The organism is Bifidobacterium choloepi (assembly GCF_010667615.1).
In the GTDB taxonomy this organism is placed as follows: Bacteria; Actinomycetota; Actinomycetes; order Actinomycetales; family Bifidobacteriaceae; genus Bifidobacterium; species Bifidobacterium choloepi.
The window spans coordinates 1-57,671 of the sequence record NZ_VYSG01000002.1 but is presented as its reverse complement, the minus strand read 5'-3'; the positions used below and the strand labels follow the sequence as shown (position 1 = coordinate 57,671).

Below are 57,671 nucleotides of genomic sequence, written 5' to 3'. Positions count from 1 at the left end.
CGTCAGCTCGCTGACGGAGCCGGCGCCGGAACGGCAGATGACGAGGTCAGCGCAGGCGAACGCGAGGTCGATGCGCTCGAGGTACTGGGCGGCGTGGTAGTCGCGGCCGGGCGTCGACTCCTCCCCCAGGCCGGTCAGCACGTCGGCGCCGGCCGACTTGATCACGAGGTCGCGCACCTCGTCGATCTTGCCCTTGCCGGTCAGGTGGACGACCTGCGCGTGCGCGAGCAGGTCCTTCGCGGCGCCGGCGACGGCGCGGTTGAGCGAGACGGCGCCGAGCGAGCCGCCGGTGACGACGACGATCGGACGGTCGGGATCGAGTCCGAGCGCCTTCGCGCCGTCGCGGCGGGCGGCCGCGCGGTCGGTCTCGAGCCGGGCGGCGAGGTCGGCGATCGCCGGCCGCAGTGGCAGCCCGACGCGCTCGATGACGGTCGGCACGGTGACGGTGCCGCTGGCCGCCGAAGCCGCGCCGGCGGACGAATCGTTCGAATGATTGACGGCGGACGCCGGCACCTTCGCCTTGCCGGGCGTCAGGCCGGTGTTGTCGTAGGCGGTGCCGATGAACTCGGCGTAGCGGCTGCCGAGCTTGTTGGCCATGCCGGCGCGGGCGTTCTGCTCGTGGATGACGACGGGGATGCCCATCTTGTGGGCGGCCGAGTACGCCGGCGCCGACGCGTAGCCGCCGAAGCCGACGACGACGTCGGCATGGTGACCGGTCAGGATGTCGCGGACCTTCCGGGTCTCTTTTGCCCACTTCGCCGGAAACTTGAACAGGTAGGCGTTGGGGCGGCGCGGGAACGGCACCTTCTCGATCGTCTCGAGCTGGTAGCCGGCTGCCGGCACGAGGCTGGCCTCGAGTCCGACGGCGGTGCCGAGGGCGACGACTTCGGCGTCGGGCTCCCTGCGCGAGATCGCGGCGGCGACGGCCAGCAGCGGATTGACATGGCCGGCGGTGCCGCCGCCGGCGAGGACGATGTGCGTGGTTGCGTGGGCTTCTCTATCCATAATGACCCCCAGCCTACGCCAATGATGGTACGATTCCCGCGGGTTTTGGCGGATTGCTACAGCTTGTTGCGTTCGGCGCGGACTTCGGGTTGGGCCCTCATCATGCTGTCGGCGACGCCGGCGCCGAGCAGGCACATGACGAGCGACGATCCGCCCGCGGAGACGAACGGCATCGGCACGCCCATGACCGGCAACAGGCCGACGACGACGCCGATGTTGATGAACGCCTGGCCGCAGATCCACGTCGTCAGCAGGATGAGCACCATCGAGACGTAGCGGTTGTGCATCTTCGTGGCGATGACGAGCATGCACCAGCCGACGATGACGAACAGCAGCAGCACGGCGAATGCGCCGACGAAGCCGGTTTCCTCGCCGATGATCGCGTAGATGAAGTCGTTGTGCGCTTCCGGCAGGTAGCTCCACTTCTCGCGCGAGTTGCCGATGCCGACGCCGAGCAGGCCGCCCGACGCGATCGCGTATTTCGCATGCGTGGCCTGATAGCAGACACCCTGGATGTCCTCGGCCGAACAGGTCTGGTAGGCGGCCGTGATGCGGCTCAGGCGGTTCGGGCTGACAAGAACGAGGACGAGGACGCCGAGCGCGAGCACGCCGCCGGCGGCCAGCATCCACTTGAGCGGGAAGCCGCCGACGAGGAAGCCGACGACGCCGATGCCGATGATGATCAGCGCGGTGCCGAGGTCCTTGCCGACGAGGACGCCGAGCAGCGCGGCCGCGTAGATGCCGAGCGGCATCGCGTAGGCGAGCCACTTGCGCTCGGTGCGTTCGGCGTACACCTTGGCGGCGTGCAGCATGGCGCCGGGCAGCCACATGCAGACGGCGAGCTTGAGGATTTCGGCCGGCTGGATCGTGATGCCGGCGATGCTGATCCAGCTGCGGTTGCCGTTGACCTCGACGCCGAGCGGCGTGCGCGTCAGGAACTGCATGAAGATCGCGATCAGCATGATCGGCACCGAGAATCGGTCGTAGACGCGGTACGGCACGTGCATGGCAATCAACGCCACGACGAGGCCGATGACGCAGAAGATCGACTGGTTAAGGCCGGTCGCCCACGGCGACAGGCCGCTCGCGACGTTCGAGGCGGCCGAGCTGGAGAAGACCATGACGACGCCGAACACCGTGAGCACGAGGACGCTGACGCGGAAGCCGTGGTAGCACCACAGCGGGTTGAGCAGCATGCGCCAGCCGCCGTATTCGGCGACCGGCGACGGCGACGACGGCGACGCGGAAGCCTGCGCGGGCGTCGTGCGTGACGTCCGTGGCTTCCCTGTCCCGGCCTGGTCGCCGGCGCCGGTGCCGGACACGGTTCTCCTAGGCATGCTGCCGTTCCTCCACCCAGCGTCGTGCCGCCGCGGCGAAGCGGTCGCCGCGATCGGCGTAGGAGACGAACTGGTCCATCGACGCGCATGCCGGCGCTTCCAGCACGACGTCGCCGGGTTCGGCGTACTGGCCGGCGGCCTCGACGGCGAGGGCCATGATGTCGGCGGACGGATCGTCGTCGGCGATGGTCGGGTCGATGACGGTCACCGGGATTTCCGGCGCCTGCGAGGCGAGCGCCTCGGTCATTTCGTGCTGGTCGCGGCCGATGACGACGGCGGCCTTGACGACCGACTTCATGTCGTCGACGAGGTGCTCGAAGCGGGCGCCCTTCGCCAGGCCTCCGGCGATCCAGACGACCTGCTTGGGACCGAAGCTCGACAGGCTGGCCTTCGCGGCGTGGGCGTTCGTCGCCTTCGAATCGTCGATGAAGCGGATCGTGCCGTCGCCGGTCGCGAGCTCGGCGACCTTCTGGATGCGGTGGCCGCCGGGCGCGAACCGCTTGAGCGCGGCGAGCGCCGTCTCGACGTCGACGGAGACGCCGGGTAGCAGTTCGGCGCCGGGCACGCCGGCGGCGACTTCGAGGTCGGCGGCGCGCTTGAGGCCGAGGACGAGCGCGAGCGCCGTCATCGCGTCGGCGAGCAGGTGGGGGTAGATCGTGCCGTCCGGCTCGGCGAGGTGGACGAAGTCGGTGACGGGGGCGAGTCGGTTCGGCTCGCCGGGGACGCCGCCGGCGAGGCCGCTCCTGTCGACGATCCATCCGTCGGCGACGCCGATCTCGCCGTCGCGCGGCGCGGCGAGCGTGAAGCCGACGCGCAGCGCCTCGACGTCATTGACGGTGCCCGTGGCGGCCTGGTCGGCGAGCGCCGTGACGCGCCGGTCCTGGGCGTTGTAGACGACGACGGAGCGGGCGCGGTGGTAGACCTTGGCCTTGTCGTGCGCGTAGTTCTCGATGCCGCCGTGCCAGTCGAGGTGGTCGGCGGCGATGTTGGTGATCGCGGCGCTGGTCAGCGCGAGCGAGTCGGTGAAGTGCAGCTGGAACGAGCTGAGCTCGACGCACAGCACGGCGTTGGCCGGGTCGACGGCGGCGTGCGAGACGGAGACGCCGATGTTGCCGACGGCCGGGGCCTTGAGTCCGCAGGCCTCGAGCATGGCCGACGTCATTTCGGTGGTGCTCGTCTTGCCGTTCGTGCCGGTGATGCCGATCCACGGCGCCGGTTCGCCGGTGCGGCCGCTGTCGGCGCGCAGGCGCCAGGCCAGCTCGACTTCGGACCAGACGGGCACGCCGGCCGCCTGGGCGGCGAGGATGAACGGCGTGGACGGCGGGAAGACCGGGGAGACGCACAGCAGGTCGACGTCGTTCCAGTCGATCCCGTCGAACGACTTGAGGTCGGCGTCCTCCTTCTTCTCGTCGACGCCGGTCACGTCGGCCCCGCGTCCTCGCAGGATCTCGACCATGTTGCGCCCCGAAATGCCGAGGCCGGCAACGATGACCTTCTTGCCTTCAACGTCCATCGTTATTGCTTCTTTCTCACTTTGTGTTGGAAAAATCATCCGTTCCACAGGCCGGACCGGCTGAGCCAGTCGCCGTAGAAGATGACGAGGCCGATGATGACGAACATCAGCTCGATCATCCAGAAGCGGACGACGACCTTGCCTTCGGACCAGCCCTTGAGCTCGAAGTGGTGGTGGATCGGCGCCATCTTGAAGACGCGCTTGTGCGTGGCCTTGAAGCAGCCGACCTGGATGACGTCGCTCATCGCCTCGATGACGAACAGGCCGCCGACGATGATGGCGAGGAATTCGGTGTGCGTGACGATCGACAGCGCCGCGAACAGGCCGCCGAGCGCGAGCGAGCCGGTGTCGCCCATGAAGATCGTCGCCGGGTTGCAGTTGTACCAGAGGAACCCGAGGCAGGCGATCGCCGCGCATAGCGCGATGACGGAGAGATCGAGCGGGTCGGAGACGTTGTAGGAGAAGCCGGAGTTGTTGGCGCCGGCGACGTGGTAGCTTTCCCAGAACGCGATGGCGGCATAGCCGGTGAACGCGATCATCGACGAGCCCGCGCACAGGCCGTCGAGGCCGTCGGACAGGTTGACGGCGTTCGTCCACGCGGCCATCAGCAAGTTCACCCAGATGACGAACAGCACGATCGCGAGGAACCTGCCGGCGAATTCGAACGAGATGAACGGCGTCTCGATGAAGCTCATGCCGGCCTGCGCGGTCGGCTTGCCGTTCTTGGCGGGCAGCAGGAGCAGCAGCACGGCGAAGACGGTCGCGAAGATGAACTGGCCGATGAACTTGCCGTGGACGGTGAGGCCCTCGTTCTGCTTCTTGCGGACCTTCGCGAAGTCGTCGATGAAGCCGAGCACGCCCATCGAGACCATCGCGAACAGCACGAGCACGGCCGCCCAGCTCGGCGTGGTGCCGGTCGAGCAGTACCGGTAGAGCGCCGACGCTCCCCAGCCGATGACGGTGGCGAGCACGATGACGACGCCGCCGAGCGTCGGCGTGCCGCGCTTGACCTGGTGCGACTGCGGGCCGTCCTGCCGGATGTACTGGCCGTAGTTGAGCTTGTGGACCAGCCGGATGAGCAACGGCGTGCCGACCATCGTGATGATCAGCGAGACCAGCAGGCCAATGATAAGTGCAATCACCTTTCCATTCTCCGTTTCTTCCGGTGCGGTGTGCAACTTGGGTGTTCGGGTATTCGGACTTTCAGGTATTCAGAGTACATGCCCGTCGCGTCCTCGGGCGCGGCGGGCATCATCGGGGGCCTACCTGGCGGGCGCCCACTGCTCGGCGAGCGCGCTCAGTCCGGAGGCGTGCGACCCCTTGAGCAGCACGATGACGTCGCGGCCGGGGTTGGCGGCGGCCAGCTCGGCGATGCGGGCGTCGACGCCGGCGGGGCCGTGCTCCCAGTAGACGGGCAGGCTGGCGCCGGCTTCCTTCGCGGCGGCGGTCGCGCCGTCGGCGAGCGCGCCGGCCAGCCTGTCGAGGTGGACGTCGGTGGCGCCGCCGACGGAAATGACGGCGTCGACGCCGCTGCCGGCGACGTACTCGCCGATCGTGCGGTGCAGCCGCTCCTCGTCGCCGCCGAGCTCGAGCATGGCGCCGAGGACGGCGATGCGGTACGGGCGGCCGGCGACTTCGGTCCCGTCGGCGTCCTCGTCGGCCCTCCAGGCGACGAGGCCGTCGATGCCGGCCCTCATCGAGTCGGGGTTGGCGTTGAACGAGTCGTCGATCAGCGTGAAGCTCGTCGCCGGGACGGCTTCGTCGGCGGCATCGGCGGCATCGTGCGAATCGTCGCCGATCGTCACGTCGCTGACGGCCATGCGGTGCGGGCTGATGTGGCTGACCGACGCGAGCACGTCGACAATTTCCTTCAGGCCCATGCCGAAGTACGAGGCGACCGATGCGGCGGCAAGCACGTTCATGACGTTGTGGCGGCCGGGGATGCCGAGCGTCAGCGTCTCGTAGGCGCCGTCGGCCATGCGGATCGTGAAGACCGGCCGGCCGAGCGGGTCGAGCGCGATGTGGTCGGCGGAGAAATAGTCGTCGTGGTCGGCGGCGTGCTCGACGCCGAACCACTTGACGAACGACGGCGCGAGCTCCGCCATCGCGGCGACGTGGCCGTCATCGGCGTTGAGGATCGTCACGCCGTCGGGCCGCTCGCCGCGCACGATTTCCGACTTCGCCTCGGCGATGCGCTCGACCGAGCCGAACTCGCCAAGGTGGGCGTTGCCGACTTTCAGCACGACGGCGACGTCGGGGGCGGCGATGCCGGTCAGCCTCGCGATCTCGCCGACGTGGCTCGCGCCCATTTCGGAGACGAGGAAGCGGGTGGTCGGGCCGACCTTGAGCGCCGTCAGCGGCATGCCGATCTCGTTGTTGAACGATCCGACCGGCGCGACCGTCTCCCCCGCCCTGGACAGCAGCGCGTTCAGCAGGTCCTTCGTCGTCGTCTTGCCGACCGAGCCGGTGATGCCGATGACGGCGAACGGGCGGCTTTCCTCGCCGTCGGCGTCGACAGAGGCGGCGGCCAGCGCGCGGCGGCGGTCGATGTTGTGGCGGGCGAGGCGGCCGAGCGCGTCGACGGTGTCGTCGACGACGACCTGCGCGATCGGCGCGGCCGCCTGGCCGTCGACGTCACCAGGCGCGACTTCGTGGTCGACGATCGCGGCGACGGCGCCGAGTCCGGCGGCACGGGCGACGTAGTCGTGGCCGTCGACGTGCTCGCCGGCGATCGCGACGAAGACAGTGCCCGGCACGACGTCGCGCGAGTCGGTCGTCACGTGCAGCGCGACGGCCTCGTCGGTCGCGGGCGCGCCGACAAGCCGGCCTCCGGTCGCCTCGGCGACTTCGGCCAGCGTCATCGGCATCATCGTCGCGGCAGTCGCGGCGTTCTCGTCGGTTGCGGTATGCATCGGTTGTTCCATTGGTCCATCGGTTCTGTAGTTCATTGGATATTCACGGAAAAATTGGCATCGTCGGCCGTCGCGGGCACGATTCGCGCCCCGGGCCCCTCCCCTGGCCTGTCAGTGCAGTTCGCGGCTCACCCTCAGCGCGCTCCTGATGCTGTTCTTGCGCACGCCGGCCGCGAGCACGCACGAGATCGCCAGCGACAGCGGCCGGATCTCGTCGCGTTCGACGTCGGCCTGGACGGCGAGCGCGTCGGATTCCTCGGTGCGGAACACGACGTGCGTGTTGCGGTCGACCGGACAGCCGTAGCGTTCGCAGGTCCCGTCGACGAGCGCCTCGCCGTCGGCCGGGCCGGTCACGCCGTCGCAGCCAACGACGTCGACGGCGACCGACTGCAGCGCGTCGGGCTGCAGTGTCGCGTCGTCCATCGCGATGATGACGGCGGCGGCGCCGTCCTCGGCGCACACCGACAGCACGCGCTGGACGGTGAGGATGTCGACCGGATACTCGAGGTCGAGGAACCGCTCGAGCGAGGACGAATCGTTCGCGTTGAGCACGCCGACCGGATTGCCGAGCATGTGCAGGAACTGCGCGAGCATCTGCACGTCGGCGCCGATCGTCTGCCGGTCGGTGCCGACGACGGCGAAGATCGCCAGCGTTTCCGACGGCGCGCCGGCGATGTCGGCGGCGAGCTTGCCGAGCTGCTGCGCCGTCGGCTCGGCGAACAGCACCGGAATCTCCGGCTCCGGCAGCACCGATTTCATCGCGTGCGGCAGCAGCGCCGCGTAGGCGCCGCGCTGCGCGGCCTGCGAGACGGCGCCGGCCGCGACCGTCGCGCCGGGAATGTACAGGCTGCCCGGCGTCACCGAGTCGAGGTCGTTCGCGAGCGACGTGATCGTCACGTTCGCCGCGAACGGCGGCACGAGGTCGAAGCCGTACCGTTCGGTCAGATAGCCGAGCGTCATCCGCTGCGAGATCGCCTCGCTGATCGAACTCATCGCGCGCCTTCCCTTCCGGCCGTCCCGTCGGGACGGCGCCTTGCCGATGTCTGTGTCACTTGCATGCCCAGTGTGCTTCCGTCTGCTTTACCACTCCGTCGGGATGGCGTCGGTTCGCTTGCTCGACGTCGGCACCGAATACTTCTGCATCAGGAACGTGCCGATCTCGGCGAACACCGGGCCCGCGGTCAGGCCGCCGTAGCTGCCTTCCGGATCCTTGAGGACGACGGTGACGACGAACTTCGGGTTGTCGGCCGGAATGATCGCCGTGTAGTCGGAGATGATGCTCGACAGCGTGCCGTCGGAGCCGGCGACCTCGGCGGTGCCGGACTTCGCGGCCACGCGGTAGCCGGTGACGCCGGCGAACTTCTCGTAGTGCTCGGCGACCGACTCCATCGCGTTCATGACCTGCTTGGCCGTGTCCTCGTCGACGACCCTCGTCGAACTGCCGGACGCCGTCTCGGTGACGTGGCCGTCGGCGCTCGTCGTCGACTTGACGATCTTCTGGCTCGTCTTGACGCCGCCGTTCGCGATGACGGCGATCGCGTTCGTCAGCTGCAGTGCGTTCGTCGAGTAGCCCTGGCCGAACAGGATCGTGTTGCGCGTGCGGCCGTCCCAGCTGTCGGCCGTGCCGAGCACGCCCTGGCTTTCGCCGGGCAGCTCGAGGCCCGACTTCTGGCCGATGCCGAACTTCGTCAGGTATTCGTAGCGTTCCTCGTCGGTGTAGTCGGAGGACGCGAGGATGGTGCCGACGTTCGACGACTGCTCGAGGATGCCGGCGAGCGTCCACTGGCCGGTCGCGTGTTCCTCGGCGTCCTTGTAGGTCTGGCCGTCGAGCGTCAGCGTGTTCGGCACGGTGAACTTGTCGCTCATCTTGTGCAGGCCTTCCTGGATGAGGCCGGACATCGTGAACACCTTGCCGATCGAGCCGGGCTCGAACGTCTCGGAGACCGACTTGGCGACGTTGAGCTTGGCGTCATCGGAGCCGGCCTCGATCGAGTCGGTGTCGGCGAGCGCGCGGATTTCCCCGGTCTCGACGTCCTGGACGACGGCGATGCCCCAGGCGGCATTGTACGTCGTCTTCGCGTTCTGCAGGATCTGCTCCACGCGCCACTGCACGTCGCGGTCGATCGTCAGCGTGACGTCGGAGCCGTCGACGGCGGCCTTCGAGTCGGTCAGCGTGCCGGGGATCTCCTCGCCGTACAGGCCCTGCTGGTACGTCTCGTAGCCGTCGGTGCCGGTGAGCACCGAGTTCTCGAGCTGCTCGAGGCCGGCGACGCCGTTGCCGTCGGCGTCGACGCCGCCAAGCAGCGCGCCCATCAGCGTGCCGTTCGAGTACAGGCGTTCGTTCGACAGCTCGCCGTAGACGATGCCGCCGAGGTTGAGGTCGTCGATCTTGCGCTTGACTTCCGGCGTGACGTCCTTGGCGAGGACGACGTACTGGCCGGTGCCGGAGAGCATGCCGCCGATCGTCGTCGCGTCCATGTCAAGCAGCGGCGCGAGCAGCTGCGCGACGGCGGCGGCGCCGGTCGTCGTCAGGTCCTTGCCGTCGAGCGACTGGCACGTCGAGCTCTTCGAGCAGCTCGTCGGCGTGAATTCCTGGGCGGCCGTCGGGTTGCCGATGATCGTGTAGCGCTCGACGCTCTGCGCGAGCACGACGCCGTTGACGTCGGTGATCTTGCCGCGCTTGGCGCTGACGGTGACGGTCAGCGTGCGGCTGTCGGTGGCGGCCTGCGCGTATTCGGTGCCCTGGATGATCTGGACGTTGATGAGCTGGCCGAAGCAGGCGACGGCCATCAGCGCGAGCACGACGCCGACGGCGAGCGTGCGGTTGAACAGCTGGCCGTGCTTGCCGGACCTGAGGAATTTCAGTCGCTTCATTGGGCGGTGCTCCCGTCGGCGGACGAAGTCGCGGAGGAAGAGGAGGAGGCGGACGCCGACGGCGAGGCCGACGAGGAGGACGAACTGTCCGACGAGGACGACGAGTCGTCGGTCGGCTGGTAGCCCTGCAGGTCGATCGTCACCGAGCTCGTGGCCGGCTGCATCTTCAGGTCTTCGGCTTTCTGCGGCAGCTGCGCCTCGAGTTCGTCGAGCTTGGCCTGGTCGTCCTCGACGTCCTGCGTCAGCGTCGTGATGTTCGCCTGGATTTCGGACGATTCGAACGAGTTCTCGATCATCTGCGTGCGCAGGGCCAGCGAGCCGAGCATGCTGGCGACGAGGAAGACGACGGCGACGACGATGTGCATCATCGGCGACGTGCGCGTCTTCGTCCAGCGCCACAGGCTGTTGAGGCCCTCGGAAGCGCGCTTCGCCTTCGAGTTGTCGACGACGCGCAGTTCGGGACGCTTCGTGCCCGGACGCGAGGCGCGGCCGCCGGCGGGCGACTGGCCGTCACGCCGGCTGGCATCGCTTGCGCGCACGTGGGACGTGCGCCGCGCGGACAGGCGCGCGGACGAGGCGGAACCGGGATGCCTTGCCGATGCCATGACTATCCCCTCCTTGGTTTCTGGCGACGGCCCTGCGACTGGCGGCGACCCTGCGACTGGCGACCATGCGGCTGGCCGTCGGCGGGCAGCCCGGCGGCCATCCGGTCGAACGAGCGGCGCCAGCGCCCGGGCAGCGGACGCGTCAGTTCCACGCCGCGCAGGCGCACCGACGCCGACCGCGGGTTGCGCTCGATCTCGTCGGGGCCGGCCTTGACGGCACCGCGCGTGAGCTCGCGGAAGAACGGCTGCATGTCCGGCGGCACGACCGGCATGCCGGCCGGGACATCGGCGTGCAGGCCGAAGTTCATGAACGACTTGACGGTCTTGTCCTCGAGCGAGTGGTAGCTCTCGACGACGAGCCGGCCGCCGACGTTGAGCCGGTTGGCGATCTGCGGCAGCGTGTGCGCGAGCTTGTCGAGCTCGCCGTTGACCTCGATGCGCAGCGCCTGGAACACGCGCTTGGCCGGGTTACCGGACGCGCGGTGGGCGGCCGGGACGACACGGTCGACGAGTTCGTTGAGCTGCGCGGACGTCTCGATCGGCTCGCGGTCGCGCCGGCGCACGATCTCGCGGGCGATCTGGCGCGAGAATCGTTCCTCGCCATACTCCCTGAAGATGCGCAGCAGATCGCCCTCGGCGTAGGTCGCGAGGACGGCGGCGGCCGTCAGCGGCTGCGAGACGTCCATGCGCATGTCGAGCGGCGCGTCGTGCGAATAGGAGAAGCCGCGCTCGGTCTCGTCGATCTGCAGGCTCGACAGGCCGAGGTCCATGAAGACGGCGTCGACGCCGTCGATGCCGCGGTCGGCGAGCACGTCGGCGAATTCGTCGAACGCCGCGTGCACCGGCACGAACCGGTCGGCCAGCCCCTCCTGCTCCACGCGTGCCGTGGCCATCGCCAGCGCCTCGGCATCGCGGTCGATGCCGATGACGGTCGCGCGCGGCGCCGCCTTGAGGAACGCCGTCGTGTGGCCGGCCAGGCCGAGCGTGCAGTCGACGGCGACGCTGCCGTCGGCCGCGAGCGCCGGCGCGACGAGGTCGACGCACTGCTCGAGCAACACGGGCTGGTGGATGGTGGAGAAGTCTGTCATGGTCCTTTGTTCTGTCGTTCGTTGCGGAAAAGGCTTTCGGTTTGTTCCGGCGGCGTGCGTGAGGGTTCGGGCCGGGCATGCCGGACGAATCGTCGCCGCCGGCGCACTTGTCACCACTCTACCCCACAACGCCCAGAATGATACCCGGGCTCACAAAAAATCCAGCGAATGCCAGTCACTGGAGTTTGCCGCGGATTTCCGGGACTCCTGCGTTTTTCCTGAATGTTTTCTTGGAACGATTCGTAGGGTCCCCGAGCTACATTGGACAGGTTTACACTCCGGGTGCCGGAACGCCCGGAGGCTCGTCCGGGAGCTCGTCTAACAGGAGAACAAGAGAGCATGGCAAGCATGTCAACCACGGCCGCCGACGATATCGATCACGCCGCCGGCGCCGACCGCAATGCCGAAGGGGATGCCGGCGAATCGCAGTACGCGGTGCAGCTGCAGGAGGAGCAGCGCGCTGTCGACCGGGCCTACGGACGGCTCGACGACCTGCGGGCGCAGGCCCGCAAGCGGCTGGACGCCGTCCGCGCGGCCGGCTCGCACGGCTCGCCGACGCAGCGCACCGAACGCGATTCGTTCGCGACAATGTACGAGGACCGGCTCACGCAGCTGCGTGCCGTCGAGGACCGGCTCGTGTTCGGCCGGCTCGACGACGAAGGCGGCGAGCGCCGCTATATCGGGCGAATCGGCCTGTCCGACGCCGATCACGAGCCGATCCTGACCGACTGGCGAGCCGAGGCGGCCCGGCCGTTCTACGAGGCGACGCCGTCCCACCACGGCGACATCGTCATGCGCCGTCATATCACGCTGCACTTCCGCGACGTCGTCGGCATCGAGGACGAGGTCCTCGACGTCCACTCCGAGCATGTCGACCAGGCGTCGGCCAGCGGCACGCTGACCGGCGAGGGCGCGCTGCTCGCGTCGCTGTCGAGCCGGCGCACCGGCAAGATGACCGACATCGTCGCGACGATCCAGGCCGAGCAGGACCGCATCATCCGCGCGCCGCTGCAGGGCGCCGTCGTCGTCCAGGGCGGCCCCGGCACCGGCAAGACGGCCGTCGCGCTGCACCGTGCCGCCTTCCTGCTGTACACCCACCGGCGCATGCTCGACCGCTCCGGCGTGCTCGTCATCGGACCGTCGGCGACGTTCCTGCGCTATATCGACCAGGTGCTGCCGTCGCTCGGCGAGACCGGCGTCGTCTCGAGGACGATCGCCGACCTCGTCCCCGGCGTCGTGGCGACCCGCGTCGACGAGCCGCACGTCGCCCAGCTCAAGGGCGAGCGGCGCATGGCGAAGATGATCGCCAACGCCGTCGCCGGCCGCGAGCGCGTGCCGGCCGAGCTGCCGACGATCATCGTCAACGGCATCCGGCTGGAAGTGCGCGCCGCCGACATCAAGACGGCGATCGCCGACGCGCGCCGCACACGCCAGCCGCACAACAAGGCCCGCGAGACGTTCGTCCGCTCGATGCTCGACATGATGCGCCAGCAGTACGTCGCCGCGCTCGACTACGCGCCCGAGCAGTCCGAACTCAACGAGGCGATGTCGATGCTGCGCATGAACGACAGGCTGCGCGTGACGCTCAACCTCGCGTGGCTGCCGATGGACGCCCGCTGGCTGCTCGACCAGCTGTTTTCGAAGCCGGCGCAGCTGCGCCGCTACGCGCCGTGGCTGAACGACGCGCAGGTCGACATGCTGACGAGGCCGAAGGGCGCGCCGCTGACGCGCTCCGACATTCCGCTGCTCGACGAGGCGATGGAGCTGCTCGGCCCCGATCCGCACGAGGCGGCGCGCCGCGCGGCCGCCGACGCGGCCCGCGCCGAGGAGGAACGCTTCGCGAAGGACACGCTGGCGCAGGCCGGCATCGGTTCCGGCATTGTCTCGTCGTCAATGCTCGTCGACCAGATGAACGGCATGGCCGCCGACGTCACGGCCGCCCGCGCGGCCGCCGACCGCGAATGGACGTACGGCCACATCGTCGTCGACGAGGCGCAGGAGCTCACGCCGATGGAATGGCACATGCTCGTGCGCCGCTGCCCGTCGCGGTCGTTCACGATCGTCGGCGACGTGGCGCAGACGTCGGCGCTCGGCGGCACGCGCTCGTGGAAGTCGACGATGAACCAGCTGTTCGGCCCGAACAACTGGCAGCTCAACGAGCTGACGATCAACTACCGCAACCCGAAGGAAGTCTCCGACCTGGCTTCGCGGTTCGCCGCGGCCGAGGGGCTGTACATCTCGACCGTCAACGCCGTGCGCAACGTGCCCGGCTCCGTCGTGCGCCGCACGCTCGCCGACGACGCGGCGATGCTCCGGCAGATCGGCGAGGACGCCGCGGCGCTGGCCCGCGAGTTCGCCGGCGCCGACGGCACCGGCCGCGTGGCGGTCATCGCCCCCGACGAGCTGCTCGACGCCGTGCGCGACGCCGTCCGGTCGGGCCTGATGTCCGGACTCGACGAGGGACTGGCGCGCCGCCTGCTCGACGACGGCCTCGACGACGGCCAGGTCAGCGTGTGCAACGCGCAGGCCGTCAAGGGCCTCGAATACGACGCCGTCGTCGTCGTGCAGCCCGGCATGATCGAGGAGAACGCGCCGTCGCGCATTGTCGCCGCCGCCGACCTCTATGTCGCCCTGACCCGTCCCACCCAGCGCCTGCACATCGTCCGCACACAATCCGACGCGGACCTGCTGGCGATGTGATTGATTCCTGTTTTCCCTGTTGCGGGATTGCGGGATTGCATGCCACCGCGACTTGGCGTCGCGAACCCGGGCTGCCGGCCCGGATTCGCGACGTCGATTCAGGCGGAAGCATCGTGCAGAACGATACGGAACAGGCGGTTTGCGGCGGAAGGGTGTATGTTAGCGAGCTAACGACGATCAAGTAAGGTGGTTTGCCCATGCCCAAGGCCCTGTTACTCGAAAACATCCATCCGCTGGCCGTCGAATCCCTGAAGAAGGCGGGGTTCGACGTCGAGCTGCGCAAGGGGGCGCTGTCCGAAGACGAGCTGATCGAGGCGCTGGACGGCGTGGACCTGCTCGGCATCCGCTCGAAGACGACGGTGACGAAGAAGGTCATCGACGCCCGGCCGACGCTGACGGCCATCGGCTGCTTCTGCATCGGCACGAACCAGGTCGACCTCGACTACGCCGCCAAGCACGGCATCGCCGTGTTCAACGCGCCGTACTCGAACACGAGGTCCGTCGTCGAGCTCGTCATCGGCGACATCATCTGCCTGATGCGCCGCATTCCGGCCCACACGCACCACATGAAGCACGGCGTCTGGGACAAGTCGGCGGCCGGCAGCCACGAAGTGCGCGGCAAGACGCTCGGCATCGTCGGCTACGGCAACATCGGCTCGCAGCTGTCGGTGCTCGCCGAGGCGCTCGGCATGCGCGTCGTCTTCTACGATCTCGAGGAGAAGCTCGCGCTGGGCAACGCCCAGGCGTGCGCCACGCTCGACGAGCTGCTCGAACAGGCCGACGTCGTCACGCTCCATGTCGACGGCCGCAAGGAAAACACCGGCTTCTTCGGCGAGGACCAGTTCGCCGCGATGAAGGACGGCGCGCTGTTCATCAACCTGTCGCGCGGCTTCGTCGCCGACCTCGGCGCCCTGAAGCAGCATCTCGCGAGCGGCCATCTCGCCGGCGCCGCCGTCGATGTCTTCCCGATCGAGCCGAAGAAGAGCGGCGATCCGTTCGAGACGGCACTGGCCGACGAGGACAACATGATCCTGACGCCGCACATCGGCGGCTCCACGCTCGAGGCGCAGGAGAACATCGGCGTCTTCGTCTCGCAGCGCCTCGAGGACTACTGGTTCAACGGCTCGACGATGCTGTCGGTCAACATGCCGCAGATCACGCTCGGCGACTACAAGTCGGCGTGCCGCATCGCCCACCTGCACGACAACCTGCCGGGCGTCCTCGCGCGGCTCAACCACGTGCTCGGCGAGGAAGGCATCAACATCTCCGGCCAGGCGCTCGGCACCGAAGGCGAGATCGGCTACGTCGTCACCGACGTCGCCACGAAGCCCGACCGCCAGACCATCGAGAAGCTGCGCGCCATCGACGGCACGATCCGCCTGCGCATCATGGCCTGACGGCGTCGTGTTGGCCTCCTGGCGGCTTCCGGCTTATCCGGCCATGCCCACGGCCACGCATATGTTGATGTCACGAACCCGAGCTACTAACTGGCTCGGGTTCGTGACATCAACAGGAAGAACGGGAAGAACAATCAGGCGTCGGCTTCGCCGTCTTCGTTCCCGGCGGCGTTCTTGGCGGCGCGCAGGTCGTCGATGGCCTGCTGGAAGTCTTCGAGCCCCTCGAAGTTCTGGTAGACGCTGGCGAAGCGCAGGTAGGCGACCTCGTCGAGTTCGCGCAGCGGCTTGAGGATGGCCTTGCCGACTTCCTCGGACGGGATGCGGGCCAGGCCGCGCGAGCGCAGGTCCTCCTCGACCTTCTGGCCGAGCGTCTTGAGGTCGTCCTCGTTGATCGGACGGCCCTGGCATGCCTTGCGCACGCCGCTGATGACCTTGTCGCGGTTGAACGGCTCGAGATTGCCCGAGCGCTTCTCGACCATCAGCATCGTCGTCTCCATCGTCGTGAAACGACGCCCGCACTTCAGGCACTCGCGACGGCGGCGGATCGAGTATCCGTCTTCGTTGATACGGGTGTCGATCACCTTGGTATCCGGGTTCTGGCAATAAGGACAATGCATATTGCCTACCTTAACCCCAACCGCAACCATTTGCACGCCACGGGGCGGTTTGAGGCCGCGGTGGCCGCGCGAGGCCGGACGGGACACGTCCCGGCCCCTCCGGTTGACGGCCCGCACGGCGCGACCTCCACGGACTGCCGTCCTCACTGCTCCGATGCCATCGAGTCCGCACATGCCAGCCTCCTTCCCCGCCACAATGCCGCGGCGCTCGAACGTCTGTTCGAAAGAATCGTGAAAATATTGTCACCCGGATGGTCGATGCTGTCAACCCGATTCGAACATCTGTTTGAAATTCTCGGCGTTTCGCGATATGCTGTTGGGAAGTTGAAAGGAACCGACATGAGCAGCACAGCACAGGAGCGCGAGTCCGGCGACGTCATCCTCGAGCGGGCCGCCGCGCAGGCCGACGCACAGCCCGGCGCGCCGGATGCCAATCCGGCCTCCGGACTGACCGAGCGCCAGCAGAAGGTCATGGACGCGATCAGGACGCTGTCCGCCGAGCACGGCTTCGCGCCGTCGCTGCGCGAGATCGGCCAGGCCGCGGGCCTCAAGAGCACGAGTTCGGTGCAGCACCAGCTGCGCGTGCTCGAGGAGAAGGGGTACATCCGCCGCGACCCGAACAAGGGCCGCGCCATCGAGATCCGCGAGCCGCGGCTCAAGGAACGGCCCGCCGTCGTCAATGTCGCGCCGTTCACGTCCGAGGACAACGCGTTCCAGATGTCGCAGGATGTCCCGCTCGTCGGGGAAATCGCCGCCGGCGTGCCGATCACGGCCGAGCAGCACGTCGAGGACGTCATGCGCCTGCCGGTGAGGCTGACCGGTACCGGCAACCTGTTCATGCTCGAGGTGCACGGCGACTCGATGATCGACGCCGCCATCTGCGATGGCGACTTCGTCGTCGTCCGCGAGCAGCACACGGCCGAGAACGGCGACATCGTCGCCGCCCTGCTCGGCGACGAGGCGACCGTCAAGACGTTCCGCGAGGAAAACGGCCACGTCTGGCTCATCCCCCACAATCCGAACTACGCGCCGATCGACGGCACCTACGCCCAGGTCATGGGCAAGGTCGTCACCGTGCTGCGCAAGATGTAATCACACGTACCATTCCCGGTTCCAAGCAGTTGTGCCCCGGCTTTTCCGAAGTCGGGGCACAACGTCATGCAAGGAGCATTGCCTAGCTGTGCATCTCCCGGCGGCTTTCGCTCGTGTATCCGGCAGGTTCGAGCTGGAAGGTGGTGTGCGGCACCGAGACCGGGAAATGCTCGCGCAGACAGGCCTGCAGCTGCTGGAGAATCTGGCCGGCCTGTTCCATCGTCAGGCCCGGGTCGACGACGATGTGGGCAGTAAGGATCGGCATGCCGGTGGCCACGGTGCTGGCGTGCAGGTCGTGCACCGAGACGACGTGCGGCACGCGGGCCAGGTGCTCGCGGACGGCGTCGAGATCGAGGCCGTCCGGTGTCTCCTCGAGCAGCACGCGCATCGCGTCGCGGATGAGCCGCACGGCCCGCGGGATCATCAGCAGCGCGATCAGGCCGCCGGCGACCGCGTCGAAGCCGTCCCAGCCGGTAGTCATCATGACAATGGCCGACGCGACGACGGCGACCGAGCCGAGCGCGTCGTTGCACACTTCCAGGAACGCCGCACGCATGTTCATGTTGTCGCCGGACTGCGAGCGCAGCACGAAGATCGAGCCGACGTTGGCGGCGAGGCCGAGCAGGCCGAAGAACAGCAGCAGCCGCACGTCGTGGACGTCGTCGCCGCCGCCGAACAGGCGCATGCCGGCCTCGAGCAGCGCGTACAGGCCGACGAACAGCAGCACCAGGCCGCCGGCCGCCGCCGTGACGATCTCGAGGCGCGCCCATCCCCACGTGCGCGACTTGTCCGGCTTGCGGCGCATCAGCAGCGCCGTGACCGTCGACGCCGTCAGCACCGAAACGTCGGTCATCATGTGGCCGGCGTCGACGAGCAGCGCGAGCGAGCCGGTGACGACGGCGCCGACGACCTCGGCAACGAAGATCGTCAGCGTCAGGCCGAGCGTGACGAGCAGCCTCGTGTGATGACCTGGTCCCTCCGCCGGCTTCGCGCCGCCGAGGTGATGGTGATCATGCCCCGTCATTCTTCTCCCCTCACGACAAAAGTCCCTGCCAACACGGGGTTGGCAGGAACTTCAAAGATACCCTATTGCGTGGCGGATCAGAAGCCGAACTGCGCGGCGGTTTCCTTCAGCGTCTCGGCCGAGCGCTTCAGCGCGGCGAGCTCGCGGTCGGAGACCGGCGTGTTGATGCGGGAGTTCACGCCGTTGCGGTTGAGCAGCGTCGGGACCGACATGCACACGTCGGAGATGCCGTGGAAGTCGTTGAGCAGCGACGAGACCGGCAGGATGCGGTTGGTGTCGTGCATGATCGACTCGATGATGTCGACGCCGGACATGGCGATGGCGTAGTTCGTGGCGCCCTTGCCGTTGATGATCTTGTAGGCGGCGTTCTTGACTTCCTGGTGGATCTCCTCGCGCTTGGCGGCGTCGAGCGGCTCGTGGCCCGGCAGCGGCTGCCAGTCGCACATCGGGACGCCACCGATCGTGGCGGAGGCCCACAGCGGGACTTCGGAGTCGCCGTGCTCGCCGGCGATGTAGGCGTGGACGTTCTTGACGTTGACGCCGGTCTGCTGCGCGATCAGGAAGCGCAGGCGGGCGGAGTCGAGGTTGGTGCCGGAGCCGAACATCTGCGTGGCCGGCATGCCGGACAGCTTCAGGCAGACCTGGGTGACGACGTCGACCGGGTTCGTGATGAGCATGTAGATGGCGTTCGGGGCGACCTTGACGAGGTTCGGGATGATCGACTTCATGATGTTGATCGTCGCGCCGGCGAGGTCGAGGCGGGACTGGCCCGGCTTCTGGCGGGCGCCGGCCGTGATGACGACCATGTCGGCGTCGCGGCAGATCTCCGGATCGTCCGAGCCGTCGATGGAGACGGTCGGGAAGAACGAGGAGCCGTGCTGCATGTCGAGGACCTCGGCCTCGACGCGTTCCTTGGCGATGTCCTCGAGGACAATTTCGCGGGCGATGCCACGCTCGGCCGCGGCGAACGCCAGCGTGGAGCCGACGGCGCCGGCGCCGACAATAGCCAGCTTGGTGGGCTTGATGGAAGAATTAGCCATGTTCTGTTCGACCTCTCTGGAATGCAGTCTCCGTCGCTCGTGGCGCCCGTCCTGCAACTCATGTTCGTTCCCGTTCCGGCGGCAGGGCATGGCATGCCGCGGCCTGTCGGAGCGTCGGGATCAATAAGGATTTCACCAGTCACTCTAATGAGTTGCTTTGACGTTACCTCGGCTCGCCGCGCCCTGTCGGTCCGCCTTCGCTCAGGGGGTAGACCCGGCCGCGCGAATCGTTCTTTCGCCGGCAAACCGTCGGTTTACGGCGGCCGGCCGGTTGCCTTTCGGTGAAACGATTCATCCGACGCACCGACCGGCGGATATGACGAACTTCACATTTGGCCGGCTCAGCCGACGGCGGCATCCATCACCTTCGCGGCAAGCCGGTCGTCGACGGCGGCCTCGATGGCCATGCCGTCGTCGCGGTAGTCGATCGACTCGAGGCGGCCGTATTCGCGGATGCTGGAGACGAGCGAGCCAGCCGTGTACGGCAGCAGCGCGGTGACGTGGACGGCCGGGTCGGGCAGCATCGCCTCGATCCTCGCGCGCAGTCCGTCAATGCCCTCGCCGCTCGCCGACGAGACGACGAACGCGTCCGGCGCGAGCGCGGCGAGACGCTCGCGCGTGGCGTCGTCCATCAGGTCGGCCTTGTTGAAGACGAGGACGGTCGGGATGGAGCCGACGCCGTCGATTGTCCCGAGGACTTCGTTGACGGCGTCGATCTGGCCGAACGGATCCGGGTGCGAGCCGTCGACGACGTGGACGATGAGGTCGGCCTCGCCGACTTCCTCGAGCGTCGACTTGAACGCCTCGACGAGCTGCGTCGGCAGGCGACGCACGAAGCCGACCGTGTCGACATAGGCGTAGAGGCGCCCGTCGTGCGCGCGGGAGCGGCGCACGGCCGTGTCCAGCGTCGCGAACAGCGCGTTCTCGACGAGCTCTTCGGAGCCGGTCAGGCGGTTGGTGAGCGACGACTTGCCGGCGTTCGTGTAGCCGACGACGGCGACGGTCGGCAGGCCGAAGCGGCGACGCGAGCCGCGCTTGATGTCGCGGCCGGGCGCCATGTCGGCGATCTGGCGACGCAGCTTCGCGATCCGGTTGCGGATGACGCGGCGGTCCATCTCGATCTTCGTCTCGCCCGGTCCGCGAGAGCCGATGCCGGCGTCGGCGCCGGCCGCGCGGCCGCCGGCCTGGCGCGACAGCGACGCGCCCCAGCCGCGCAGGCGCGGCAGCATGTACTGCAGCTGCGCGAGCTCGACCTGCGCCTTGCCCTCGCGCGACGACGCATGCTGCGCGAAGATGTCGAGGATGACGGCGGTGCGGTCGACGACCTTGACCTTCGTCGCGTCCTCGAGTGCGCGGCGCTGGGACGGCGGCAGGTCGTCGTCGACGATGATCGTGTCGGCCTCGTGGACGGCGACGAGGTCGGCGATCTCCTTCGCCTTGCCGGAGCCGACGTACGTCGCGGCGTCCGGCTTCGCGCGGTGCTGCAGCACGCCGTCGGTGACGACGGCGCCGGCGGTCTCGGCCAGCGCGGCAAGCTCGCGCAACGATTCCTCCGCCTCGGCCGCCGTGCTCGTGCGCGACGACCAGACGCCGACGAGCACGACGCGCTCGAGCCGGACCTTGCGGTACTCGACCTCGGTGACGTCCTGGAGCTCGCCGAGACCGGCGACATGCTTCAATTCGTTGCGCGCCTCGCGCTCCGCCCACGTCTCGTCGCCGGCATGGCTGCCCGCGAATCCGCCATTGCGACCGGCGGCCGTGTCGCCATGCTCCCCCTGCTCGTCGTCGAGCAGCACATCCGACTGCCCGGCCAGCACGCCGGTCAGTCGCGCCTCGTCATCCTCGTGGTCGATCTGCACAAACTGAGCCAAATATGAACCTTTCGATCCGTGTACCTACAAATACTGTCCACGATAACAACATCCGATCCCGAACGATTCCCGCGACGAAGACGAAACGACAGCAAGCGGTTTTCTCGCGGAGGGCTGTCGCCCTCCACTCGGAAACCGGCGAACGCTTCGCGTTCGCGTCGACCCCTCGCCTCGCGGCTGCGCCGCTCGGCGATCCCCTTCCAGGGGATTCGGGTCGGTGCGCGGCGCACGGATCGCGGATACACGGGGCAGGAACTCCGCGGAAGGAAGCTGCGAAATACGGATTGCAGATACACGGGCAGGAGCTCCCTGGAAGGGAGCTGCCGAGCGAAGCGAGGCTGAGGGTCGACGTGTTCGCGTCAGCGAACACCGGTTTTCGAGTGGAGGGCGACGGCCCTCCGCGAGAAAACCGTTCACAAAAGTGCAAGCCTTTCCATCCGTCCACACTTCTCCGCCACCTTGTCACGGCGGACATGTCGTTTCTACGGTGGAATCGTTCCCGAGAAACAGACGGATGGGAGGCAATAGCATGGGCCGGCGTCGACAGTACATTCCGTTCAACCGCGATCACATCGTGCTCGCGCGCCGGCTACGCAGGGACATGACGCCGCACGAATGCAAGCTGTGGTACCACTTCCTGCGCAATTTTCCGGTACGATTCAACCGCCAGCGCCCGATCCTCGACTACATCGTCGACTTCTTCTGCGAACGCGCGTTGCTCGTCGTCGAACTGGACGGCGGCGGCCACTACACCGACGACCAGCGCCGTCACGACGACGAACGAACGAAACGACTCGGCGAGCTGGGCATTGTCGTGCTCAGGATTCCCAACAACGAAATCGACAACAACTTCGAGGGCGTATGCTCCGGGATACGGCGGATGGTCGAGATGCGGTGCGGCCGTCTGTGAAAACGGTCACTCGCCGGAGGGCTACGCCCTCCAACTCGCGACCGGCGAACGCTTCGCGTTCGCGTCGACCCTCAGCCTCGCTTCGCTCGGCAGCTCCCTTCCAGGGAGCTCCTGTCCGTGTATTTGCGATCCGTGTTTCGCTCGGCAGCTCCCTTCCAGGGAGCTCCTGCCCCGTGTATCTGCGATCCACGTTTTACTTGGCTGGTCCCCTCCAAAGATCTTCATCGGCAATCCCCTGGAAGGGGATCGCCGAGCGGCGCAGCCGCGAGGCGAGGGGTCGACGCGAACGCGAAGCGTTCGCCGGTTTCCGAGTGGAGGGCGACAGCCCTCCGCGAGAAAACCGTTCCCTTCCTCTTCTTCTTGCGCGCCGATTAGACTCTGAGGGAGGAAGTCATATGGATAAATCGTCGCACGATAAGGAATTTTGGACGATGGCGGAACAGAACGAACAGTATTTCTCGGCGCAGCCGACGTCGAAGGACGTGCGCAAGCGGCACGAGTTCACGGTGCGCGGGTACGAGGTCGAGGTGGAGACGAGCAACGGCATCTTTTCCGGCGACCGCGTGGATCTCGGCACGCAGGTGCTGCTGCGCCACGCGCCCCAGCTTCCGGCGGCCGGCGAGTTCCTCGATCTCGGCTGCGGCTGGGGCCCGATCGCGCTGGCGATGGGCATCGAGTCGCCGGAAGCCGACGTGACGGCCGTCGACGTCAACGAGCGCGCGATCGAGCTGACGAACCGCAACGCCGAACTCAACAACGTGAAGAACGTCCACGCCGGCACCGCCGCCGACGTGCCGGCCGACCGCCAGTTCGACGTCATCTGGTCGAACCCGCCGATCCGCATCGGCAAGGACGCGCTGCACGACCTGCTGATGGCGTGGCTGCCGCGTCTCAGGCCCGAAGGCGGCGTCGCGTACCTCGTCGTGCAGAAGAACCTCGGCTCCGACTCGCTGATCAAGTGGCTCGCCGCCCAGCTCGGCGACGAGTACGCCGTCGGCAAGTATGCGAGCTCGAAGGGCTACAGGGTCATCGAAGTCGAGAGGGCGTAGGTTCGCGGTGGGTTACGAACCGTCGTCGACCCCTCGGTTCGACGTCGCTTCGCTCGTCTCACCGATCCCCTTCCAGGGGATTCGTCCATTTTGCGCTCTGACGAAGTCTTGGTGAGTACCACTGATTCCCTTTCAGGGGATTTTTTCCGTTTACGTTTGTGAAGAAAAGAACAGTTTTACATGCAATTTTTGTATCCCGATGAACTGCCGGTGTCGGCGGCGCGCGAGGAGATTCGCGAGGCGGTCGAGCACAATCAGGTCGTCATCATTTCGGGCCAGACCGGCTCGGGCAAGACGACGCAGCTGCCGAAGATGCTGCTGGAAATGGGCCGCGGCACGCACGGCAGGCAGATCGTGCACACGCAGCCGCGCAGGCTCGCCGCGCGTACTGTCGCCGAGCGCATCGCCGAGGAAATGAGCGTGCGGCTCGGCGACGAAATCGGCTACCAGGTCCGCTTCACGGACGAATCGTCGCCGAATACCAGGCTGCGCGTCGTCACCGACGGCATCCTGCTCGCGCAGATCCAGCGCGACCCGCACCTGTCGCGCTACGACACGATCATCATCGACGAGGCTCATGAACGCAGCCTCAACATCGACTTCCTGCTCGGCTACCTGACGGCGCTGCTGCCGCTGCGCCGCGACCTGAAGCTCATCATCACGTCGGCGACGATCGACTCGGTCAAGTTCCAGAAGCACTTCGCCGACGCGCTGCACGAGAAGGTGCCGGTCATCGAGGTTTCCGGCCGCACCTATCCGGTGCAGATCGCCTACGAGCCGATCGGCTCGGCGCCGGCGCTCGTCAACCACGTCGCTGGCTTCTCCGACGGCCTGCGCCCCGGCGACGCCGGCTACGACGAGCTGCTCGCGTCGAATTCGAACGATTCGTCCGCCGATGTCGACGACATGCCGACGGCCGTCGCCCGTGCCTGCGCCGAGCTCGTGACATTGTCCGCGCACGTGACCGGTCCACGCGACATCCTCGTCTTCGCGTCCGGCGAGCGCGACATCCACGAATACGAGGCCGCGCTGCGCCGCCACTACGGTCCGCGCGCCGCCGACATGCGCCGTCCCGACGCTATCGAGATCATGCCGCTGTTCGCCAGGCTGTCCGCGAAGGACCAGCACCGCGTCTTCGAGCCGCACGGCCACCAGCGCATCGTCATCGCGACGAACGTCGCCGAGACGTCGCTGACGGTGCCGTCGATCAGGTACGTCGTCGACCCCGGCATGGCCCGCATCTCCCGCTATTCGAAGACGGCGAAGGTGCAGCGCCTGCCGATCGAGCCGATTTCGCAGGCGAGCGCCGACCAGCGCGCCGGCCGCTGCGGCCGCGTGGCCGACGGCGTCTGCATCCGCCTGTATTCACGCGAGGACTACGAGACCCGGCCGCGGTTCACCGAGCCGGAGATCCTGCGCACGTCGCTCGGCGCCGTCGTCCTGCACATGCTGTCGGTCGGCGTCGCGCGCACCGTCGCCGACGTCACCGACTTCGGCTTCATCGACCCGCCGGACGTCAAGGCCGTCTCCGACGGCGTCAACGAGCTGACCGAGCTCAAGGCGATCTCCCGCAAGCGCGGCGAGATGACGCTGACGCACACCGGCCGCCAGCTGGCGCGGCTGCCGATCGACGTGCGCCTGGGCCGCATGATCATCGAGGCGGCGAAGTCGACGACGCCGAACACGCTGGCCGCCGTCCTCGTCGTCTGCGCGTTCCTGAGCCTGCAGGATCCGCGCGAACGGCCCGACGACGTGCGCGACGAGGCCGACCGGATCCACAACCGCTATGCGGACGAATCGTCCGACTTCCTGTCGGCGCTGAACCTGTGGGACCGGGCGTTCGGCGTCGACGGCGACATGAGCAACCATGCGCTGCGCAAGCTGTGCAAGACCGAATACCTCAATTTCCCCAGAATGAGACAGTGGAAGGATCTCGTCTCGCAGCTGCGCGAGCTGTGCCGCGAACTCAAGTTCAAGGTCGGCGACCCGATTCCGGCCTGCCGTCCCGGCCGCGAAATCTACGACCTGCCGATCAACCAGCAGGCCGCGCACTCGCTGTGCTGTAGCTGGGATTCAGACGGCATCCACCAGTCGATGCTGGCCGGCCTGCTGTCGATGATGGGCATGCAGGTCGTGCGCGAACCGAAGGCGTCCGACTACGCGCACCTCAAGGGCGCGGCGCGCGCCAAGGCGATGAAGCGCGCGCAGAAGCAGGCGAAGAACACGTACCAGGGCGCCCGCGGCATGCATTTCGCGATATTTCCCGCTTCTTCCACGGCGAAGCAGACGCCGGCGTGGATCATGTCGACGGAACTCGTGGAGACAAGCCGCCTGTGGGCACGCTACTGCGCCGCGATCAACCCGGCGTGGGCCGAGAAGCTCGCCGGCAACCTGACCCGGACCACGTACGCGAATCCGCACTGGTCGGCGTCGCGCGGTTCCGCCGTCGCCGAGGCGAAGGTGCTGCTCTATGGCTTGCCGATCGTCGAGAACCGCGCCGTGCAGTGGGGCCGCATCAACCCGATGGAGGCGCGCGACCTGCTCATCCGGCAGGGTCTCGTCGACGGCGACATCGTCGAGCGATTCCCGTACGACGATTTCGTCGGGAAGAATCGTGCCGTGCTGGAAGACGCCGCCGACGACATGAACCGCACCCGTCAGGCGGCGGCGACCGTCACCGACGAGGACCTGTACGATTTCTACAACCATGTGCTGCCCGCCGACGTCACCTGCGTCGCCGACCTCGCGAAATGGTGGAAGACGGCGCGCGCCGACGATCCGGCGCTGCTCGACTTCGACCCGGCGCAGGTCGAGCGGCTCGCCGAGACCGAGTCGGTCAGCCTCGCCGACTTCCCCGACCACTGGAACACCGTCGGCACCGACGGCCAGCCGGTCAGCCTGCGGCTGAGCTACATCTATGACACGACCGACGAGAACGACGGCGTGACGGTCCACGTGCCGCTGTCGGTGCTCAACCGCCTCTCCCCCGCCGAATTCACGTGGAATGTGCCCGGCCTGCGCGACGAGCTCATCGTCGCGCTGATCAAGGCGCTGCCGAAGGCGCTGCGCGTGCAGTTCGTGCCGGCGCCGGACACCGCCCGCCGCATCCGCCAGTGGATCGGCGAGCGCGTCGTCGCGTCGCCGGGCTCCGGCACGCCGGAGCATCCGGCCGTCGCCGCCGACAGCGAACTCGTCACGACCGGCGCGCCGACGGCGGGCGCCGGCTGGCCCGACCTCGCCCACGCGTTCACGCAGGCCGCCATCGCGACGGTCGGCGCGACGATTCATCCCGAGGATCTCGAGGGCCTGTTCGACAAGCTCGCCCCGTACCTGCGCATGACGTTCGTCGTCGAGCAGCCGAAGCCGGCGCCGAAGAACGGCGGTCGCGGACGCCACGGCCGCCGGCGCAACGACCCGCATGCCGTCAACGTGCTCGGCCGCTCGAAGTCGCTGGCCGAACTACAGCGCAAGTTCCAGGCGCAGGCCACCGAATCCGCCCGCAAGGTCATCAACCGCAAGGCTTCGCAGGCCGCCGGAGAAGGCCGCAAGGTCACCGAGGCGAACCTGCTCGTCAAGGCCGGCGCGTCCGCCGAGAGCCGCGAGACAATGCTGTGGAAGGCCGCGCTCGACCAGCTGAAGCTGCCCGCCGAACGCGTCTCGTCGCGCTGGCTCGGCGCCGAGGCGCTGATGCTGGCCTCCGCGCCGTACAAGTCTACGGCGCTGCTCGTCGACGACCTGCAGCTCGCCGCCGTCAAGCGGCTGCTGCCCGACATCGCGAAGCTGGAAACCGACGAACAGCTGACCGAGGCCGTCGCCGGCGTGGCCGAAATCTACGAGGACACCGTCTACGATGTCGCCCGCGACGTCATCGGTGTCCTGAAGCGCCACGCCGACGTCGACCGCGCCGTCTCCGGCAAGGCCGACCTGCCGCTGCTGTCGGTGCTGCAGTCGATCCGCGAGCACATCGCCACGCTCGTCTACCCGGGCTTCATTGGCGCCACGCCGCCGGTGCAGCTGCAGTACCTCGACCGCTACCTGCACGCCGACCTGATGCGCCTGCAAAAGGCAAAGGCCGACCGGCAGCGCGACGTGCGCTGGGCGTGGCAGGCCGACGAGGCGAAGCAGCTCGTCGACAAGGCGCTGTCGAACGCGAAGCTCAAGCCGGCCGGTCCGGTGCGCGACGCCGCGATGGCGAAGGCCGAGCATGCCCGCTGGATGCTCGAGGAGTTCTACGTGAGCCTGTGGGCGCAGGAACTCGGCACGCCGATCCCGGTCAGCATCCAGCGCATCACGAAGGCGCTGAAGTAATCGTCCAGCCCCTCGCGTGCCGGCGACAGCCAGGCGTCACGTCCTCGGGTCGCCGAACCACCCCTCGTAGATCAGCGAGAAGTTGCGGTTGCCGTAGGTCGAACAGCTGTCGCCCTCGCCGGCTCCGGCCTCGAGGGCGGCGATGTTCGGCTGGTACGGCGTGTAGATGTATAGCAGCGCCGTCGCCTTGTTCTCGATGTACACTTCCGAGCCGCCACAGCTCGCGTCGGGATTGTACTGGATGTAGTTGAGGTCGTGTTCCGAGTAGCCGTACTGCGACTCGTTGGCGACGTAGTACTGGTAGCGGCTCGCCGAGCCGTACACCTGGTTGAAGAAGCCGGCGTACTCGGGGTCGCAGTCGTCGGTGTCCGGGCACGACAGGCCCATCGCGGCCTCGAACTGGAAGTCGGTCGGGTCGGTGGCCGTGACGAGGTTCTGCTCCTTCTGGAGCATCGTCAGCAGCACCTTCGGCGAGACCGAGCAGGCCTGCGCCGTCTTGTAGATGATCGTCGCCGCCGTTTCCTTGCCGCTGTCGTCGGCGTCGTAGGCGGAGCAGTAGTCGGTGGCGGCCTTGTCGGTCACGTCGAACGTCTTCGTGGCCAGGCAGTTGTCGCCGGTGCAGTTCGCCCCCTCGTCGTCGAGGAACGACTGGATCTGCTGTTCGTTCATCGCCGAGCCATTGAAGAACTGGTCGTCGGAAATGATGTCGCCGGGGTTGAAATCGTAGAGTTCGGCGAGCTGGTCCTGCTTGTGCTTGGCCTGCTGGACGTCGACCTGGTACGACAGGAAGTTGACGAGGGCGACGATCAGCGCGACGACGACGAGCGCGACGACCGCCGTCACGAACAGCATGCCGGTGCGCTTGCGCGCATCCGCCGCCGCAAACGTGCGGCCGTACCACTTGATCGGATTGTGCTTGCGGCCGCCGTTGCCGCCCTTGCCGTGATGGCTCGCCTTCGTCGCCATCCTGACTTTCGGCCGCGACCCGGCGCCCTTCGCACCGCCCCGCGGCTTCGTTGTTGCGTACGATTTCCGCGTCGTCTTGCCGCCCGTGTTCTTCCCGCTGGACGGCGACGACGAATTCCTGGACTGCCTGCTCACGCGCACCAGTCTACCGTGCCGTCCCGAAGGTGCCCGTCCCGGATGTCACGAATCCGGGCCCCGGGACCCGGATTCGTGACATGTCGGAAAGAATCGTCCGGACAACCGCCTCACAGCTTCGAAAGGTACTTCTTCAGCTCGAACGGCGTGACCTGGCTGCGGTATTCCTGCCACTCCCGGCGCTTGTTGCGGATGAAGTAGTCGAAGACGTGCTCGCCGAGGACGCCGGCGACGAAGTCGGACTTCTCCATGATCTTGACGGCCTCGTCGAGCGATTCCGGCAGCGGCTGGATGCCCATCGCCTGGCGCTCCTCGTCGGTGAGCTCCCAGACGTCGTCGGACGTCGGCTCGCCGAGCGTCATCTTCTGCTCGATGCCGTCGAGGCCGGCGGCCAGCAGCACCGAGTAGGCGAGGTACGGGTTGCAGACCGAGTCGAGCGCGCGGTATTCGATCCTGGCCGAGTTGCCCTTGCCCGGCTTGTACTGCGGGATGCGCAGCAGCGCGGAACGGTTGTTGTGGCCCCAGCAGATGTAGCTCGGCGCCTCGTTGCCGCCCCACAGGCGCTTGTACGAATTGACGTACTGGTCGGTGATGGCCGAGATTTCTGCGGCGTGGTACAGGATGCCGGCGGCGAACTGGCGGGCCGTCAGCGACATGTTGAACTCCTGGCCGGCCTCGTAGAACGCGTTGGCGTCGCCCTCGAACAGGCTCAGGTGCGTGTGCATGCCGGAACCCGGCGCGTCGGCCAGGGGCTTGGGCATGAAGCTCGCGTGGATGCCGCGCTCGAGCGAGATTTCCTTGACGACAGTGCGGAACGTCATGATGTTGTCGGCGATCGTCAGCGCGTCGGCGTAGCGCAGGTCGATCTCGTTCTGGCCGGGGCCGCCCTCGTGGTGCGAGTACTCGACCGAGATGCCCATCTGCTCGAGCATGTTGACGGTCGCGCGGCGGAAGTCCATCCCCGGGGAACGCGGGACGTGGTCGAAATAGCCGCCGTCGTCGATCGGCGTCGGCGCCTTGGACCAGTCCTCCTGTTTCTCGAACAGGTAGAACTCGATTTCGGGATGCACGTAGAACGTGAAGCCGCGGTCCTTCGCGCGGGCCAGCGCGCTCTTCATGACATGGCGCGGATCGGCGAGCGACGGCTCGCCGTCGGGCGTCAGGATGTCGCAGAACATGCGGGCGGTACCCTGCGGGCCGCCGCGCCACGGCAGGATCTGGAACGTGGACGGATCCGGCTTGACAATCATGTCGTCCTCGGACACGCGGGTCATGCCCTCGATGGCGGACCCGTCGAAGCCGATCCCCTCCTCGAACGCCGCCTCCAGCTCCGCAGGCGCGATCGCGACCGACTTGAGCGTGCCCAGCACGTCGGTGAACCACAGTCGGATGAATCGAACGTCGCGCTCCTCGACCGTCCGGAGCACGAACTCTTGCTGTTTGTCCATAACCCCCAATCGTTCCAGAGAGATGTTACAGCCGTCGTTAACATGCCGCCATGCATGCCGTCCCGTGCCTGCCGGTGACCGGGGCCCTACTCCCCCGCGATCCCGAGGGCTTCGGGGAGCGTGAAGGCGCCGGCGTAGAGGGACTTGCCGAGGATCGCGGCGTCGACGTTGAGCGGGGTATCGTCCCGGATGTCGATCAGGTCCTGCAGCTTCGAGATGCCGCCGGAGGCCGTCACCCTGGCGGTCGTGCGTTCGGCGACCTCGCGCAGCAGCGTGATGTTCGGGCCGCTCATCATGCCGTCGCGGTTGACGTCGGTGACGACGTAGCGCGAGCAGCCGGCGTCGTCGAGCATCGCCATCGTCTCGAACAGGTCGCCGCCATCCTTCGTCCAGCCGCGGGCGGCCAGCGTGTGGCCGCGCACGTCGAGGCCGACGGCGACCTTGTCGCCGTGCTTCGCGATCGCCTCGCGCGTCCAGTCGGGGTTCTCGAGCGCGGCCGTGCCGATGTTGACGCGCGCCGCGCCGGCGGCGATCGCCGCGTCGAGCGACGCGTCGTCGCGGATGCCGCCGGACAGCTCGATCTTGACGCGGTCGCCGAGCTCGGCGACGATGTCGGTGAGCAGCGCGCGGTTGTCGCCGGTGCCGAATGCCGCGTCAAGGTCGACGAGGTGGATCCATTCGGCGCCAAGCTCGGCCCACGTGCGGGCGGCATCGAGCGGGGAGCCGTAGTCGGTCTCGGAACCGGATTCGCCCTTGCGCAGGCGAACGGCCTTGCCGTCGCGCACGTCGACGGCGGGCAGCAGCGTGAGTGCCATTGTTTTCTCCTTGTCGTTTACAGGACGTCCACCCAGTTTTGCAGCAGCTTCGCGCCGGCCCGGGCGCTCTTTTCGGGGTGGAACTGGGTGGCGAACAGCGGGCCGCGTTCGTAGGCGGCGACGAACGTCGAGTTGCCGTACGTGCACCACGTCACCTTCTCGGGCGCCGGACCGTCGTGCGCATCGTTCACCGTCGGCAGCGGCGCCAGCTCGAAACTCGAGCCGTCGTAGTCGATGGCGGCCTTCGGCACGACGTCGGCGGCGGCGTAGGAGTGGACGAAGTAGAAGCGTTCGTCCTCGACGCCGCGCAGCAGCACGCTGCCTTCCGGCGCGTCGACGGTGTCCCAGCCCATGTGCGGAACGACCGGCGCGTCGAGCCGGACGACGTCGCCGCCGATCAGGCCGAGTCCGGCCGTCTCGACGCCGTGCTCGTGACCGGCGTCGAACATGATCTGCTGGCCGACGCACACGCCGAGCACCGGCCGGCCGGCGCGCAGCCGGTCGAGGATGACGCGGTCGCCGCCGACGGCCTTGAGCCCGGTCATGCAGGCGCCGAACGCGCCAACGCCGGGGACGACGAGGCCGTCGGCCTCGAGCGACGTGCGGTAGTCGCTCGTCAGCGTGACGTCGAGGCCGAGGTTCGCGAGCGCGCGCACCATCGACCTGACATTGCCGAATCCGTAGTCGAACACCGTTACTGCGGTCATCGTTGCGTTGCCTCCTGGATGGACGGTCCGGCCGGCGGCCGGAAGAAGAACAATGGTGGACGATTCATCCGTCCGCATGCCTGCCGGGATCCGGCGACGGAACCGGAGTCCCGGCGCAACCGGAGTCCGGAACCGGACGGATGACGGTCACCAGACCGGGTTGCCGGACGCCCCGTTGTTCAGGTATTTCGAGATGATGTCGTACGCCTGCTTCGACGAGAGCTTGCCGGTGTCCTCGCCGTGCACGCCGGTTTCCTCGACCTGCGTCACCGTCGAGATGCCGAGCAGCAGGTCCTCGACGAACGGGGCCGTCGACGTGAACAGGATCGGCGGCGCGAAGCCCTGACCGGCCTCGCCGCTCAGGTACAGCGTCGCCTCGAGCTTGTCGGCGCGGTTGACGGCGAGGACGACGCCGAGTCCGGAGACGACGCGCGTCAGGTCCTTGGCGGCCGCCTCGGGCGAGTCGCCGTCGAGGTTGCGCAGCACGGCGACGGCGCCCTGCGCGCTCGGCAGGCAGACAGCCGAGATGTCGGCGAGGTGGCAGAACGCGGCGAGCAGCTCGGCCGAGTTGAGTCGCGTGATGAGCACGGCGGCCTTCGCCTTGTTGCCGAGCAGGCCCTGCAGTTCGTCCTCGAAGTCGGCGGCTTCCTGCGCCTCGTCGGCGACGGACGGCAACGATTCGTCCTCGTCGTCGCCGGCCATGTCTCCGCCGGATGGCATGTCGCCATCACCGCTGTTGTTCATCGCGCTGACTTCGGCGTCGCGGGCGCGGGCCGCGTCGGTTTCCGGAAACTTCTCGTCACCGGCATCGGCGGACGAATCGTCGCCGGAAAATTCCTTCTCGAAGTCGGCGAGCGCCGCCTCGAGGTCGTCGTCGTCGAAGTGAAAGTCGTCGCCGGCGCCGTCGAGATCGTCGTTGCCGGTCGTGTTGTGTTCAGCCATGGTTGTAGCCAGTCCCCTCCGTGTTCAGAGCGCGCCCTTCGTGCTCGGAATACCGTCGACGCGAGGATCCGGCTCGATCGCGAACCTGAGCGCCCGGGCGAGTGCCTTGAACTCGGCCTCGGCGATGTGGTGCGGATCGCGGCCGGCGATGACGTGCATGTGCAGGCAGATTTCGGCGTGGAACGCGATCGACTCCATGACGTGGCGGACCAGCGAGCCGGTGAAGTGGCCGCCGATCATGCAGTACTGGAATCCTTCCGGCTCGCCGCTGCAGACGCAGTACGGCCGGCCGGACACGTCGACGACGGCCTTCGCGAGCGCCTCGTCGAGCGGGACGGTCGCGTCGGCGAACCTGCGGATGCCGCGCTTGTCGCCGAGGGCGAGCTTGAGCGCCTCGCCGAAGACGATCGCCGTGTCCTCGACGGTGTGGTGGGCGTCGATGTCGGTGTCGCCGTGCGCACGGATGGTCAGGTCGATCAGCGAATGCTTGCCGAGCGCCGTCATCATGTGGTTGAAAAACGGCACGCTCGTGTCGATGTCGGTCTTGCCGGTGCCGTCGAGGTCGAGACTCAGCTCGACCGACGACTCGCTCGTCTCGCGGACAATCGTCGCCGTCCTTGCCATCCGTCGCTCCTTTGCTCTGCCTGTCCTGTCGGACGATATTCGTTCACTGTGAACGATACTTCCGCTCACAATATAGCCCAAGTATTTCGGGCGTGTGCGGGGAACTCAGCTTTCGACGGCCCGCATGCTCTCGACGAGGGCCTCGCGGAAGCGGGCCATTTCATCGTCGGTGCCCATGCAGACGCGCAGCCAGCCGGCGGGGCCGACGACGCGGATCAGGACGCCTCGACTGAGCATTTCGGCGAAGATCTCGTCGCGCTTGTCGAAGTGGCCGCCGAACAGCAGGAAGTTCGACTGGCTCGGCGCTACCTCGAGCGGCTGGCCGGCGTAGGTCTGCTTGCGCAGCCAGTCGGCCGTTTCCTCGCGGGTGCGGCGCAGGTGGTCGACCTCGGCGAGCTGCTCGTCGGTGTGGTCGAACGCGGCCAGCGCGGCGGCCTGCGTGACGGCGGACAAATGGTACGGCATGCGCACGATCCTCATGCAGTCGACGATGCCGGGGCTCGCCGCGACGTAGCCGACGCGGGCGCCGGCGAACGCGAACGCCTTGCTCATCGTGCGCGAGACGGCGAGATGGTCGTGGTCGCCGATCAGCGTGACGGCCGACGGCGTGCCGGGGTCGCGGAACTCGATGTAGGCCTCGTCGATGACGACGACCGGGTGGACGCCCTCCCCCGCGTTGGCGACGTCGACGGTCTCGCAGAACTCGAGGATGTCCCTGAGCTCGGCCATGTCGAGCGGCGTGCCGGTCGGGTTGTTCGGCGATGTCAGGATGACCATCGCGGGACGGATCGTCGCGATCTGTTCCTTCAGCGCGGCCATGTCGATCGTGAAGTCGGCGTTGCGGTGCGCGAGCTGCCAGCCGGTGAACGTGTCGCGGGCGTACTCGGGATACATCGAGTACGTCGGGTCCGCCGACAGCGCCGTGCGGCCCGGGCCACCGAACGCCATGAACAGCTGGAGCATGATCTCGTTCGAGCCGTTGGCGCCCCAGACGTTGTCGACGGACAGCTTCGCGCCGGATTCGCGTTCGAGATAGCGCACGAACGCCTCGCGCAGCTCGACGTGCTCGCGGTCCGGGTAGCGGTTGAGCGTCGGGGCGATCTCGGCCACGCGCCGGGCGATCGAGTCGACGACGTCCTGGCGCGGCGCGTACGGGTTCTCGTTGACGTTGAGGCAGACGGGAACGTCGAGCTGCGGCGCGCCATAGGGCTCCTCGCCGATCAGGTCGTTGCGCAGCGGCAGCGACGCGGGAATCGTTCCTGCATTTTCGCTCATCGCAGGCCGGCTTCCGTTTCCCGGACGGCGATCGTCTCCTTGTCGTACGGGTCGTCGATGAAGCGGCTCAGGACCGACTCGCCGTGCGCCGGCAGGTCCTCGGAGACGGCGAACGCGTTGATGCGCGCGGCGATTTCCTTCAGGCCCGGCTCGTCGTACTCGATGATCTCGACGGGCTTCATGAACGTGTGAACGCCGAGACCGGACGCGAAGCGGGCGGTGCCGGACGTCGGCAGCACGTGATTCGAGCCGGACATGTAGTCGCCGAGCGGGACCGGCGAGTAGTTGCCGCGGAAGATGGCGCCGGCGTTGCGGATCCGCGCGATGACGGCGTCGGGATCTTCCGTCTGCACCTCGAGGTGCTCGGCGGCGTAGGCGTTCGCGGCGTCGATCGACTGGGCGAGATCGTCGGTCAGGATGATGCCGGACTGGCGGCCCCTGAGGCTCGTCTCGACGCGCTCGGCGTGCTCGGTGCGCGGCACGCGGGCATCGAGTTCTTGCTGGACGGCGTCGGCGAGGCGTTCGGACGACGTGATGAGGACGGAGCCGGCGAGCTCGTCGTGCTCGGCCTGGCCGATCAGGTCGGCGGCCACCCAGCCGGGGTTCGCCGTGTCGTCGGCGATGATGGCGATCTCGGTCGGTCCGGCGACGGCGTCGATGCCGACGATGCCGGAGACGAGGCCCTTGGCCGTGGCGACGAAGATGTTGCCGGGGCCGGTGATCTTGTCGACCGGCTCGCACAGGATCTCGCCGTCCTGCGGCTCGGTGCCCCTGGCGCCGTAGGCGAACATCGCGACGGCCTGGGCGCCGCCGACGGCGTACACCTCGTCGACGCCGAGGATGGCGCAGGTCGCGAGAATCGTCTTGTCCGGCAGGCCGTCGTTTGTCGCCTTGCTCGGCGGCGTGGCAATCGCCAACGACTCGACGCCGGCCGCCTGCGCCGGCACGACGTTCATGATGACGGACGACGGGTAGACGGCCTTGCCGCCCGGCACGTACAGGCCGACGCGCTGGATCGGGATCCACTTCTCCGCGACGCGGGCACCGTCGCCCAGGTCGGTGTAAAAGTCTTCGGGCACCTGCGACGCCGCGACGGCGCGGGCGCGGCGCACCGATTCCTCGATGGCCTCGCGCACTTCGGGGTCGAGCTCGTCGACGGCGGCCTGGATGGCCTCGACCGGCACGCGAAGATTCTCGACGTGGATGTGATCGAACTGCTCCTCGTAGTCGCGCAGGGCCGCGGCGCCATGCTGCTTGACGTTCTCGAGGATCGGGATGACGAGTTCGCTGGCCTCGTTCGTGCCCATTTCGGCGCGGGGCATCGCCTCGAGCATTTCGGCCCGGCTGAGCTTGCGTCCGCGCAGATCAATGATTCGCATGTAGTTTTCTTCGCTCATAGCCACATGGTAGCAACCCCCGACGCCGATCGCTTCACATGTTCCTCACATCAGTCACATCGTGAGATATTGTCGCGTCGCACCCCGTTTCGGGGGAATCGTGCACGATTCCCCCGATCTACGTATCCTCGGCTCCCTTCCGGGGAGCCGAGGATACATACCTTACTGCGCGATGCTGGCGGGACCGAAGAGGATCTTGATCTCGGCGAACAGGCTGGTGTCGCGCTTGACGCGGAAGCGGTCGCCGAGCGTCAGGACCTGCGCGTTGCCGGCGGAGTCGAGCACGGCGATGCGCACCTCGCAGTAGCCGGGATGGTTCGCGATGACCTGCGTGAGCTGGGCGAGCCGCGAGCGCTCGAGCGCGACCATCGGCAGCGCGATGATGACGGGACGCTCGTCCTCGGCCTCGAGTGACGGGACCATCAGTTCGGTGGCGCGCACCGAGACCGACTCGTCGCGCACCTCGACCATGCCGCGCACCTGGACGATCGCGTCGACGGCGAGCTCGGCGGCGGCCGCCTCGTAGACCTTGCCGAACAGCATGCATTGCACCGAGCTTTCCATGTCCTCGATCGTGACGATCGCCCACGGGTTGCCCTTCTTCGAGACGCGCCGGTCGACGTTCGTGATCAGGCCGGCCAGCGTGACCTGCGCGCGGTCCTCCATGCCCTTGGCCCGGTCGATGAGGTGCGCGATCGACATGTCGCGCAGGCTCGCGAGGACCGACTGCATGCCGCTCAGCGGATGGTCGGAGACGTACAGGCCGAGCATCTCGCGCTCGAAGTTGAGCTTCGTCTTCTTGTCCCACTCCTCGAGCTGCGGCACGTTGATCGCGATCGTGCCGGACGACTGGCCGTCGTCGTCCTCGACGGCGAACAGGTCGAACTGTCCCTCGGCGGCCTTCTTCTTGACCGGCATGACCGAGTCGATCGCGACCTCGTGGATCTGGAAGATCGCGCGGCGGCTCGGCTCGATCGAGTCGAAGGCTCCCGCCTTGATCAGCGATTCGACGAGCCTGCGGTTCAGCGCGTCCATCGGCACGCGGTTGACGAAGTCCTCGAAGTTGACGAATTTGCCGTGCTTGCCGTTGCGTTCCTCGATGATCTCGTCGACGGCCTTCTTGCCGACGTTGCGGATGGCGCCGAGGCCGAAGCGGACGACGTCGCCGACGGCCGAGTACTCGTAGCGCGACTCGTTGACGTCCGGCGACAGGACCTGGATGCCCATGCGGCGCGCCTCGGCGAGGTAGAGCGCCGTCTTGTCCTTGTTGTCCTTCGTGTTCTGCAGCAGCGCCGCCATGAACTCGACCGGATAGTGCGTCTTCAGGTACGCCGTCCAGTACGAGATCAGGCCGTAGGCGGCCGAGTGGGCCTTGTTGAACGCGTAGCCGGCGAACGGCACGAAGATGTCCCAGACGGCCTGGGCCGCCTCGCGCGAATAGCCGTGCTCGGCCATGCCCTCGAAGAACGGGACCTGTTCCTTGGCCAGCACTTCCGGCTTCTTCTTGCCCATCGCTCGGCGCAGCACGTCGGCTCGGCCGAGCGAGTAGCCGGCGAGGATTCGTGCGGCCGACTGGACCTGCTCCTGATAGACGATGAGGCCGTAGGTCTCGTCGAGGACCGGCGCGAGCGCCTCGGCGACCTCGGGGTGGATCGGCGTGATCTTCTGCAGGCCGTTCTTGCGCTTGGCGTAGTTGTTGTGCGAGTCGACATCCATCGGGCCCGGCCGGTACAGCGCGATCAGTGCCGAGATGTCGTTGAAGTTGTTCGGCTTGAGGGACTTGAGCAGCGAGCGCATGCCGTCGGAATCGAGCTGGAAGACGCCGAGCGTGTCGCCGCGGGACAGCAGTCCGTAGGTTTCCTCGTCGTCGAGCGGGATCTTCGTGTAGTCGATGACGCCCTTGCCGTTCATCTCGATGTTCTTGAGCGTCTCCGAGATGACGGTGAGGTTGGACAGGCCGAGGAAGTCCATCTTGACGAGGCCGAGCGTTTCGCACGTGTGGTACTCGAACGTCGTCGCGACGGTGACGTCGTCCTTGTTCTTGACCTGGACCATCAGCGGCGACGTGTTCGTGATCGGCTCGGAGCCCATGATCGTCGCGCAGGCGTGGATGCCGGTCTGGCGGATCAGGCCCTCGATCTCCATCGCCTGGTCGGTGATGCGCTTGGCATCCGGGTTCGAATCGTACATCTCGCGGAACTCGCGGGCCTCGTCGTAGCGCTTGGCCTGCGGGTTGAAGATGTCCTTGACCGGGATGTCCTTGCCGCCGGTCTGGCTCGGCGGCAGCGCCTTGACGACGGCTTCGGACGTCGAGAAGTCGTAGCCCATGATGCGGGCCGAATCCTTGAGCGCCTGCTTCGTCTTGATCGTGCCGTAGATGACGCACTGGGCCACGCGGTCGTGGCCGTACTTGTCGGCGACGTAGTCGAGCACGCGCATGCGGCCTTCCGGGTCGAAGTCGACGTCGATATCCGGCAGGGACACGCGCTCCGGGTTCAGGAATCGCTCGAAGATCAGGCCGTGCTTCAGCGGGTCGAGTTCGGTGATGCCCATTGCGTAGGCGACCATCGAGCCTGCGGCCGAGCCGCGGCCGGGACCGACCATGATGTCGTGCGTCTTGGCCCAGTTGATGTAGTCGGCGACGACGAGGAAGTAGCCGCAGAACTGCATCTGGCAGATAACGCCGCATTCGTAGTCGGCCTGCTTGGCGACTTCCTCGGGCACGTGGCCATCGTAGCGCTTCTCGAGGCCCTCCTCGACGTTCTTCAGGAACAGCGACGTCTCGTCCCAGCCTTCCGGGCAGTCGAAGCGCGGCATGAATGCGCCGTCCTCGTGGTCGTCGAACATGACGTTGCAGCGTTCGGCGACCTCGAGTGTATTGTCGCAGGCCTCCGGCAGCTCCTTGAACAGCTCGCGCATCTCCTCGGCCGAGCGCATGTAGTAGCCAGTGCCGTCGAACTTGAAGCGGTCGGGGTCGTCCAGGTGCGCGCCCGAATTGATGCACAGCATGGCGTCCTGGGCGCTGGCGTCCTCGGCGTGCACGTAGTGCGAATCGTTCGTCGCGAGCAGCGGCGCGCCGATCCTCTTCGCGATGTCGAGCAGGTCCTTGGTGACTCGCCGCTCGATCTCGAGATTGTGGTCCATCAGCTCGATGTAGAAGTTGTCCTTGCCGAAGATCTCCTGCAGCTCGCCGGCGGCGCGCAGCGCCTCGTCGAACTGGCCCAGGCGCAGCCTCGTCTGGATGATGCCGGACGGGCAGCCCGACGAGCAGATGATGCCGCTCGAATACGTCTGCAGCACATCCTTGTCCATGCGCGGCCACTTGCCGACGCGACCCTCGAGCGCGGCGACCGAGCTGGCCTTCGTCAGGTTGACGAGTCCCTCGTCGTTCTCGGCCCACAGCGTCAGGTGGGTGATGAAGCCGCCGCCGGAGACGTCGTCGCGCCGCTGCGCCTCGGTGCCCCAGTGCACGCGCGTGCGGTCCTTGCGGCTCGTTTCCGGCGTCACGTACGCCTCGATGCCGATGATCGGCTTGATGCCCTGGTTGACGCACTCGCTCCACATTTCGTAGGCGCCGTGCATGTTGCCGTGGTCGGTGATGCCGACGGCCGGCATGTCAAGTTCCTTCGCGCGCTTGACGAGGTCCGGAATCTTCGACGCGCCGTCGAGCAGCGAATAGTGGGTGTGGTTGTGCAGCTGAACGAAGTTGCCGGAAGTAGTCATAGTGTTCCATCCTACCGTCCGTCGCGCCGAATGTCACCGGCCCCGAACCGCCGGCTGTTCCTTCCGCATGGCACGAACCCGGGCTTCAAGCCCGGGTTCGTGCCATGCGGAAGTTCAGGACACGCGCGTGCCGCCGGGAAGTTCGGTCGGCTTCGCCGATTCCTTCGCCGCCGCCTTTGCGGCCTGCCTGCGAAGACGGGACGATTCGCGCAGCTTGAGCACGGCACAGTAGATCCAGACGGCGATGTCGCAGCAGGCGCAGGTGATGCCGACGAAGACGAGCAGGCACGTGATAATGAGCAGGACCATCGTCAGCAGGCTGCCGGCGGGCATGCGCATCAGCAGCAGGATGCCGGCGAGGACGAGCACGGCGGCGACGAGCGTGACGGCGAGCAGGACGAAACCGGTCTTCTTGAGCGAGCGGATCGACCAGCCGCCACCGTAGGTCGGCGTCGGGTCGGCAAGCCGGGCGGAATCGTTGAATTCCTGCTGGCGGTCGCGGGTCCATGAGTCGACGGCGTGGAACTGGGTCAACGGGTTGGTCATCGGCGTCGTCCTTTCTGGTGGTCAGCGGTCGTCGGCGTGACGGGCCGCGATCGTGTCGAGGGCGTGCTGGAGGTCGGCCGGATAGCGCGAGGAGACGGTCGTCCAGACATGCGTGCGGGGATGGCGGAATTCGAGCTGCATCGCGTGCAGCCACTGGCGGCCGAGGTCGAGCTCGGCGGCGAGGACCGGGTTGGCGCCGTACATCGGGTCGCCGACCAAAGGATGCCCAATGGACGAGAAGTGGACGCGGATCTGGTGCGTGCGGCCGGTCTCGAGGTTGATCTTCGCGAGCGTGGCCTCGGAACCGTAGCGTTCGAGGACGTCCCAGTGCGTGACGGCGTCCTTGCCGGCCGGCGTGACGCAGAAGCGGAAGTCGGAGACCTTCGCGCGGCCGATCGGCGCCTCGATCGTCGCCCTGTCCTCGTTGAGCCGGCCCTGCACGAGCGCGTGGTAGGTCTTGACGACCTCGTGCTCGGAGAACTGGCGGCGCATCTCCTTGTAGGCGAGGTCGGACTTGCACACGAGCATCAGGCCGGACGTGCCGACGTCGAGCCTCGAGACAATGCCCTGGCGGCCGGCCGCGCCAAGCGACGTGATGTGGACGCCGCGGTCGAGCAGCGACCCGAGAACGGTCGGGCCGGTCCAACCGACCGACGCGTGCGCGGCGACGCCGACCGGCTTGTCGACGACGATGACGTCGTCGTCCTCGTAGGCGACGGCCATGTCGGTTGCGATCGGTTCCGGCTCGCGGCGCTCCTCGACGAGGTCGAACTCGACGAAGTCGCCGAGCATCAGCGTCCCGGCCTTGTCCAGCGACCGTCCGATGACGTGCGCCTGTCCGCTGACGATGACGTCGGCCGCCTTGGCGCGGGAGATCCCGAGCATCTTGGCGACGGCGACGTCGAAGCGCTTTCCGACGAGCGCGTCGGGCGCGGGTACGACATGGGACAAGGCTGGGACTCCTTTCGCGGGTCGGCCGGGCTAGTTGGACTGGCCGGAACTGGACTGGTTGCCGGAACGGGACGATTCGCGCGAATCGTTCGCGTCGCGGGAATCGTGCGAATCGTGCGAATCATGCGAATTTCCGCCGGCACGACGCTTTTCGCCGAGTTCCCCGGCGAGCTCGGCGTCGCGTTCGGCGTCCCCGGCGAAGTCGGGGCTTGCGGCGCCGTCGAACGACGGGTCGTCATGGAAGTCAAGTCCGTCGGACTGTTCGAAATTCCGCTCCTCGCGCTCGAGTTCCTTCTGCGAGAACGGCACGCCGGCGATGACGCAGATGACGATGCCGACGCCAGCGACCGTCAGGAAGACGTCGGCGACGTTGCCGACCGACCATCCGTAGTTGAGGAAGTCGACGACCTTGCCGTTCATGAAGCCGTCGGCGTAGGCGATGCGGTCGATCAGGTTGCCGAACGCGCCGGCGAACGCCAGCGCGAACAGCACCGTGTAGGCCATCGAGATCGTCTTCACCGTCAGCCAGACGAGCACGATGCACGCGACGCAGGCGATCAGCGAGATCAGCCACGTGGCGCCGGAGCCCATCCCCAGCGAGGCGCCGGGGTTGTGCACGAGCTTGAGCGAAAGGATGCGCGGGATGACGACGACGGTCTGGCCGGCGGACAGCGTCCGCTCGGCCCAGTACTTGGTGAGCTGGTCGACGATCAGCGCGACCACGGCAATACACGCAAAGACGGCCACGCGTGCGCGCAGCCGTCCTTGACCGGATGAACGGGTCATCATGCTCAGTTGTTCTGCTCCACCGAGTTGTAGTTGTTGGTGTCGGAGACCTGGGCCTGCAGCTGGCCGAGGAACTCGGTCAGGCGGGCGCGGTACTCGGTCTCGAACTGCTTGAGGCCCTGGATGTTGCCCTGGATGACCTTCGACTGGTTCTCGAGGTTCTCGCGCACCTGCTGGGCGTAGTCGTCGGCGGCGGTGCGGGTCTTCTTCGAGTAGTCGTCGGCGTCGGCGTGCGTGCGCTTCGAGTAGTCGTCGGCGCGGCGCTGGATGTCCTTCTCGTAGGACTCGGCCTCGTCGTGCTTCTCGACGACGTACTTGTCCGCCTCGCTCTTCTTCTGCTCGGCGTACTGGTTGCCCTCGTTCTCCTTGTTCGCCGCGTAGTCGTTGGCCTCGGCGGTCTTGGCGGCCGCGTAGTTGTTGGCCTCCGCCGTCTTGTCGGTCACGTACTGGTCGGCTTCCGCATGCTTGTTCTGCATGTAGGTGTCGGCATTCTCGCGGGTCTGGGCGGCGTATTCGTCGGCCTCGGAGCGGGTCTGCTTCGAGTAGGAGTCGGCGGCTTCGCGCGTCTTCTCGGAGTACTGGTCGGCGTCGGCGTGCGTGCGCTTGTCGTAGTCGTCGGCCTCGGAGCGGGTGCGGTTGGAGTAGTCGTTCGCCTTGGTGATGAGTTCCTCGTACTTGCGCTGGGACTCTTCCTGGATTTCCTTGGCGGTCGCCTTGCCCTTGTCGACGTACTGGTCGTGCAGCTGCATGGCCAGCGTCAGCATCGCGGTCGCGCGCTCCGGCTCGGTGTTGGCCATCGCGGCGGCGCCGGTGATCTTCTGCAGCGAACCGGTCTCGGTGTTCGGCTCGACCTTCGAGACCTGGTCGCGCAGCTGCTCCTCGCGCTGCTTGGATTCCTCGAGCTGCTTGGCGAGGTCCTTGATCTGGGCGGCCTGCTGCTGCGCGACGACGCCCTGCTGGCGGGCGCTGTCGAGCTCGCGGTGCAGGTTCTCGTTGTCGGCGCGGAACTCGTCGCGCTGCTTCGTGACGGCGGCGAGCTGGGCGGCGACGTCCGGCTGGCTGGACTCGCTGGCGGCCTGCGCGGTGAGCTGGTCGACCTGGGCGGACAGGCGGTCCACCTGGGCCTTGAGCTGCTCGTTCTGCGCGGTCAGCGCCTTGTTGCCTTCCTCGGCCTCCTTGAGCTGCGCCTGTGCAGCGGCGGCCTGGGTCTGGGCCGCCTGGATGGCCTGGGCGGCCTGGTCGTTCTGTCCGTTGGCGGAAGCGGCGACGGCCTTGAGGTTCTGATTTTCCTGCTGGAGCGACTGCACCTGCGCGGTCAGCTCGGAGATCTTCGTGTTGAGCGCCGTCACGTCCGGGCTCAGCGTCTGCGTGGCCTGTCCCCCATTGGCGACAGCAGTCTTGCCAAGAGCCTCAACGGTTTCGGTGACCTGATCGAGAAAATCATCGACTTCGTCGACGTCATAGCCTTCCTTGAAACGAACAGTCTGGAAGGTATGCTCCCTAATGTCTTTAGGCGTCAATAGAGCCATATATCTTACACCTCGCTTTGGGGCAATGCCTCGCTATTTTGGACTTAGTTTCTGATGCTATCACGAAACTTACCGGCTCTGGGCGACGTGAATCCCTTTTCCCGTCGATTGGCATGATTTTTCCGCCGATTGGGAGGATCGGGAGCAACGATTCGTCCGCCGATTGTGCCGTCAGATCAGGAAGCGCAGCACCATGAGGCCGAACCACAGCACGATGAAACTCACGTCGAAATAGACCGGCCCCATCGGCAGCGGCTTGATATAGCGCCGCAGCCAGCGCAGCGGCGGGTCGGTCACCGCGTAGACGGCACGCACGAGCGTGGCGACGACACCACGCGGATACCAGCGACGCGCGAGCACGCGCACCCAGTCGAGGATCATGCGGACGAACAGGACGGCGATGTACGCCTCGATCAACCAGTTGATGATCGCGAAGAGGATGCTGACCAAACCAAAAACCACGCTTTCCAAGCCTACAGTAATACTGCGAGATCCAACCGCCGCAGCGTGCTACTATTCCCGCCCTTGCAGAAGCAAACAAAAGGACGGGCGGACGCATGGCAGGATGCGTCCGCCCGTCCGGTTGACGGCGGAAATCGTTCAAATTCCAGTGAAAGACGGCGACTCAGTCGGCGAAGAGGTCGTGCTGGCTGCGGGCGTCGGTTTCCTCGGTGACGATGTTCACCTGGGCCGGGCTCAGCAGGAAGACGCGCGGGGTGACCCGCTCGATCGAGCCGGACAGGCCGAAGACGACGCCGCTCGAGAAGTCGACGATGCGGTACGCGATCGGCTCGGCGACGCCCGTCAGGTTCAGGACGACCGGCGTGCCGTCGCGCAGCGCGCGGCCGACGAGCTGCGCGTCCTCGTACGACTGCGGATGGATCGTCGTGATCCTCGACAGGCGCCCCTGGAACGGGTTGGTCGCCTTCGCCGACGACGTCGAGCTGCCGGCCGAGCCGGTGACGGCGGTCAGCGACGGCGAGCCGGATGCCGGCATCGGCGTGACGGAATGGTCGGTGTCGAAACCGGTCTCGGTCTCGTCCACCTCCTCGATGTACTCGTCGTCATCGTCGACGACGTCCGACATCCCGAGATAGGACATCGCGTTCTTCATGAACCCTGCCATTGTTCTGTGTTCCTTACTCTCTAGTTATCAGTGGTCCCGGCCCACCGTGGATGGTGGCCCGGTAACCGGTGGCGCCGGCCGGCTCCCCTTCGTCGAAAGCCGGCCGGCGCCGTGGTCCTGCTCAGCGCAGGAAGTCCGGAATGTCCAGGTCGCCCGGATCGTTCGGGTAGCCCTGCTGTCCGGTCAGCGGATCATAGGTCGGCGCGACCGGGGTGACCGGCGTGTTCGGCACGTACGGCTGGTACTGCGGCTCCTGCTGCTGGGCCGGCTGCTGCGTCGGCTGGACGGCCGGCTGCTGGCCGGTCTGCGCCGGCGTCACCGGGAACTGGCCGGTGGCGGCGCGAGCCGCGGCGGCCTGCTGCTCGCCCATGCTCTGCTGGGCGGCGCGCTGCTCCTGCTGGCGGTCGGCCTGCTGCGACTGCTGGGCGGCATCGGCGGCCGGAGCGTGCTGCGTGGCGGCGGCATCGAGCGTCTGGTTCGACGACTTGGCCGAATCCTTCGCGACGTTGTCGTCGAAGCCGGCGGCGATGACGGTGACGCGCACCTGGTCGCCGTAGGCGTCGTCGAGCGCGAGGCCCCAGATGACCTGCGCTTCCGGATGGACGGCGTTTCGCACGAGCTGGACGGCGTCGGCGGCTTCCTGCATGCCGAGGTCGAACGGGCCGGCGATGTTGACGAGCACGCCGGACGCGCCCTCGATCGAGGCTTCCAGCAGCGGCGAGCCGATGGCGATCTCGGCGGCGTCGGTCGCGCGCTGTTCGCCCCGGCCCTCGCCGATGCCGAACATCGCGGTGCCGGACTCGCGCAGGATCGTCGTGACGTCCATGAAGTCGACGTGAATGTAGGAGTTCGACGTGATCAGGTCGGTGATGCCCTGGACGCCGGCGAGCAGCGCGGTGTCCGCGGTCTTGAACGCGTCGACGATGCCGATGGAGCGGTCGGAGAGCTCGAGGAGGCGGTCGTTCGGAATGACAATGATCGCGTCCACTTCCTCGCGCAGCGCCTGGATGCCCTTGACGGCGGAGGCAGCGCGGACCGGACCTTCGAAGTTGAACGGGCGGGTGACGACGGCGATCGTCAGCGCGCCCTGCTGGCGGGCGGCGCGCGCGACGATCGGGCTGGCGCCGGTACCGGTGCCGCCGCCCTCGCCGCAGGTCACGAAGACCATGTCGGCGCCCTTGACCATTTCCTCGATCTCGGTCTGGTGGTTCTGCGCGGCCTTCGCGCCCTTCTCCGGGTCGGCGCCGGCGCCCAGGCCACGGCTGGACGTATCCGACAGCGTCAGCTTCGATTCGGCGAGATTCCTCATCAAATCCCGCTCGTCGGTGTTGATCGCCACGAAATCGACATTCCTCAGGCCTGCGTCGATCATCCTGTTGATCGCGTTTCCGCCGGCGCCGCCAACACCGACGACCTTGATGCGCGTCTGCTCGTTGAAATTGTCAATTGAGCCCATTGCGTCCACCATTAAGTCTCCTGTCATTCCGCGGTTCAAGACTCCACTCTATCGTAAACAGTATGATAATCGCCGTGTTTACCGACATTTGATCGGGATGTTTACGATATTCCTGTCATTATTGAAAAAAGTAACAGCCCAACCGGCCATTTCATTCCGCTCGCGTTTCGCATGGAAACGGCTGAAAAATTTGTACGATTCTTCCGTCGGCGAACCGATCCACACCCTTCGGCCGCATGCGTCCGTCGGCCATCCAGTCAGATGCGGCCGGTCTGTCCGGGCGCCGTGTCCGGTTCTTTTTCGCGGACGGGGGCACCCCATCCCCCTCCGGCCACCCATCGGTAGCCCGTCAGTAACCCGTCAGTAGCTCGCGTCCATCGGATCGTCGCCGAAGAGGGCCTCGCGCTCGGCGTGCGTGGTCGTCCGCGAATCCAGCCAGCCGTACGGCAGGTGGACCTTCTTGGCGAAGCGGACGCGACCGCGCGGCTTGTCGACGACGCGCTCCGGCAGCGTCGTCTCCGGACCGACTTCGTCAAGCGTGGCCGCGATGACGGCGTCGAGCCCGGCGAGGCTGTCGCATTCCATGAACGCCTTGCGCACCTTGCCGCCGACCGGATAGCCCTTGAGGTAGCAGGCGACGTGCTTGCGCATGTCGCGCACGGCCATGTTCTCGTCGCCGTCGTAGAACTCGGTCATCAGCTCGGCATGGCGGCGAATCGTCGTGCAGACCTCGGCCAGTGTCGGGTTGAATCGTTCGCTGCTGCCGGCGAACAGGTTCTTCAGGTCGCCGAACAGCCACGGCCGCCCCTGGGCGCCGCGACCGATGGCGACGCCGGCGCAACCGGTCTGCTCGACCATCGCCTGTGCGTCATCGGCGCCCCAGATGTCGCCGTTGCCGAAAACGGGGATGTCGAGCTCGTCAACGAGTTCGGTGATCCGGCTCCAGTCGGAATGGCCGCCGTAGTATTCGGCCGTCGTGCGGGCGTGCAGCGTGACGGCGGCGCACCCCTCTTCCTGCGCGATGTGGCCGGCCTCGTGAAACGTCTCGTGATCGTGGTCGATGCCAACGCGGATCTTCGCGGTGACCGGAATGTCCTTTTCGCCGCACACCTCGACGACGCGGCCGACGACCTCTCCGAACAGGTCGGTCTTCCACGGCAGTGCCGAGCCGCCGCCGCGCCGCGTGACCTTCGGCACCGGGCAGCCGAAGTTCAGGTCGACGTGGTCGGCCATGTCGTTGTCGACGACGATTCGCGCGGCCTGTTCCATGATCGCCGGATCGACGCCGTACAGCTGCAGGCTGCGGATCTTCTCCGTCGGCGCGAACCTGCACAGCCGCAGCGCCTTCGGGTTCTTCGCCACGAGTGCGCGGGCCGTGATCATCTCGGCGACGTACAGGCCGTTCGGCCCGTATTCCTCACACAGCACGCGGAACGGCCAGTTCGTCACGCCGGCCATCGGCGAGAGGACGACCGGCGTCTTCACCTCGATGTCGCCGAGCATGACCGGCTTGAGCGCCTTCGTCGGGTCGCCGGCCGGCTTCGCGTCGGTGCGCGGATCCAGTACCGTCGTCTCCTCCCGCTCGTTGAGTACCGTCTCGGCTCCCTTGTGGCTCATGGGATTCCTTTCCCTGGAAAAAGCTCCCTGGAAGGGAGCTGGCCGCGAAGCGGCCTGAGGGTCGACCGCCGATGCCGCCGCAAGGCGGCGAGAGCGCGCTGGAAGTGAACGATTCCCGCGAAATTGGAGTTTCGTGGTGACGGTGCCTTCCATCGCGCACTCGTCGCTTCGCGACGTCGTGCGGTCGACCCTCAGTCTCGCTCCGCTCGACAGCTCCCTTCCAGGGAGCTTTTGACGTCAGTACAGGCCGCCGGCTTCGGCGATCTTGACGGATTCCGGCCACGCCTCGCCGCCGAGGGATTCCGGCTTCTGCGGGACGCGGGTGCGCTTGTCCTCGATGCGGGCGCGGACGTAGTCGGCGACCTTGTCGAGCGAGACGCGCTCCTGGGCCATCGTGTCGCGTTCGCGGATCGTGACGGCCTGGTCGTCGATCGTGTCGAAGTCGACGGTGATGCACAGCGGCGTGCCGATCTCGTCCTCGCGGCGGTAGCGGCGGCCGATGGCGCCGGCCTCGTCGTAGTCGATCATCCAGTCGTTGAGTCGCAGGTCGGCCGCGAGGTTCTGCGCGATCTCCTGCAGCTGCGGCTTCTTGGACAGCGGCAGCACGGCGGCCTTGACCGGGGCCAGGCGCGGATCGAGGCGCAGGACGGTGCGCTTGTCGACGCCGCCCTTCGTGTTCGGCGCCTCGTCGACGTCGTAGGCGTCGACGAGGAACGCCATCAGCGAGCGGGACAGGCCGGCGGCCGGCTCGATGACGTACGGAATGTACTTCTCGCCGGTGGCCTGGTTGAAGTAGGACAGGTCCTCGCCGGAGTGGTTGGCGTGGGCCGACAGGTCGAAGTCGGTGCGGTTGGCGACGCCCTCGAGCTCGCCCCAGTCGGAGCCCTGGAAGCCGAACTTGTACTCGATGTCGACGGTGCGCTTCGAGTAGTGGGCCAGCTTCTCCTTCGGGTGCTCGTAGTGGCGCAGGTTCTCCGGCTTGATGCCGAGGTCGAGGTACCACTGCGTGCGGGCGTCCAGCCAGTACTGGTGCCAGGCCTCGTCCTCGCCCGGGGCGACGAAGAACTCCATCTCCATCTGCTCGAATTCGCGGGTGCGGAAAATGAAGTTGCCCGGCGTGATCTCGTTGCGGAAGCTCTTGCCGGTGTTGGCGATGCCGAACGGCGGCTTCTGGCGGGAGGACGTCATGACGTTCTTGAAGTCGACGAAGATGCCCTGGGCCGTCTCCGGACGCAGGTAGTGCAGCGAGTTCTCGTCCTCGACCGGGCCGAGGTTCGTGCGCAGCATCATGTTGAAGTCGCGCGGCTCGGTCCATTCGCCGCGGGTGCCGCAGTTCGGGCACGCGATGTCCTTGAGGCCGTTCTCCGGCAGCTGGTCGTGATGCTTCTCGGCGTACGATTCCTCGAGCTTGTCGGCGCGGTTGCGCTTGTGGCAGCTCAGGCACTCGACGAGCGGATCGTTGAAGACGGAGACGTGGCCGGAGGCAACCCAGACGGCGCTCGGCAGGATGATCGACGTGTCGACACCGACGACGTCGCCGCGGGTGACGACCATCGAGCGCCACCATTCGCGCTTGATGTTGTCCTTCAGCGCCACGCCGAGCGGGCCGTAGTCCCATGCGGAGCGGGTACCGCCGTAGATCTCGCCGGCGGGGAACACGAAGCCACGGCGCTTCGCCAGGGAGACGACTTCATCAAGTTTGGAAACAGCCACAATGCACCTTCTGGATTGAACGGTTTGGGTTTGAATTAGACAGTCCACCACACTACCGCAACGTGCCTACACTCTCCCGCGCCCTTTTCTGCCGTCACCACCCCGGGCTTATGTAACGACATGAAGAGGGACGGGATGACATGCACGGAAGCATGTCCGTTCCGGGTACTGGACGGCGACGGGCGAATCGTCGCCGTCCTCCCCTAGGCTCGGGAAACTGCAGGGGAGCTTGCGAGCCAAGCTGAGATCGGCAGTCGCCGGGACCCTTCGAACCTGTTGGCTAACACCAGTGTAGGGAGCACTCATGGGCACCACGAATAGCAATGCCATCCAATCCGCCATTTCTTCCGTCGCCGGCAATCTCGCCGCCGACGATCCGCTGCGCCTGCGCATCCGCGACGCCGCCGCGGCCGTGCGGGACACCACGCCGCTCGCGCAGTCGTTCACGAACTTCGTGACGATCAATTTCGTCGCGAACGCGCAGCTCGCCGCCGGCGGCACCGCGGCGATGAGTTTCCTCGCGAGCGACATCGTCGACATCGCCGCCATCTGTGGCGCGACGTACGTCAACGTCGGCACGCTGCTGCCGTTCTACCGCCACGCGCTGCGGGAGATCACCGCCGCCTTCGCGGAAACCGGCCACCGCTGGGTGCTCGACCCGGTCGCCGCCGGCCTCGGCGCCGACCGCACCGCCATCCTGACGGACATGCGCGCCACGCCGCCGACGATCGTGCGCGGCAACGCCTCCGAAATCATCACGCTCGCCGCGATGTGGGAACTGCCGGTCGACGACGACAATGACTTGGACGATTCGCGCGATTCGCGGCCGAACGGCGTCGAGTCGGCCGACGACGTCGAGTCGGCGCTCGGCGCGGCGAAGGCGCTGGCGCGATTCCTCGCGTCGAAGACGCCCGACGGCGAGGCGGCCGTCGCCGTCTCCGGCGCCGTCGATCTCGTCACCGACGGCGAGACCGTCTACCGGCTGCCCGGCGGCTCGGCGATGATGACGAAGATCACCGGCGCCGGCTGTTCGCTCGGCGGCGTGACGGCCACGTACCTGTGCGTCGCCGATCCGCTGGCCGCCGCGCTCGGCGCGTCGCTGCTGTACAACCGCGCCTCCGAGCGCGCCGCCGCCACGAGCGACGGCCCCGGCACGTTCCAGCAGCATTTTCTCGACGAACTCTGGAAGGTCTCCCCCGCCGCCATCGCCTCCGGCGACATCGTCGCCGAGTGACCCGGGGGAAAGCTCCCTGGAAGGGAGCTCCGGCCACGATTAGGAATTCATCGGCGTAGATTGAAGGACTATGACCATGAGAAATTCGTTTGATCTTTCCGCCTACTTCGTCGTCGGGCCGCAGGATTGCGGCGGCCGCGACGTGGCCGACGTCGTCGGCCAGGCGCTCGACGGAGGCGCCACGTTCATCCAGTTGCGCGTCAAGCCCGGCGACGTCGCCGACATCGTGCATGACGCCGGCAGGATCGCCGACGAAATTGCCGCCCGCAAGCTGCAGGACAAGGTCGCTTTCGTCATCGATGACCGCGTCGACGCGGCCTACGAGGCGCGCGCCAACGGCGTCAAGGTCGACGGCGTGCACATCGGCCAGGACGACGTCTCCCCCGTCATCGCGCGGCAGCTGCTCGGCCCCGACGCGATCGTCGGCCTGTCGGCGAAGACGCTCGCCGAAGTCGAGGCCGCCAACGCGCTGCCGTGCGGCACCGTCGACTATCTCGGCGCGGGTCCGCTGCACGAGACGGCGACGAAGCCGGACTGCATCGTCACCGACGCCGACGGTTCCACGCACACGCTGGACGCCGCGAGAATTGACGCGCTGTGCGCCGCGTCGGACTATCCGGTCGTCGTCGGCGGCGGCGTCAAGCTCGCCGACCTGCCGCTGCTCGCCGGCACGCGGGCCGCCGGCTGGTTCGTCGTCTCGGCGATCGCTGCGGCCGCCGATCCGGAAGAGGCGACGCGCGAGCTCGTGCTCACGTGGCGCACGCTGCGGCCAGCATCGGCCGACAATGCGGACCAGGTCGCGACGGAAGAATCGTGCACGAAGACGACGACGCTGCCGGCCGTGCTGACGGTCGCCGGCACCGATTCGTCCGGCGGCGCCGGCATTCCCGCCGACATGAAGACGATGATGGCGAACGGCGTGTTCGCCGAATGCGCCGTCGCCGCGATCACGGCGCAGAACACGACCGGCGTGCAGGCCGTCGCGAACGTCGAGCCGGCGATCATCGGCGCGCAGATCGACTCCGTCTTCGCCGACATCCCGCCGGCCGCCGTCAAGATCGGCATGGTGAGCACGGCCGCCGCGATCGGCGCGATCGCCGACGCGCTGGAGCGCAACCACGCGACGAACATCGTCGTCGACCCGGTCATGGTCGCGACGTCCGGCGCGAAGCTCGTCGACGACGACGCCGTCGCGGCGCTCACCGAGCGGCTGTTCCCGCTCGCCGCCGTCATCACGCCGAACATTCCGGAAACCGAGGCGCTGTGCGAGCTGATCGGCGAGCCAGTCGAGATTGTCGACGAGGCGACGATGGTCGCCGCCGGCCGCCGCATCGCCGGCCGCTTCGGCTGCGCCGTCCTCGTCAAGGGCGGCCACGGCACGAAGGACGCCAACGACGTCCTCGTCGAGCTGGACGATTCCCGCGGGACCGGCGGCTCCGAGACTGCCAGCGCGGCCGCTACCCGCGAGACGTGGTTCCACGGCGAGCGCATCGACAATCCGAACACGCACGGCACCGGCTGCACATTGTCGTCGGCCATCGCGTCGAACCTCGCGAAGGGGCTGGCATTGCCGGATGCCATCCAGGCCGCCAAGGACTACCTGACCGGAGCCCTGCGCGCCCAGCTCGACCTCGGCGCCGGCAGCGGCCCGATGGATCACGCCTGGGCGTGGCGGGAACCACGGACTTCGCAATCGTCCGCGGCGAAGTCCGCGCCGAAGAGTCCCGACGACGAGTCGTACGTCAACACCGTCGGCGCCGTCGCGATCGCGCCGAGCGGCGTCGGCGAGGAGCTGGACGAATACGTCGCCGAAGTCGTCCGCGCGATCCGCGAGTCCGGCCTGCCGAACGAGACGAACGCGATGTTCACGAACCTCGAGGGCGACCTCGACGACGTCCTGCGCACGGTCCGCGACGCCGCGATGGTCCTCGCCAGCGAAGGCCACCGCACCCAGGTGACCCTCAAGCTCGACATCCGTCCGTCCTTCCGCGGCCAGCTCGCCGAGAAAGTCGCGAAGGTGAACAGGCTGCTGGGCTGATACAACCTGATACAGGCAATCCCCTGGAAGGGGATCGATGAGCGCGACCTCTCGGCTCGCTTCGCTCGCCGATCCCCTTCCAGGGGATTATTTGATGCTCCTACTCCAGCCCGATCGAGGCGAGGTGGTGGAGCTTGATGTCGCGGAAGGCGGCGGTGCCGGATTCGGCGACGAGGCGGATGGCGCGGTGGCCGTCGGACGGGTACGAGTAGGACGACAGCACCTGGCGGCCGCCGTTGACGTAGACCTCGACGGAGCCGCGGTCGATGAACAGGCGCAGGTCGATCTTGCCGGCGGCGAGCTCGGCGCCGGACAGCGGCGCCGTGCGGTAGCCGCGGTCGCCGCGGGCGGCCGCGCCGCGGTCGAGGACGATGCGGCCCATCTGCGCGTCGAAGGCGAGCGACGTGTACGCGCCGTCGTCGGTGCAGTGGAAGCGGATGCCGGCGCGCTCGGCCGTCGTGTCGGCCAGGTCGAGCGTCAGTTCCAGCTCGACGGCCTCGGCGTCGTCGGACAGCGTCATGGTGCCGTTGACGCCGAGCTCGACGTCGCCGTAGTGGAACGAATCGTTACGCAGCGCCTCGATCTCGCGGGCCGGCGGCGTGACGATGTCGCCCTCGGCGCCGATGCGGATCTCGCGCGGCAGCGTCAGCTGGCCGCTCCAGCCGTCGTCTTCCGACGGGATCGGGTCGACGAACTGGCTCATCCAGCCGTACATCAGTTGGCGCGGCTCGCCGCACGGATCGTCCTTGCCGGTGGCGAACGACTGCGGCGCGTAGAAATTGTGACCGCAGTCCCACAGGCGGAAATCGGTCTCCGGCACGAACCGCTCGCCCGGCTGCCAGGTGCCGATCATGTAGCCGGCGTTGCTGACGTTGCGGTTCATGAAGCCGTTCGGCTTCGCGCCCATCGCCGAGAAGCCGATGACCCACTTCTCGTTGCCGTCGGCGTCCTTCAGCGGGAAGAAGTCCGGGCACTCGAGCATGAAGACGTCCGGATCCGGATGCTCGAACAGCACGCCGTCGTAGTTCCAGGAGACGAGGTCGTCCGACGTGAACAGCCACATCTGGCCGCGGCCTTCCTTCGACGAGACGCCGAACGTCATGTACCAGCGGCCGTCGGTCTTCCAGACCTTCGGGTCGCGGAAGTGGTGGTCGACGCGGTCGATCGGGCAGTCGATGACCATGCCGCGCTTCGTGAACGATTCGAGCGTCTCGTCGTCCGGCACGGCGAGCATCTGCACCTGCCAGTCGCCGCCGGTGTTGTCGACGCCGTTGGCCCAGCGATGGCCGGTATAGAACATGCGCAGCTTGCCGTCGTCGTCGATGACGGCGGACCCGGAGAAGACGCCGTCCTTCTCCTGCTCGAGGCTCGGCGCGAACGTGACCGGCTCGCGGCGCCAGTGCAGCATGTCGGCCGAGGAAACGTGGCCCCAGTGCGGCGCGTCCCACTTCACGCCGAACGGGTTGAGCTGGTAGAAGACGTGCCAGCGGCCTCCGAAGTAGGACAGGCCGTTCGGGTCGTTGATCCAGCCGGCCTGCGAGGCGATGTGGAACGCCGGGTACCAGCGGTCGCGGCGGCCGGCGGCGAGCTTCTCGAGGCTGCTTTCGGCGCGGCCGAGCAGCTCGCTCTCGTCGGCGATCGGCGTGAGGACGGGGACGGAAGGAGTGAAGGTCGTCATTGGTCTTGCTTTCCTGTCATTGGTTGGTCGGTTTTTCGATATTCGGTACGATTCGCGCGTGGCGGCCCGGTCCCCGCCCGCGGTCCGGACCGGGTTGGCGGACCGGACCGCGGCGCGGGAATCGTGCCAAGTTGTCATGAACGACGCGAGGCGACTGCGCTACGCGAGCACCTTGTCGGCGCGGTCGAGCGGGATGACCGGACCGGTGCCTTCCGGCTCGAGGTTGGCCTCGATCTCGTCGCGGCGACGGCGGTCGGCATCGGTGAGGAACGGGTCGCCGTCGACCTGCTCGTTGTCCTTCTTGATGACGAAGAAGCCGTAGATCGTCGCGAGCAGCACGATGGCGCTGATCGTCAGGAACGTCGTGCGATCGCCGAAGCGGTCGTGCAGCATGCCGAGCGGCGTGGAGAAGACGACCTGGCCGATCTGCGAGGCGATCTGGAAGCCGACCATGTACAGCGTGGCCGACAGCTTCGGGTTGAAGTGCAGCGTGAAGTAGCGGAACGCCGGCAGGCAGAACAGCGGGACCTCGATGGCGTGGAACATCTTGACGACCGAGATCATGACGGCGTCGTGGAAGATGCCGCACAGGCCGATGCGCAGGAACATGACGGTGGCCCCGAGCAGCAGCGCGTTGCGCACGCCGATCTTGCGCATGATGATCGGCACGACGCCCATCATCGCGGACTCGCAGAAGACCTGGACCGAGTTGAGCGCGCCGTAGACCGAGTTGCCGGTGGCTTCCGAGGCGAACAGCGAGGCGTAGTAGGTCGGGAACATCTGCTGGTCGAAGACGGTGTAGAACGTGTTGGTCAGCAGCATGAAGACGATGAGCACCCACAGTGCCGGCATCTTGAGTACGTGGCCCATCTCGCGCAGCGTCGGGTTCGTCTTCGGGGCGTTCGGGTCGGCAGCTTCCCTGAGCGCTTCCTTCTGCTCGGCCGGGTACCAGGTCAGGTAGACGACCAGCATGCCGATGCCGAACGCCGAGCCGAGCCAGAAGTTGATCATCGGGTTGACGTTGAAGACGAGGCCGGCGACGAGCGCGACGATCGCGTAGCCGAACGAACCCCAGGCGCGGGACTGGCCGTATTCGAAGCCGAACCTGCGGCTATAGCGTTCGGTGAGCGCCTCGATCAGCGAGCAGCCCGCCATGAAGCCGGCCGACAGCACGACCGAGCCGAGCAGCGCGGCGAGCATCAGGTTCGTCTGCATCAGCGGCGCGTAAACGAACTGGACGAACGGGCCGACCAGCGCGGCGATCGCGGCGATCGCGATCACGAGCTTGCGCTTGATGCCGAGCTTGTCCTGCATGAGGCCGTAGCCGAACATCAGGATCAGCGTGGCCAGCGAGTTGATCGAGTAGACGGTGCCGACTTCGGCGCCGTTGAGTCCCATCGTGTTGAGCCAGCGCTGGAAGAAGGACCACCAGATGCCCCACGAGCAGAAGAACAGGAAGATGCCGAACGAGCTCTGCATGTAGGAGGGGTTGTGCCAGATCCTCGGAGCCGGAGCGTTGCCGGCGTTACCGGCGTTGCCCGGAGCCGGGTTGCCGGCGGCGGGGGTCGTCGTGGAACGTGCCATGATAAAAACCTCGTCGTTTCTGAAAATGGACTTCGGCGGTACCCGGAAGGCAACCACCTGGAACGAATGAATATTCACGCCGCGGTGCGTTGTCCGGCAATCGAAGATGGAAACGTCCCGGAGCGAAACATTTCCGATTGACCGGTGGTGATCACTATAAGACGTTAATCGTGTAACGTCAATCGATTAACACGCTGGCGTGTCGCCATTTGTGAACGATTCGCAACGACAGGCATGTCCGCCTCCGTCCAAATCGTTACAAACCGTTCATTCCCAAGCAGAGCGGGGCGATCAGTAACATTTCCGGCCCGAAAAACGTTACAAACCACCCGTTCCGAGACAGAACGGGCGATCAGTAACGTCTCCAGCCCCCGAATCGTTACAAACCGTTCATCCCCAAGCAGAGCAGGGCGATCAGTAACATTTCCAGCCAAAAAAACGTTACAAATCACCCGTTCCCAGACAGAGCAGGGCGATCAGTAACATTTCCAGCCCAAAAAACGTTACAAATCACCCGTTCCAAGACAGAACGGACGATTCGTAACGTTCTCGATCACTGTCCGGCGGCGGGGGCGACGGATTCCTTGTCGATCAAGGTGCAGTGGATCTTGACATCGAGAGATCCGGGAGCCGTCGAGGCGGACGAATCGTTCCCGTCGTCGTCCGCCACCGGCCACTCGAGCGGGGGCAGCGGGGCCGTCATCGCGGGGGCGTCGGCGACGGAGAGTTCGCGGCCCTCGACCATCGAGATGAGCTGGAGAGCGGCCCAGTAGCCCATTTCGTAGTGCGGCAGCTCGATCGTCGTGAGCTGCGGCGACAGTGTCTCGGCGAGCACGCGGTGATTGTCGACGCCGACGACGCTGATGTCGCGGCCGATCTCGAGGCCATGCCGCGCGGCCTGCTCGTAGACGTAGAGAGCGCGCGAATCGTTGAAGCAGAAGAAGCCGTCGGGCTTGACTTCCTCGAACAGCCGGGCGACGGCGGCCAACGCGGCGCCGTTCGTGCCGACGTTGCACTGCCACGCCGGGTCGGGCGTGACGCCGCGGTCGGCGAGCGCCGCCAGGTAGCCGGCGAGGCGGCCGGCCTGCGCGACGGTCGGGTCGGCCGCGAGCGACCCGGCGTTCGCCACGGCGTCACCGTTAGCCATCCCGGCCGCGCCGCCGTCGCGCGCCGCCCCGACCGCACCATCGACGGCGTCCCCCGCCGCAGTAGTCGCGCCATTATCGTTTGCGGCGCCGATCGAGTCGTCGTCGGCCGCGAAGCCGATGTAGGCGATGCGCCGGCAGCCGGCGTCGAGCAGGCGGCTCGTCGCGTCGTAGCCGATGCGGAATTCGTCGGGTTCGATGGACGGGAATCTTCGGGATGAATCGTTGCCGCCCTCCTCTGCCGTTCTCTGCGAGGCGTCGACGATGACGAGCGGATAGTCGTCGAGCGACTCGGGAATGTCGACGCGCCGGTTCGACATCGTCGAGTAGAAAAAGCCGTCGACGCCGTAGCGCTTGAGCGCGTCGATTTCGTCGCGCATCGTCGCGGCGTCGTCGGCGCTGACGGTGAGCAGCATGTAGCCGTGCCGCCGCGCGGCGTCCTGCGCGCCCTGGATCATGCCGCCGGCGTACGGCGTCGTCGCGACCTCGACGCTGATGAAGCCGAGCATGCGGCTGCGATTCGTCCGCAGCGAGCGCGCGATCGCGTTCGGCCAGTAGCCGAGCTCCTCGGCCGTCCGGCGCACATGCTCGGCGAGCGCCGCCTTGACGCGCCCCTTGTCGCGGCCGTTGAGCACGAGCGAGACGGTCGCCGTCGAGACGCCGACCGCCGCCGCGATTTCCTTCATTGTCGTCATGGTTCCCACCCTATTACCGAGGAGTGCGCAACTGATTTTCCCGCATCGAGAAAGTACTTGTTCAGTTTATTCTCAGCAGGAGTGGGGGGGGGGGGGGGGGGGGGCGGGGGGGGGGGGGGGCCCCCGGGGGGGGGGGGGGGGGGGGGCGGGGGGGGGGGGGGGCCGCCCGGGGGGGCGGGGGGGGGCCGCCGGGGGGGGG

At 67.1% G+C, this 57,671-nt stretch carries 40 protein-coding genes, 5 pseudogenes and 1 riboswitch (1 of these 46 running past the window's edge); of the genes and pseudogenes, 10 read left to right on the top strand and 35 right to left on the bottom strand.

Annotation, left to right across the window (positions count from 1 at the left end; all coding sequences use genetic code 11):
• The 9 genes from F6S87_RS05465 to rsmH all read right to left on the bottom strand — a co-directional run.
• Positions 1-1,005, bottom strand: the 5' portion of a protein-coding gene (locus F6S87_RS05465; protein WP_163227654.1) for a UDP-N-acetylglucosamine--N-acetylmuramyl-(pentapeptide) pyrophosphoryl-undecaprenol N-acetylglucosamine transferase. The gene continues 270 nt to the left of window position 1, outside the view; 1,005 of the gene's 1,275 nt are visible here — the first part of the coding sequence; it begins with the start codon at positions 1,003-1,005; its stop codon lies beyond the left edge, outside the window.
• A 56-nt stretch (positions 1,006-1,061) separates the two neighbouring features.
• Positions 1,062-2,342 (bottom strand): peptidoglycan glycosyltransferase FtsW, encoded by a 1,281-nt coding sequence (locus tag F6S87_RS05460; RefSeq protein ID WP_163227653.1) that lies wholly within the window; start codon positions 2,340-2,342, stop codon positions 1,062-1,064.
• The gene (gene murD / locus F6S87_RS05455) at positions 2,335-3,855 is read right to left on the bottom strand and encodes a UDP-N-acetylmuramoyl-L-alanine--D-glutamate ligase (RefSeq protein ID WP_163227652.1); all 1,521 of its coding nucleotides are present in this window, start codon (positions 3,853-3,855) and stop codon (positions 2,335-2,337) included. The genes F6S87_RS05460 and murD overlap by 8 nt, the downstream gene beginning before the upstream one ends.
• A gap of 35 nt (positions 3,856-3,890) precedes the next feature.
• Positions 3,891-4,997 (bottom strand): phospho-N-acetylmuramoyl-pentapeptide-transferase, encoded by a 1,107-nt coding sequence (gene mraY, locus F6S87_RS05450; RefSeq protein WP_163227651.1) that lies wholly within the window; start codon positions 4,995-4,997, stop codon positions 3,891-3,893.
• Between the two features lie 120 nt (positions 4,998-5,117).
• Positions 5,118-6,725 carry a UDP-N-acetylmuramoyl-tripeptide--D-alanyl-D-alanine ligase gene (locus tag F6S87_RS05445; protein WP_163227849.1) on the bottom strand — a complete coding sequence of 536 codons (1,608 nt, stop codon included), beginning with the start codon at positions 6,723-6,725 and terminating at the stop codon, positions 5,118-5,120.
• A 153-nt stretch (positions 6,726-6,878) separates the two neighbouring features.
• The gene (locus F6S87_RS05440) at positions 6,879-7,760 is read right to left on the bottom strand and encodes a UDP-N-acetylmuramyl peptide synthase (RefSeq protein ID WP_163227650.1); all 882 of its coding nucleotides are present in this window, start codon (positions 7,758-7,760) and stop codon (positions 6,879-6,881) included.
• Positions 7,761-7,847: 87 nt separating this feature from the next.
• Positions 7,848-9,641: a peptidoglycan D,D-transpeptidase FtsI family protein gene (locus F6S87_RS05435; protein ID WP_163227649.1), complete on the bottom strand. Its 1,794-nt coding sequence runs from the start codon at positions 9,639-9,641 to the stop codon at positions 7,848-7,850.
• Positions 9,638-10,246 carry a hypothetical protein gene (locus tag F6S87_RS05430; protein WP_231129399.1) on the bottom strand — a complete coding sequence of 203 codons (609 nt, stop codon included), beginning with the start codon at positions 10,244-10,246 and terminating at the stop codon, positions 9,638-9,640. The genes F6S87_RS05435 and F6S87_RS05430 overlap by 4 nt, the downstream gene beginning before the upstream one ends.
• 2 nt (positions 10,247-10,248) lie before the next feature.
• Positions 10,249-11,334: a 16S rRNA (cytosine(1402)-N(4))-methyltransferase RsmH gene (gene rsmH, locus F6S87_RS05425; protein WP_163227648.1), complete on the bottom strand. Its 1,086-nt coding sequence runs from the start codon at positions 11,332-11,334 to the stop codon at positions 10,249-10,251.
• 339 nt (positions 11,335-11,673) lie between these two features.
• Here rsmH and F6S87_RS05420 point away from each other — a divergent pair, with 339 nt between their 5' ends.
• Positions 11,674-14,034, top strand: coding sequence for a HelD family protein (locus F6S87_RS05420; protein ID WP_231129398.1), 2,361 nt, complete (start codon positions 11,674-11,676; stop codon positions 14,032-14,034).
• A gap of 197 nt (positions 14,035-14,231) precedes the next feature.
• Positions 14,232-15,431, top strand: a complete 1,200-nt coding sequence (gene serA, locus F6S87_RS05415; RefSeq protein WP_163227647.1) for a phosphoglycerate dehydrogenase — start codon at positions 14,232-14,234, stop codon at positions 15,429-15,431.
• 134 nt (positions 15,432-15,565) lie between these two features.
• On the opposite strand, the gene nrdR is transcribed toward serA, so the two are convergent.
• A complete protein-coding gene (gene nrdR / locus F6S87_RS05410; protein ID WP_163227646.1) occupies positions 15,566-16,048 on the bottom strand; it encodes a transcriptional regulator NrdR in 483 nt (160 codons plus the stop codon).
• A 447-nt stretch (positions 16,049-16,495) separates the two neighbouring features.
• On the opposite strand from nrdR, the gene lexA reads away from it, so the two are divergent.
• The gene (lexA, locus tag F6S87_RS05405) at positions 16,496-17,140 is read left to right on the top strand and encodes a transcriptional repressor LexA (protein ID WP_407925111.1); all 645 of its coding nucleotides are present in this window, start codon (positions 16,496-16,498) and stop codon (positions 17,138-17,140) included.
• 82 nt (positions 17,141-17,222) lie between these two features.
• Here the strand turns inward: lexA and F6S87_RS05400 are convergent, their stop codons facing one another.
• The 3 genes from F6S87_RS05400 to hflX form a co-directional block, all read right to left on the bottom strand.
• Positions 17,223-18,164 carry a cation diffusion facilitator family transporter gene (locus tag F6S87_RS05400; protein WP_163227644.1) on the bottom strand — a complete coding sequence of 314 codons (942 nt, stop codon included), beginning with the start codon at positions 18,162-18,164 and terminating at the stop codon, positions 17,223-17,225.
• 77 nt (positions 18,165-18,241) lie between these two features.
• On the bottom strand, positions 18,242-19,204 hold the full coding sequence (locus tag F6S87_RS05395) for an L-lactate dehydrogenase (RefSeq protein ID WP_163227643.1): 963 nt from the start codon (positions 19,202-19,204) through the stop codon (positions 18,242-18,244).
• 341 nt (positions 19,205-19,545) lie between these two features.
• Positions 19,546-21,075 carry a GTPase HflX gene (gene hflX / locus F6S87_RS05390; protein WP_163227642.1) on the bottom strand — a complete coding sequence of 510 codons (1,530 nt, stop codon included), beginning with the start codon at positions 21,073-21,075 and terminating at the stop codon, positions 19,546-19,548.
• A 514-nt stretch (positions 21,076-21,589) separates the two neighbouring features.
• Here hflX and F6S87_RS05385 point away from each other — a divergent pair.
• From F6S87_RS05385 to hrpA, 3 genes are all read left to right on the top strand, one after another.
• Positions 21,590-21,985 carry an endonuclease domain-containing protein gene (locus F6S87_RS05385; protein WP_196779131.1) on the top strand — a complete coding sequence of 132 codons (396 nt, stop codon included), beginning with the start codon at positions 21,590-21,592 and terminating at the stop codon, positions 21,983-21,985.
• Between the two features lie 431 nt (positions 21,986-22,416).
• Positions 22,417-23,034: a class I SAM-dependent methyltransferase gene (locus F6S87_RS05380; protein ID WP_231129397.1), complete on the top strand. Its 618-nt coding sequence runs from the start codon at positions 22,417-22,419 to the stop codon at positions 23,032-23,034.
• Between the two features lie 180 nt (positions 23,035-23,214).
• Positions 23,215-27,342, top strand: coding sequence for an ATP-dependent RNA helicase HrpA (gene hrpA / locus F6S87_RS05375; protein ID WP_163227640.1), 4,128 nt, complete (start codon positions 23,215-23,217; stop codon positions 27,340-27,342).
• A gap of 36 nt (positions 27,343-27,378) precedes the next feature.
• On the opposite strand, the gene F6S87_RS05370 is transcribed toward hrpA, so the two are convergent.
• The 19 genes and pseudogenes from F6S87_RS05370 to F6S87_RS05285 form a co-directional block, all read right to left on the bottom strand.
• On the bottom strand, positions 27,379-28,308 hold the full coding sequence (locus tag F6S87_RS05370) for a hemagglutinin (RefSeq protein ID WP_231129411.1): 930 nt from the start codon (positions 28,306-28,308) through the stop codon (positions 27,379-27,381).
• A gap of 245 nt (positions 28,309-28,553) precedes the next feature.
• Positions 28,554-29,891 (bottom strand): type I glutamate--ammonia ligase, encoded by a 1,338-nt coding sequence (gene glnA, locus F6S87_RS05365; RefSeq protein WP_163227639.1) that lies wholly within the window; start codon positions 29,889-29,891, stop codon positions 28,554-28,556.
• Between the two features lie 86 nt (positions 29,892-29,977).
• The gene (priA, locus tag F6S87_RS05360; protein ID WP_163227638.1) at positions 29,978-30,706 is read right to left on the bottom strand and encodes a bifunctional 1-(5-phosphoribosyl)-5-((5-phosphoribosylamino)methylideneamino)imidazole-4-carboxamide isomerase/phosphoribosylanthranilate isomerase PriA; all 729 of its coding nucleotides are present in this window, start codon (positions 30,704-30,706) and stop codon (positions 29,978-29,980) included.
• Positions 30,707-30,723: 17 nt separating this feature from the next.
• A pseudogene (locus tag F6S87_RS08960) lies at positions 30,724-30,867 on the bottom strand (imidazole glycerol phosphate synthase subunit HisH); the annotation flags it as partial.
• Positions 30,868-30,959: 92 nt separating this feature from the next.
• Positions 30,960-31,413: pseudogene (gene hisH / locus F6S87_RS05355) on the bottom strand (imidazole glycerol phosphate synthase subunit HisH); the annotation flags it as partial.
• 147 nt (positions 31,414-31,560) lie between these two features.
• Positions 31,561-32,355, bottom strand: coding sequence for a hypothetical protein (locus F6S87_RS08620; RefSeq protein ID WP_196779130.1), 795 nt, complete (start codon positions 32,353-32,355; stop codon positions 31,561-31,563).
• 24 nt (positions 32,356-32,379) lie between these two features.
• The gene (hisB, locus tag F6S87_RS05345; protein WP_163227636.1) at positions 32,380-32,979 is read right to left on the bottom strand and encodes an imidazoleglycerol-phosphate dehydratase HisB; all 600 of its coding nucleotides are present in this window, start codon (positions 32,977-32,979) and stop codon (positions 32,380-32,382) included.
• A 105-nt stretch (positions 32,980-33,084) separates the two neighbouring features.
• Entirely contained in the window at positions 33,085-34,254 is a 1,170-nt protein-coding gene (locus F6S87_RS05340; protein WP_163227635.1) for a histidinol-phosphate transaminase, read from the bottom strand.
• Positions 34,251-35,651 (bottom strand): histidinol dehydrogenase, encoded by a 1,401-nt coding sequence (gene hisD, locus F6S87_RS05335; RefSeq protein WP_163227634.1) that lies wholly within the window; start codon positions 35,649-35,651, stop codon positions 34,251-34,253. Before hisD ends, F6S87_RS05340 begins: the two co-directional genes overlap by 4 nt.
• Before the next feature lie 162 nt (positions 35,652-35,813).
• Positions 35,814-39,374 (bottom strand): DNA polymerase III subunit alpha, encoded by a 3,561-nt coding sequence (gene dnaE, locus F6S87_RS05330; protein WP_163227633.1) that lies wholly within the window; start codon positions 39,372-39,374, stop codon positions 35,814-35,816.
• Positions 39,375-39,488: 114 nt separating this feature from the next.
• Positions 39,489-39,920: a hypothetical protein gene (locus tag F6S87_RS05325; protein WP_163227632.1), complete on the bottom strand. Its 432-nt coding sequence runs from the start codon at positions 39,918-39,920 to the stop codon at positions 39,489-39,491.
• Between the two features lie 21 nt (positions 39,921-39,941).
• Positions 39,942-40,871, bottom strand: a complete 930-nt coding sequence (locus tag F6S87_RS05320) for an RluA family pseudouridine synthase (protein WP_163227631.1) — start codon at positions 40,869-40,871, stop codon at positions 39,942-39,944.
• Positions 40,872-41,147: 276 nt separating this feature from the next.
• Positions 41,148-41,657: pseudogene (locus tag F6S87_RS05315) on the bottom strand (signal peptidase II); the annotation flags it as partial.
• A gap of 5 nt (positions 41,658-41,662) precedes the next feature.
• The gene (locus tag F6S87_RS05310) at positions 41,663-43,186 is read right to left on the bottom strand and encodes a DivIVA domain-containing protein (RefSeq protein WP_163227629.1); all 1,524 of its coding nucleotides are present in this window, start codon (positions 43,184-43,186) and stop codon (positions 41,663-41,665) included.
• A gap of 171 nt (positions 43,187-43,357) precedes the next feature.
• A complete protein-coding gene (locus F6S87_RS05305) occupies positions 43,358-43,648 on the bottom strand; it encodes a YggT family protein (protein ID WP_163227628.1) in 291 nt (96 codons plus the stop codon).
• Between the two features lie 163 nt (positions 43,649-43,811).
• On the bottom strand, positions 43,812-44,312 hold the full coding sequence (locus F6S87_RS05300) for a cell division protein SepF (RefSeq protein WP_163227627.1): 501 nt from the start codon (positions 44,310-44,312) through the stop codon (positions 43,812-43,814).
• A 121-nt stretch (positions 44,313-44,433) separates the two neighbouring features.
• Positions 44,434-45,780, bottom strand: coding sequence for a cell division protein FtsZ (ftsZ, locus tag F6S87_RS05295; protein WP_163227626.1), 1,347 nt, complete (start codon positions 45,778-45,780; stop codon positions 44,434-44,436).
• A gap of 348 nt (positions 45,781-46,128) precedes the next feature.
• Positions 46,129-47,385: a tRNA dihydrouridine synthase DusB gene (gene dusB, locus F6S87_RS05290; protein WP_163227625.1), complete on the bottom strand. Its 1,257-nt coding sequence runs from the start codon at positions 47,383-47,385 to the stop codon at positions 46,129-46,131.
• A gap of 237 nt (positions 47,386-47,622) precedes the next feature.
• A complete protein-coding gene (locus F6S87_RS05285; RefSeq protein ID WP_163227624.1) occupies positions 47,623-49,098 on the bottom strand; it encodes a glycine--tRNA ligase in 1,476 nt (491 codons plus the stop codon).
• Between the two features lie 211 nt (positions 49,099-49,309).
• A riboswitch (TPP riboswitch) is annotated at positions 49,310-49,413 on the top strand.
• Here F6S87_RS05285 and F6S87_RS05280 point away from each other — a divergent pair.
• The 4 genes and pseudogenes from F6S87_RS05280 (at position 49,403) to F6S87_RS08870 (ending at position 52,370) form a co-directional block, all read left to right on the top strand.
• Entirely contained in the window at positions 49,403-50,332 is a 930-nt protein-coding gene (locus F6S87_RS05280) for a hydroxyethylthiazole kinase (RefSeq protein ID WP_163227623.1), read from the top strand. It overlaps the preceding riboswitch by 11 nt.
• Before the next feature lie 70 nt (positions 50,333-50,402).
• Positions 50,403-51,026, top strand: a pseudogene (locus F6S87_RS08880) (thiamine phosphate synthase); the annotation flags it as partial.
• Between the two features lie 138 nt (positions 51,027-51,164).
• Positions 51,165-52,007 (top strand): annotated as a pseudogene (gene thiD / locus F6S87_RS08875) (bifunctional hydroxymethylpyrimidine kinase/phosphomethylpyrimidine kinase); the annotation flags it as partial.
• Positions 51,984-52,370 carry a thiamine-binding protein gene (locus F6S87_RS08870; RefSeq protein ID WP_196779139.1) on the top strand — a complete coding sequence of 129 codons (387 nt, stop codon included), beginning with the start codon at positions 51,984-51,986 and terminating at the stop codon, positions 52,368-52,370. The pseudogene thiD and the gene F6S87_RS08870, both read left to right, overlap by 24 nt.
• A 100-nt stretch (positions 52,371-52,470) precedes the next feature.
• On the opposite strand, the gene F6S87_RS05270 is transcribed toward F6S87_RS08870, so the two are convergent.
• From F6S87_RS05270 to F6S87_RS08755, 3 genes are all read right to left on the bottom strand, one after another.
• Entirely contained in the window at positions 52,471-54,048 is a 1,578-nt protein-coding gene (locus tag F6S87_RS05270) for a glycoside hydrolase family 32 protein (RefSeq protein ID WP_163227621.1), read from the bottom strand.
• A 159-nt stretch (positions 54,049-54,207) separates the two neighbouring features.
• On the bottom strand, positions 54,208-55,632 hold the full coding sequence (locus tag F6S87_RS05265) for an MFS transporter (RefSeq protein WP_163227620.1): 1,425 nt from the start codon (positions 55,630-55,632) through the stop codon (positions 54,208-54,210).
• 553 nt (positions 55,633-56,185) lie between these two features.
• A complete protein-coding gene (locus tag F6S87_RS08755; RefSeq protein WP_163227619.1) occupies positions 56,186-57,472 on the bottom strand; it encodes a LacI family DNA-binding transcriptional regulator in 1,287 nt (428 codons plus the stop codon).
• Positions 57,473-57,671: the final 199 nt, after the last annotated feature.

Bases quoted from the DNA above. Each gene is read 5' to 3' on its own strand.
- F6S87_RS05270 (WP_163227621.1), bottom strand. From the start codon at position 54,048: ATGACGACCTTCACTCCTTCCGTCCCCGTCCTCACGCCGATCGCCGAC.
- murD (WP_163227652.1), bottom strand. From the start codon at position 3,855: ATGGACGTTGAAGGCAAGAAGGTCATCGTTGCCGGCCTCGGCATTTCG.
- hisB (WP_163227636.1), bottom strand. From the start codon at position 32,979: ATGGCAAGGACGGCGACGATTGTCCGCGAGACGAGCGAGTCGTCGGTC.
- hisD (WP_163227634.1), bottom strand. From the start codon at position 35,651: ATGAGCGAAGAAAACTACATGCGAATCATTGATCTGCGCGGACGCAAG.
- dusB (WP_163227625.1), bottom strand. From the start codon at position 47,385: ATGAGCCACAAGGGAGCCGAGACGGTACTCAACGAGCGGGAGGAGACG.
- F6S87_RS05265 (WP_163227620.1), bottom strand. From the start codon at position 55,632: ATGGCACGTTCCACGACGACCCCCGCCGCCGGCAACCCGGCTCCGGGC.
- rsmH (WP_163227648.1), bottom strand. From the start codon at position 11,334: ATGACAGACTTCTCCACCATCCACCAGCCCGTGTTGCTCGAGCAGTGC.
- dnaE (WP_163227633.1), bottom strand. From the start codon at position 39,374: ATGACTACTTCCGGCAACTTCGTTCAGCTGCACAACCACACCCACTAT.
- F6S87_RS08620 (WP_196779130.1), bottom strand. From the start codon at position 32,355: ATGGCTGAACACAACACGACCGGCAACGACGATCTCGACGGCGCCGGC.
- F6S87_RS05460 (WP_163227653.1), bottom strand. From the start codon at position 2,342: ATGCCTAGGAGAACCGTGTCCGGCACCGGCGCCGGCGACCAGGCCGGG.
- F6S87_RS05440 (WP_163227650.1), bottom strand. From the start codon at position 7,760: ATGAGTTCGATCAGCGAGGCGATCTCGCAGCGGATGACGCTCGGCTAT.
- F6S87_RS05310 (WP_163227629.1), bottom strand. From the start codon at position 43,186: ATGGCTCTATTGACGCCTAAAGACATTAGGGAGCATACCTTCCAGACT.
- glnA (WP_163227639.1), bottom strand. From the start codon at position 29,891: ATGGACAAACAGCAAGAGTTCGTGCTCCGGACGGTCGAGGAGCGCGAC.
- F6S87_RS05445 (WP_163227849.1), bottom strand. From the start codon at position 6,725: ATGATGCCGATGACGCTGGCCGAAGTCGCCGAGGCGACCGGAGGCCGG.
- F6S87_RS05325 (WP_163227632.1), bottom strand. From the start codon at position 39,920: ATGACCAACCCGTTGACCCAGTTCCACGCCGTCGACTCATGGACCCGC.
- F6S87_RS05340 (WP_163227635.1), bottom strand. From the start codon at position 34,254: ATGAGCGAAAATGCAGGAACGATTCCCGCGTCGCTGCCGCTGCGCAAC.
- F6S87_RS08755 (WP_163227619.1), bottom strand. From the start codon at position 57,472: ATGACGACAATGAAGGAAATCGCGGCGGCGGTCGGCGTCTCGACGGCG.
- F6S87_RS05280 (WP_163227623.1), top strand. From the start codon at position 49,403: ATGGGCACCACGAATAGCAATGCCATCCAATCCGCCATTTCTTCCGTC.
- priA (WP_163227638.1), bottom strand. From the start codon at position 30,706: ATGGCACTCACGCTGCTGCCCGCCGTCGACGTGCGCGACGGCAAGGCC.
- F6S87_RS05395 (WP_163227643.1), bottom strand. From the start codon at position 19,204: ATGGCTAATTCTTCCATCAAGCCCACCAAGCTGGCTATTGTCGGCGCC.
- F6S87_RS05370 (WP_231129411.1), bottom strand. From the start codon at position 28,308: ATGGCGACGAAGGCGAGCCATCACGGCAAGGGCGGCAACGGCGGCCGC.
- hrpA (WP_163227640.1), top strand. From the start codon at position 23,215: ATGCAATTTTTGTATCCCGATGAACTGCCGGTGTCGGCGGCGCGCGAG.
- F6S87_RS05420 (WP_231129398.1), top strand. From the start codon at position 11,674: ATGGCAAGCATGTCAACCACGGCCGCCGACGATATCGATCACGCCGCC.
- F6S87_RS05385 (WP_196779131.1), top strand. From the start codon at position 21,590: ATGGGAGGCAATAGCATGGGCCGGCGTCGACAGTACATTCCGTTCAAC.
- F6S87_RS05400 (WP_163227644.1), bottom strand. From the start codon at position 18,164: ATGACGGGGCATGATCACCATCACCTCGGCGGCGCGAAGCCGGCGGAG.
- nrdR (WP_163227646.1), bottom strand. From the start codon at position 16,048: ATGCATTGTCCTTATTGCCAGAACCCGGATACCAAGGTGATCGACACC.
- ftsZ (WP_163227626.1), bottom strand. From the start codon at position 45,780: ATGGTGGACGCAATGGGCTCAATTGACAATTTCAACGAGCAGACGCGC.
- F6S87_RS05380 (WP_231129397.1), top strand. From the start codon at position 22,417: ATGGCGGAACAGAACGAACAGTATTTCTCGGCGCAGCCGACGTCGAAG.
- F6S87_RS05430 (WP_231129399.1), bottom strand. From the start codon at position 10,246: ATGGCATCGGCAAGGCATCCCGGTTCCGCCTCGTCCGCGCGCCTGTCC.
- F6S87_RS05435 (WP_163227649.1), bottom strand. From the start codon at position 9,641: ATGAAGCGACTGAAATTCCTCAGGTCCGGCAAGCACGGCCAGCTGTTC.
- F6S87_RS05300 (WP_163227627.1), bottom strand. From the start codon at position 44,312: ATGGCAGGGTTCATGAAGAACGCGATGTCCTATCTCGGGATGTCGGAC.
- F6S87_RS08870 (WP_196779139.1), top strand. From the start codon at position 51,984: ATGGATCACGCCTGGGCGTGGCGGGAACCACGGACTTCGCAATCGTCC.
- serA (WP_163227647.1), top strand. From the start codon at position 14,232: ATGCCCAAGGCCCTGTTACTCGAAAACATCCATCCGCTGGCCGTCGAA.